Below are 57,671 nucleotides of genomic sequence, written 5' to 3' on the forward strand. Positions count from 1 at the left end.
AATTAGGAGTAAGACCTACTGTTGCACTAAAAGCACCTATTGATACATTTTGACTTACCTCAACCCCACCAACAGTAGGTAGTGCTATTAATTAATGTATTTATCCCGCCAATAACAGCATTTGTTTTATCTGCCGATATTTTAATTCCAAGCCCTTTGAATAAATATTGCCGTTATTAAATACTCCTCCTACAAGACCGACACCGGAACTCAAGCTTACGCTACCGAGATTAGGAATTGTTGCTCCTGCAGTATCAGAGCTAGTGAATAATGTTCCGCATAATGATGCCGTTGCTAAAAATTTTCTTAATATTTTTGATTCTTTCATTAATATTAATACATTTAATTAATACTTTGTAGCAACTTTTTTACAATAATAAAATAGAAGCAGATAGAGCTAGATTCAGAAAGCTTTAGACAAGATGAATTGACGACTGAGTCTGCAGAACGTACAAAAAACGTGAGCAAAGGCGCATATCAGAAAATTCACTTGTATCAAGCTTTCTGAACGACGCTGTACCAAAAAAATATTGTTACTTGGTAGTGTAGAAATTTAATTTTGTATTTAGAATTAAGTTAAAGGAATTTCTCAATGAAAGTTGGAAAGCAGAAAGATAAACTAAGCTGTTTTGTCTTTTATTGTAGGCATGGATTTTACTACCTCAGATACACCGCTTTGAGTAGCTGCCGCAGTAGTAGCAGCATTACTGTGTCACACCCCCCACGGGGTCCATAAAAACAATAAAAAATACTAATAATATTAGTATTTTTAACTGGATCCCATGGTCAAACCACGGGATGACAGAGGTGAAATTGATCCACGCAACAATATAGTCGCCCAATTTAGTGACAGGCGTAAGGAAGAGAGTCTATAATAATAGGTGAGCTCAAGATAGTCAGGAATTAAGCAAGAAAAATCGCATTTTGATTGAAAAGTCAAAAAGAATTACTTTACTATAGCTTGCATTAATTTAATATATGATATTTTGACTATTAACAAATCTCTATTTATTTATCGGTGTTCCTACCAAAGCATGCTTAAGTACTTGATCAATATTTGATACAGATATAATTTCTAGGCTTTCTTTTATATTCGGCGGTATATCTTTCAAATCTTTGACATTTTCTTCAGGAATCAACACGGTTTTAATACCTCCCCTACTTGCAGCAAGTAACTTCTCTTTAAGACCACCTATAGGTAAAACATTGCCTCTTAAAGTAATTTCACCGGTCATTGCTACAGTACGATGTACGGGTATTTTAGTCATCAACGAAACAATAGTCGTAAACAAAGCACAGCCGGCAGACGGTCCATCTTTTGGAATAGCTCCGGCCGGTACGTGAATGTGAATATCAAAATCTTTATAATTGTCGTACTTTAATCCAAAATTTGTTGCTCTGCTTCTAAAACAACTATAGGCAGCCATTGCCGATTCTTTCATAACATCACCGAGTTTTCCGGTGGTCTTTATTTCACCTTTCCCTGGAAATGCTAAAGCCTCTATAGTTAAAAGCTCTCCGCCTACTTCAGTGTAAGCAAGTCCCGTAGTACTTCCTATTTGATCTTCTTTCTCGGCAAGCCCGAAATTATATTTCTTAGCTCCTAAAAATTCTTCAAGATGATTACTATCTATGGCGATATGCTTAACACTTTTATCTGCTAAAATCTGCTTTAATGCTTTTCTAGTTAATGCCCCTATCTCACGCTCTAAAGCTCTTACACCTGATTCCTTGGTATAATATCTAATTAAATCCAAAATGGCCGTCTCGGATATAGTAATTTCATCTTTTTTGATTTTATGCATTTTAAATTGTTTTGGAACTAAATAATTTCTGGCAATTTGGAGCTTTGTTTCCTCTACATAACCGGAAATATATATTTTTTCCATTCTATCACTTAAAGCTCTAGGTAAATCATGAGAGTTAGCAGTAGCAATAAATATTACATTTGATAGATCATATTCTACTTCTAGATAATGATCAACAAAGTGACTATTCTGCTCAGGGTCTAATACCTCAAGCAAAGCGGATGCCGGATCACCTCTAAAATCAGAACTCATTTTATCGATTTCATCAAGCAGCATTACAGGATTACTAGTCTTAACTTTCTTAAGTTGACCTAAAATTTTACCGGGCATTGATCCAAGGTAAGTTTTTCTATGCCCTCTGATTTCTGCTTCGTCTCTAACACCGCCGAGCGCAAGTTTAGCATATTTTCTGCCCATTCCTTCGGCAATAGATTTTACAAGTGAAGTTTTACCGACCCCTGGCGGACCTATTAAACATAATATAGGTCCTCTAATTTTACTTGAACGCTGTAATACTGCTAAATATTCTATAATTCGTTCTTTAACTTTTTCGAGTCCAAAATGGTCACGATTTAAAATTTTCTCTGCTTGGTTAATATCTATTTTGCTATTATCATACTTACCCCAAGGCAGGCTAAGCAATGTCTCAAGATAGTTACGCGTTACTCCCGACTCCGCTGACATTTGGTTCATAGTACGGAGTTTCTTAAGTTCAGCCTCAGCTTTTTCTTTTGCTTCTTTTGATAATTTTAAACTTTTAATTTTTTTCTCAATATCGGCAAGTTCTGATTTATCTTCATCAAGCTCTTTTTGAATAGCTTTCATTTGTTCGTGCAGATAATAATCACGCTGCGTTTTTTCGATTTGCTTTCGTACTCTTTGCTGCAATGCCTGCTCGGTTTCTGAATTTACTATATTGGAAGTAAGCATACTAATAACCGTAGTGATACGCTTAAAAGGACTCGTTTCTTCTAATAAATGCTGCTTTGCCTCAAGTGAAGTTATCAAATGTGAGGCTAATATATTTATAATATCTATGAAATTAGTGCTATTACTTATTTTTTTATTGATAGTTTCAATAATTTCTGCATTAACTTTCTTATCATTAATCGCATATTTACTAAATAGTTGTACTGCATTATCAACGAGTGAACGCATGTTATTAACGTCAAATATTTCTTCATCTGGAATAATTTCGTAATTTGCTTCAAAAGCTTCCTCGCCTTTGATATTGCTTAGCTTTACTCTTGCTACTGCTTCTATTAAGATTTTTGCCGTATTATTAGGCAGCTTCACTATTTGGATAATCTTGGCAAGTATAGCTGTGTTATAAAGTTCGTGTGTACTAGGGTTTTCTTGATCAAATTTTTTCTGTAAAGTTACTAAAATATATTTACTATTATCTTCCTCGGAAATGGTAGTATGAGAGAGTGCTTGCAACGATTTTGGCCTACCCACAAAAATAGGCGCAATTACTCCCGGGAATACTACCATATCTCTCAGTGCCATTAACGGAAGGGATTTTTTATGCATCAATTAAAACCTTTTAAAATTTTTAATTATTAACTATATAATATAGTATCAACCTGATTTCAAGCTACCATTATTAATTATATTTATGAATTTATTACTACAACCTCCTCAAAATGTAGCAGTCGCACATAATAGAATAAAACAATATCTACATTTAACTCCGATCATTCACTCTGAAAGCTTAAATGAGATGCTCGGTCATGAGATTTTTTTTAAGGTTGAATCATTACAAAAAACCGGTGCATTTAAAGTTAGAGGCGTGTTAAATCATTTATTAGAATTAAAAGAGCAAGGAAAATTACCTGATAAAATAGTCGGTTATAGTACGGGTAACCATGGAATCGGTCTTGCTTATGCGAGTAAATTATTCGGTATTAAAACAAGGATTTATTTACCGTTAAATACTTCAAAAGTAAAACAGCAAGCAGCTCTTTATTACGGCGGTGAAGTTATATATACATATACTCGACAAGAAGCGGAAGAAAAAGCAAAAGAAGATGAAAAGCAAGGATTTTACTATATGCATCCTTCCGATAGTGATTCTACAATAGCAGGAGCAGGCACGTTATGCTATGAAGCATTACAGCAGCTAGGTTTTAGTCCTGATGCTATTTTTGCCTCTTGCGGCGGCGGCGGTTTAATTTCCGGCGCATATCTTGCCAAGGAATTAATATCACCGACAAGCTTGTTAATAGGTTCAGAACCTTTAAATGCCAATGATGCTTATTTATCTGTTAAAGATAATAAAACATATAGATTTAACTATGCTCCGAATACTATTGCGGACGGTCTTAAAACCTTGAGTATATCAGCTCGTACATTTGAATATCTAAAAAAACTTGATGATTTTTATTTAGCAGAAGAATATGAAATATATTACTGGACGGCGTGGCTTACTCATTTACTTAAAGTAATATGCGAGCCGTCAAGTAGTATAAACATGGTTTCAGTGGTAAATTTTTTAAAAACACAATCCAAACCTCAAAAATTACTAGTACTAATCTCAGGCGGTAATATCGATCCTATTCTTTATAATGAATTATGGAAAGAGGAGTATTTAAGCATCTCACCTAAATCTTTATGTTCTGATGTCATTTCTGCGAAAGCAGCAATCTAGTAACCTTTAATGTTATACTGCAACTTGATCGCGGTATCTTAGGACTCAGCTGGTGATACAAGACCCCGTGGTCACGCCACGGGGTGACAATAAAAAATCTAGATTCCTGCTTTCGCGGGAATGACATAGAAGCAATGTAACAACGCCTCCTCACAATGATGAAGTTATATTAAAATTTAACCCTTTCTTCTTACTGCTTCTTGATTTTTAATAGAAGGATTAGGAGTGATGTGCGGAGGTTTTATATTAGAACTTCTTAGTTTTATTGAATCTTCAAATATGGTTTTATCAAATGCTATTGGATTGATTGTTCTGAGTTCCGCTAAATTAAAATTATTAATTTGTTGCGGTTGAACTATAATAGGCTCACCCGTAACAGGAATTAAATTTTTAAATTCAGGATTAGTTGCTACTTTATCTTTATTTTCATTTAAAAATTTTGTTAGACCTGCAGCAATGTCAGCATTTGTTAAAGCATTTGAAAAGATTTTATCATTAATTGTCTTCACTACATATCCATCACTCAGAGTAATATATTTATCTACAACTTTTCCTAATCTTTTTTCCAAATAGTTTCTACCTGTAAATATCTGCTTAAATTTTTCCCATACAGAAGTACCTCTATCATTAATATCTTTTAATTCAGTGGCTATTTTAGTACTATTCTCAGTTAGATAAGTAGAATCTAACTTATTTAATTCCCTTATTATTTCAGGATTCTTTATGCCTGATGAGTTAGTAAGTATAATAATTTGTTCTAATTGCTTACTAATTTTATTATTTTTTTCTAATCTATTACTAATCTGCTGTACCGTATAAGTGGCTGCATTTTGTAATGCCTTAAATTCCACTTGAGATAATTGATTTACTCTTGGGATAAACTGCTTACTATTTTTATTAAATTTCTGGTTTTTATCTCCTTGCATAATAAATTTTTCATATTTCTCAAGTTTGTCTGGAGTGTTTTTAGGATCTTGTTTTAAGATTTCTATAGCTTGATCTTTTACAGCCTGTGCATATTGCTCTTTAGGTATAGACTTTCCGCTTACGGCTATTAATGCTTCTTTAGTTGCTCTTATAGGATTGGCAAAGATTTCTTCTTCATCTTCTATACCCATAAATGATAATGCATCAAAAGGTCCTCCTTGATTTAGAGGAAGTACAAAACCCTTAAGTGCTGCTTCAGCCCTTGCGACATCAAACTTTAGCTTATCTGCTAAACTAGGTATTAGTTTTATATCTTGTCCTAAATTGATATGCAAGTTATCTACTAATTTTTGTATATCTTTATTTTCTACAACTTCACTAATAATTTTACTGGCAAGTACTTCAAGCGTACTAGTGATATATTCTTCAGATTGTAAATATTGTTGAATAGGATCGGGAGTAACAATATTTTTATTCAAAGTATCTAATCTACTATCTACGTTTTTTATATCAACTATTTTATCTTTTACTGCAGCCAATATCTCAGTCACTTCATCGTTTTTTTTAATAGTATCATCTATATTAGTTATAATCTCTGCCATATAATACTCATTATTAAGTTATTTGATATAATGAACTAAATTATCAAACTTTTTAAAAATTCGCAACTATATTATCATATAAATCACTACTTACTATGCCCTGACTGTTGCCCACTCTCTCTACTTTTATTAAGGTTTTCAACATGAGATATAGGGGTTGATATAGAAGACTTATAGCCCTGGGGTATTGTTTTATTTTGCTTTACAATATTTGGTGCTTGTTTTTCTCTTTATAGTTCTTCCGACAAATTTTTCGTTTCTATATGTAAACTATTACTTTTTTCAAAGTTAGCAAATGCTTTATCTATATTTTTTTGAGCATAATCCGTACCGGTAAAAACTGCTACTATTCTTTGCCATAGCTTAGGTTTGGTTACTCTTTGTAATTCTAATGCTATACTTTCGCCCCCCCATCCGTATGTTCCTTAAATATCCAGGATCTAACTCTGCTAATACTCTTTTAGTACCGTTAACAAGTACAGAATTGTTGCTCTCAAGTAATGGGGCAAAATTCTTGATAATTTCTTTACCTTGCTCTATCATTTTTTCAGACGGTAGTTTACTTATCGCTGGTAATAAAGTTTTAATTATATTAGGCTCATTTACTCCTAACTCATTAATAGACGATAAAGCTTTTGCTTCTTTGTCATAAGTAATTTTTAAAAATTCAGCTATCTTTAATGCTGCTTGTGTTAATGCTTCTACTTGTTTTGGATAATTAATTTGCTCTTGTTTATCAAGTTTAGGGGTAGTATTTTTAGTAAGAAATTTTCTGTAGTTACCTAATGTTGTTTCTGAAACATTTTCTTTAAGGTTATCTAATGTTTTATCTATTAATTTCTCTCTATATTGTTCTTTAGATATTTTTTGGTTAGCTAATTCTAACATAGCTTTTTCTAATGGTTTTTTAATATCCATCACTTCATCTTCGCTTAAGCCATTACGTTTTTCGTCGTGCATCTGCTCTACTTGAGACTCACTTAAATCTATGGCAAACCAATTTAAAATTTATGAATGAAAATTAATTAAAACTTATAAAAAGAATTGTATTTTTTCATAGAAGAGGTCCTGATCGTAATTTCATCAGGGATTTCAGTTATGAACCTTGAAGGGTAAGAACGGACTATTTCATAAAATATTTTTCTGCTTTCAGCATGAGTAATGTAGAGGTCTTTTTTGGCTCTCGTAATACCGACATAAGCAATGCGGCGTTCTTCTTCTAAGCCTTTTTCGCCGTCTTCGTCTAGAGATCTTTGAGACGGAAATACCCCCTCTTCCCAGCCCGGTAAAAATACCACGTCAAACTCAAGCCCTTTAGCTGCGTGCAGGGTCATTATAGTAACAGAGCCACCGTAATTGGTTTCAAGCACTTCATTTTCCATAACTAAGCTTGAATGTTCGATAAAATCATGAACATCGTTAAATTCAGCAATAGCTCTAAGCATTTCGTTAATATTTTCGATTCTACCGAATGCTTCTTCGGTTTTTTCTTCTTGAAGCATTTCAAGATAACCGGAATCATCAAGTATTGCTTTAACTACGTTTATTGGAGCATCTATACTAAATCTTTCGTACCAATTATCGATTTTGGTAACCAAATCTTTTAGAGTTTCATATGATTTTGCTTTAATCTCACCTATTTCTAGCATTTCTTTAATAGCTGCGAAATTAGAAATATTTCGCTCAAGTGCATAGCCTCTAATTTTATTTAAGCTAGCTGCACCTATTGCCCTTTTCGGCACATTTATAATACGCTCAAGTGCTAGATTGTCATTTTGATTCAAAGATATACGGATATAAGCAAGTACGTCTCTTATTTCCATACGTTCATAGAACCGCAAACCGCCTATAATTTTATAAGGCATAGCACTATTTATAAACGCTTCCTCAAAACTTCTTGTTTGAAATCCGGCTCGTACTAATATTGCAATATTGCCGGCATTATACCGGTTTTCTCGCACTAACTTATCTATTTCACTGGCTATATATCTTGCTTCTTCTTTATCACTCCAACAAGAGATAATTTTTATCTTTTCACCGCTTTCCCTATCCGTCCATAACGTTTTACCGTGACGGTTTTTATTATTATTGATAACATTGGAAGCAGCAGCAAGTATTGGCAAAGTTGATCTATAATTCTGCTCTAATTTAATAATTGTTGCACCTGCAAAATCTTTTTCAAAACGTAATATATTCCCGACTTCTGCTCCTCGCCAACCATAAATAGATTGATCATCATCCCCTACACAGCAAATATTTTTATATAAACTTGCGAGCATTCTTGCCCATAAATACTGGACAACGTTAGTGTCTTGATATTCATCAATTAAAATATATCGATATTTTTCTTGGTAATATCTTAGTATTTCAGAATTTTTAATAAAAAGCTCATTATTATAAAGTAGCAAATCTCCAAAATCTAAAACATTAGAAATAAGTAAATTTTTCTGATATTCTTCGTATACAAGTTTTGCAACCCTCTGCAGCGGTAAATTAGTATCTGATACTGATAGTTTAGTTGGTAATAATCCTTGATCTTTCCATCTAGAAATTATGATATGTATTAATTTAGGAGCATATTTTTTAGTATCAATATCTTTTAGCTTTACTATATCTTTCACTAGTTTTAATTGATCATCATGACTAATAATAGTAAATCTATTATTTAAACCAAGATTTAAATGCTCAATCTGGTCACGTAATATCCTAGCTGCCATTGAGTGGAAAGTGCCTATATTAAGACCATAGCAATTAACTAGACTATTAACTCTTTCAGCCATTTCTTTAGCAGCTTTATTAGTAAAAGTAACAGCTAGAATATTTTGAGGTGAGGCTAAATTTTGGTGAATAATATTAGCTATTCTTGAGGTAAGTACCTTTGTTTTACCTGTCCCTGCACCTGCCAGCAATAAAAGCGGTCCTTCAGTGTGAAGAACTGCTTTTTGCTGCTCTGGATTTAATGTATGTATGAAATCTTGATTTTGCATTTATTTTAAGGATGTTGTGCTATGACTCTACTATGTCATTCCCGCAAAAGCGGGAATGACATTAAAGCATTAAAATATCACCTTATTCTTCTTAGATTTTTAATAATATACGAAATAGTAATTATCGGACTACAAATAATTATTTTAAATAACCTAAAATAAGAGCTTAAATTTCTATCTTCAATAAACCAATTATATAAATCATTTATAGGTTTAATCTCAGCAGGAATAATATATTGATCTTTAAATAATGCTTTTAAAACTCTTTTTGCCTGTTTTGCTTCTACTTTACGCTCTATTGTTAAGCTTTGATTATGTACTCGGTAGAAATATAAAGATTCCGGTATATGAGCAAATTTCGTAACAAGCCCAAACCTTAGCCAATATTCATAATCATCCACTAACTGCATATTTTCATTATATCCACCTACTTGCCTTGCTAAATCGGCTCTATATAAGAAACATGCACCGACGCAATCTCTAATCGGTAAAAACTCAGGAGGTTCTTGATAAAGTCTTATTCCTACTTTACCGTGGTCATCGATCAAAGTATAATCAGTATATACAAGCCCTATCTCAGGTGAATTATCAAGTATCTTAACCATTTTTTCTAAAGCATTTTCATGGAAAAGATTATCATCTGAAGTCCAAGTAAAATACTTCCCCTTAGCCTCTTTAAAAGCAATATTAAGACTTGCCGGTAATCTTTTATTGGTCTCATTTACTATTACCTTAATACGTGAATCCTGCTCTGCATATGTCCTAGCTACTATAACGCTATTATCTTTTGAGCAATCATCAATAATAATAAGCTCAAAGTCTTTAAAGCTTTGATTAAGGCAACTCTCAATAGCAAAAGGTAATAGCTTCTTTCTATTATAAACCGGTAAAACTATTGAGATTTTTGGAAGATTACTATGCATGTCCTCCTAACATATCAAGAGTATTTAAACTATTAATTATATTTTCTATTAGTTCTGATTCTTCAGCTTTACATCCATCTTCAAGGATTAATAATATATTGCTTAAAGCATTATTAAGCATTTTGGGTATTATAGTATTTTGCTCTTCAAACCTTTTTTAATTAGTTGCATCAAAGGATCAACATATTCAATTGTTAACGATTCTTTATATTGAGCTAATAGCTTGGCAAGACAATCAGATACTGCCCATAACAAAAGATCAGCTCCTTCATTATCTATTAAATCAAATACTTCATAAATTTTTTCAATTTGTACTTCAATATTATCTACAAGCACTAGCATAATTTTTACTATTTAGATTATTATATTTCCTATGTCATTCCCGCGAAAGCGGGAATCCAGAAAAAATAATCTTAATACTGCTACAAAGAATTATATTTTTTATATTCTTTACTAGATTCCTGCTTTCGCAGGAATGACATAAAAGGAACCATGCGGGCATGCTTAATTCTGTAAATTTATATATTTCGTATTTAGATATTCAAATATCCCTTCAAATGAGCCTTCAACTCCAAAACCTGAAGCTTTACGTCCTGCAAAAGGTGCTTTTGCATTTGCAGGTAACGGGTCGTTTAATCGATACCATACCAAAATCAAGCTTAGACGCTATCATTTGTGCCACGGATATATTATTTGAATATACATATCCTTGCAAGCCGTATTCGGTATTATTTGCATGTTCTATTACTTCATCCAAATCTTTAAATTTATAACAAGCAACTACCGGACCGAATATTTCTATTCTAAAGATATCCATATTATCCAAACAATCAATAATAATAGTAGGCTCAATAAAATTATCAACAGCTTTACCGCCGCAAATTAATTTAGCTCCTTTACTTTGTGCATCAGCGGGTAACTTTTGTATTTTTTCTCTGGCAGCAGAATTAATTAACGGACCTATATCCGATTCCTTATCAAATCCGTCACCGGCTTTAAGCTTAGTAAATTTAGCCTTTAGAATTTCTATAAATTTTTCATATATAGATTCTTCTATAAATATTCTGTTAGGTGAAGTACAAGACTGTCCACTATTTCTAGTTTTAGCGATTACTAAATCACTTACTAGTTTCTCTAAATTATTATCTGCCGTTATAATGAAAGGAGCATTGCCGCCAAGTTCCAAAGATAAACGTTTTAGAGTATTTGCGGCATTTTGATATAGAATTTTACCGACATTTGTAGCGCCGGTAAATGATAATTTCTGAAGCCTAAAATCTTCACAAAAAGCCTTACCTATAATATCTGAACTACCTGTAATTACATTAAATACTCCGGCAGGCAAACCGGCATCGCTTGCAAATTTCGCGAGGCTCCATATAAAATTTCTTTTTTTGATTCAGCAAGTACTTTACCCTGCTCTAGGGTTAATATATGACTTAACTCCTCAATATTTTCGATTACTAAATTATACCATCTTCTAAGAATTGCTATTCTCGCTCCAAATGAACTTTGTGACCATAAAGAAAAACTAGTCACCGTATTATTAATCGCTGAATTAATCTCAGATAATCCTAAATTCGGAACTGTAGCAATTTCTTTTAAGGTCGCAGGATTAATAACGGATAATGTTTTTAAGTAAGTTCATATATTTTTACCTGCGTGGATACTAAAATCGTCATTGCGAGCGAACATTGGCGTTGTTGCATGGCTCGAGAAAAGTGTTATAAACTTATCTTAAAATTATACGGCAATACTAGCAAGAAAAATATTTATAATGAATTATTTATACCAAAATCTTCACCACCCATTTGACTTTCTAATACATCATAAGAAATATTTGCCAAATTAGCATGTTTTATAATATTAATGATATCTTCAGGAGCTATTGCGTTTAATATAAGATTCAATATTTCTTGAGGAAATTTATATCCAATGTCAGATAATATAGCAGAGTTTTCTATTATAATAAAGTCATACACCTATCTTGTTTAAGTCTTCTAGAATATTTTCTCACAATAAATTTGATACTTTATCTACCTTTATAGCCTCAGCTATTTTAACCCATAACTCAGAGGGACTTATTTCTTCTTTGCCAAAAGCTATTAAATTCTTGAATGGCTCTAAATAATTACCTTTAACTCCTTTAATATTTCCCCATGCATACTCAATAACCTCAGATGAAATATCAGAGTAATATTTTTTCTTAGGATTTATTAATTGTGACTCTAAAGAGATCACAGCTGAGAGAAATACTTTTTCTAAGTTATTAAATAACCGCCTTTATTAAGATTTATACTTGCTAACAGCCAACCATTTGAGTCATCTCCATTAAAAATCCAATTCTGATGTAACATATTGAGTCCAAAGTCAAATTTTTAAATATATTAGTAGTCGTAGGCTTATCGGTAGCTAACCTAATATCAGGAGCCTTTATCACTTGATCATATCTAACTCCGGTTATTTCTAGCTCTGTAAATTTTTCACTTTGGCTATTTGGATAAAAATGATTTAAGTAAAATTTTATTGCAGAATATATTAAAAATTTTTTTGAAAATGCGGCTTCTGCTAGCTCTATTTCTAAATTAGCATTTTTCAATGCTTCTAAATTTTGTATGTTAAAACTACCTCATCCAACTAAAAATTTCATAAGTAATGGATATGTATCAATATTTTGTTTTTGTGGTGGTATATTTGTTCCAAGTCATTATATATTTGTAACTAATTAAATTAATACACAATGACTATAATAAGTGTCTTACTAAATGCAACAATTTTTTATTAACTTATATGTTAATTTACAGCTAAAAAATCTAAATTATTTATTTAGAAATTTTTCAGCCTCAAGAGCCGCCATACAGCCTGTTCCTGCAGCAGTTACTGCTTGTCTATAAATTTTATCCTGAACGTCACCAGCAGCAAAAACACCTTCTACACTAGTTCTAGTAGTACCTGACTTCGTAATGATATAATTATCGTCATCCATTACAATTTGTCCGGTAAATAGCCCCGTATTCGGTGCATGCCCAATAGCTATAAATACACCACTACAATTCAATAAACTAATCTCTTTGGTGTGAACATTTTGAATTTTAACTCCAGTAACGGATTTTGGTTTATTGCTACCTACAATCTCATCTACTACATGATCCCAAATTACTGATATTTTAGAATTTTTAAATAATCGATCCTGTAATATTTTCTCAGCTCTAAAACTATCTCTTCTATGCACTATAGTGACTTTGTTAGCATGATTGGTTAAGTATAAAGCTTCTTCTACTGCACTATTTCCTCCCCCTACTACAACTATTTCTTGATTCTTAAAAAAGAAACCATCGCAAGTAGCACATGCCGAAACACCAAAACCACGAAATTTCTGCTCTGAAGCTATACCAAGCCATTTTGCTTCCGCACCGGTACAAATGATTATGCTCTCCGCGTCATATTCATTTCCTGCTCCTGTAAATACTTTAAAAGGTCTTTTTGATAAATCCACCTTTTCTACGTAATCACTAACAATTTCCGTACCGACATTTTTAGCCTGCATATACATCTGCTCCATAAGCCAAGGTCCTTGCACCGTTTCCGCAAATCCTGGATAGTTCTCAACATCGGTGGTAATTGTAAGCTGCCCGCCTGGCTGCATACCATTTATTAATATTGGTTTTAAAGCAGCTCTAGCTGTATAAATAGCGGCACTTAAGCCCGCAGGTCCTGAACCTATTATTAGTACTTTAGTAGTAATTTTCATAATTATTATTTATTAATTTAAATGCTGCCTATGTCATTCATGCGAAAGCAGGAATCCAGAAAAATATATAAAAAACAGTTTTTTTATATGTTTATTGTATTAAATATGTAATTTTTGTACTAAGATTAAGGTTATTTTTCTGGATTCCCGCTTCCGCGGGAATGACATCCTGAACGTTCGTACAATACAAGGTCATACAATCTAAGACTTCTTTTCTAACCAAGATTTGACATAGTTAATTTCTTCAGGGTTCATTAGAGAAGGAGCATGACCGGCATATTTTATTTCATAAAGATCAAAAATTTTTGTTTCTTTCATCTTTTTAATAGTAGATTTTGTTAAAATTTGAGATTTCATCCCATGAATTACTAATATTCTACATTTTATTTTATTCCATACAGACCATAGTTTAATATCTTCCTGGTTACTAGCATTTTTCATTCCTTCTGTTATAGCAGGATCATAATTCATTTTATATTTTCCGCCGAATGTAGAAATTACACTATATTTTGTTAAATAATCCCAATCTTCTTCATCTTTAATACCGCTTTGTGCATAAATAAGTTTTAAATGTTCTTTTGCACTAGCCAAATCATCTAAGAGTATCATTTTTTTAGCATAACCTCCAATTTTAATTAAAGGAGCAGCATCAATAAACGCCCCTATATCATTTAATATTAAGGCTTTAAAAATATTTTTATATTTACTGGCAAGTATCATACCTATAATACCGCCCATTGAAGTACCAAGCCAAATAGGATTTTTGATATTTAGCCTTTTAAAAAAAAATAACGTATCTTTAATATAAGTCGTATAGTTATAATGATTAGCTTTTTTAAAATTTTCGCTATCACTGCGACCGGGATAATTTATTGCAATTACTCTATAATTTTTACTCAACTCTTTAGCTATTTTATCAAAATCATGAGCATTTCTAGTTAAACCGTGAGCACATACTATTATATTTTTATTTTTAGGATCACCGAATTCCAAATAAGAAATTTTATGTTTCGGTATATATTGAAGAGGTAATAAATTAATATAGGGACCAATTTTTATTGAATTAATTTTCATATGAACCTATTAATACCAATTTAGAATAAATTGTAAAAAAATCATTGTCATCAATTGTCATCATGTTATTAATTTAAGTCACTTAAAAATATACTGACCATGGTCGGCATATATATAACTACAAAAAGCAAAGATAAAAACACAGTAGCTGCAACTTTTTCAGGGTAAAATTTCTGTAAATTCGCTATAACTATAGTATTTGCTGCGAGTGGTGCCGTAGAAAGTAGTTTTAGGGCATTATAGTAATCATTGTTATACCATTTTGTTACAAAATGATCAAACATGATAAATAACCCTACTCCCAAAGGATAGAATAGAAATTTAGCAGCAAAAGTAGCAAGAGTAAATTTGATATCGACTTCAAATTTTTGTAGAGACGAAAGAGCAAGACCCACCATCACCATACCGAGTATCGAAAAAGCGCCTTTCATATTATATATAAAATCATCTAAAAAATCCGGTAAAGTAAAACCGCAAAAACTAAATAAACATCCCAAGAAAAAAGCGTTTAAAATCGGTAATTTTACTACTTTTAATATACTATTGGTGGTATTAGCAAAGCTCCTCATACAAATATAAAAGCCGACGGAACATTCATAAATATTCACTCCTATAACAGCCATCATGTAAATACTTAATGTATAATCATCAAAAAGTGCTGCAGCTATAGGCAACATAAAATACCCGCCATTGGCCGTACCTGCAGACAAAGCTATAATATTACGTGTATGATCCTGCCAAAATTTACCAAAAAAATAATAAGAAAAGAGCGATAAGAGTGTTGCAATTACAAATGTTACAACCGTAACGCTTAATGCCGCAAGTGTTAAGGTTGTACTAGCAGGTATCGTAAAAAATACTATAGGCGATATAAAATAGAATAGTAACGAAGAGATACTATCTCTTTCAACATTTGAATATTTACCTGCTAAAAATCCTATTACTACACTTAATAATACCGAAACGGTTTTAAAAAAAACTATACTAAAGATTATCATGTAATGAGCTAAAGATATAATTACTTATAATATATGAGGTTTTATTTTTTTCACTAAATTTTGTAAAGATTTTTACTTCATCAGACCAAAATAAATTTTTAATTGAAACTTTAAAAACTTTATGTGATTTAAGGTATCTAATTTAATATGAAATTTTCATATTTATTGGTATTGCTCGCGTGGAGTCATATGTCATTCCCGCGGAAACATTGTTGCGTGGATACCTATGTCATTCCTGCTTTCGCAGGAATGACATAAGGCATAACACACGAAGCTACTTCGGAAATTATAGGCATATGTAAATTATATTTTTTTATCAAATCCAAAACTAATTTTAATGCTTCTCTTCCCTCTACTAGCTCTTTATATTCCTGTAAAAATTTCTTTTTATCGCTACTAATTCCAAGTTCATAACCAAATTTTGTATTACGTGAACCTAACGAATAACAAGTAAGCACTAAATCGCCTACTACGCCCTCTAGTAAAATATCAGAATTTTTTTGCATACCACCTAACGCTTTCGACAAAATAGCAATTTCTTTTAAGGCAGCTACTATAAGCGTTGCTCTTGCATTTTCGCCCTGCTTTCTTGCTAAATCAATCCCGCTTTTAATAGCAAAAATATTTTTTAAAGCTCCTGCTACCTGTAATGTTACAATATCGCTTGACACATTAGTAGTAAAAATTTTTGAACTTAGGTTATAAGCTATTTTATTTGCTATATCTATATCTAAACTTGCAATACTTGCCGAAGCAGGTAAATTTTTAGCAAGTTCTTTTGCTAGATTCGGACCTACAAAAAACGCTGTAGGGTTATACGGTAATAGAGTTTTTAACCTATCTGAAAATAATGCGGTAGGATTGCGGGCAAAGCCTTTTGTTGCAATTAGAAGAGTATTGTCTTTAGAAATGCTGTGAGTTTTTAATAATTTTATTGAGTCATCAAAAGCGTAAGACGGCAATGCAATAATAATTAGTTCAAAATCCTTAATTATATCTAAGTTTGTAGTAGCCTGTAAATGAGCAGGTAATTTAATATCCCCTAAATATTTTACATTAGTTTTGTTATGTAAAATTTCCTTTGCTATTGCCTCATCACGTAAAAATAAAGTAACGTTATTACAGTTTTGTGCTGCTAAAGAAGCAAGGCTAGTACCGAAACTCCCTCCCCCATACACCGCAATATTTTTAAATTTGTTCATGTGCTTATTTTTTCTTTGTCACTTACAGGTTTGTAGGTATCGTTGCTTGGCTTGTTTATGTCATTCCCACAGAAGCGGGAATGACATTGAGCGCATTTCTCGAGCTATAAAACAATACCTACTCACAATAACAATTTCACTACTCCACAGCTTTCTCAAGATTTACTATTATAACGGGTGACTTATTAATTTCTTGTTTTAAGGTTTTACGGATTGTTCCTTTTATTGCCTCGATTACTTGTTCATCCGACAATGCTTTTTTAGCCTGTTTATTTTGAATGGTAACAAGTTCTTTAATGTCGTTTTTAATGAGGTTCACTAATGCCATATCCTCTTTCGGATCAAGCAGCCCGGGCATAGACAGCATTGGGTTTGCAGCAAGTAGTCCTTTTTTATTAATGACTATTGATGCTACCACGATACCCGACTCACGCATACGTCTTCTAGCTTTGAAAATCGGAGATTCAACGGGCAGCAAATAATTACCGTCAACAGCTAAATAACCGTTTTCAACCTTTGAAATTACTTTTGCATTATTAGGTTCAAGCAGTACTACACTACCATTTTCAACCTCTACTACCTGTTTTATGCCGTTTTTCTTAGCAAGCTTAACATGTTCATGAATATGTACAGGCTCGCCGTGAACAGGTATACAAATATTCGGTCTAATTAGAGAATACATTTTTTGTAGCTCGTCAATCGATGGATGTCCTGAAACATGTACAAAATGGTCTCGCTCGGTAATAACTTCTACACCGGCTTTAACAAATATATTAAATAGCCTGAATATTTTCTTTTCATTACCCGGAATAATTTTTGAAGAAAAAATCATTGTATCCTTAGGAACAAGCTTTATAGACGGATGAGAATTACTAGCCAGTTTTGCGGTAGCAGCCATAGGCTCACCTTGACAACCGGTAGCAATTACTAATAATTCTTCTCTTCTAAATCTGCTAACATCACGTTCACTAATTAGAGGAGCAATATCGTTCAAATAGCCGCTTTCCTGCGCAGCAAGCATCATACGGTGCAAACTTCTACCGGTTAAGACTACTTTTCTACCCGCAAGCCCTGCAGCATGAATTATTGTATCAAGCCGTGCTAAATTAGATGCAAAGGTTGAAACTACTACCATTTGAGGACAACCGGCTATAATATCTACTAAACTTTTTCTAACATCCCCCTCAGAACCTGAGCTTCCTTTATTAAATACGTTAGTTGAATCACAAACAAGTGCAAGAACCCCTTCATCTCCGTAAGATTTTAAAAGCTCCTCATCGGCTTTTTTCCCAAGTATCGGATCGTTATCAAATTTCCAATCCCCCGTATGTAAAATATTACCTGCATCCGTACGGATCATAATTGCTTGCATTTCAGGAGCCGAGTGAGTCAGTGGCACCATCTCTAAGGAAAAAGGCTCTAGATTTATTTTACTACCGGGTTTTACTTCATGAATTTTTATATTTTTAGCAAAATCATATTCATTTAAACGAATTTTTAGAAAATTTGCTGTAAAAGTAGTAATATAAATAGGACATTTAAGTCTATTCCATAAATATTGGACTCCACCTAAATGATCCTCGTGAGCATGAGTTAAAATCAGACCTACTATATCTTTTTTATATCTCTCGATAAAGCTGCTATCAGCAATTATCATATCAACACCGGGTAAATAATCATCGGCAAAACCGCTACCACAATCAATCATTAACCATTGACCTTGATAATGGTAAAGATTAAGATTCATACCTATTTCATTAGATCCCCCTAGCGGTACAAATAGCAGATCATTTTTATGATTTTTTATGTTGAATGATGACATAATTTAACTTAATATTTATTTTATTATTTTATTCTTATAACTTATTATTAGTTAAGCGTCTATATATTAAAAAAGAAATTCATATAATGAATATAAATAAAATAGCATTAATTTATAACCACAATTCCAAACATTTAGCTATTATAGAGGAAATAAAAACACTCTATAATTATTGTAAAATAGAGGAAGCGGAGGTCATTATCGTAATAGGCGGGGATGGAGAATTACTACATAATATTCACCGCTATATGCATCTTAATGTACCTTTTTACGGAGTTAATTTAGGAAGCCTCGGCTTTTTAATGAATCCTTTAGATACCAAAAAATTATTACAAAATATACACGAAAGTACGGTTTCTATCCTAAATCCTCTTCTTATGCAAGTCGAAGATACGAGCGGTCAAATATATACGGCACTTGCTATTAACGAAGTATCGATATTTCGTAAAACTAATCAAGCTGCTAAATTTAGAATAGAAGTAAACGGGATAGAGAGAATGAGCGAATTAGTAGCAGACGGAGCTTTAGTTGCAACACCTGCCGGAAGTAGTGCTTATAATTTATCTGCCAGCGGTCCTATTTTACCGCTTGAGTCAAACATGTTATGCCTAACCCCTATCTGCTCGTTTAGACCGCGTAGATGGCACGGTGCTTTACTGCTTTCATCTGCTACGATTAAATTTGAAATACTTAATACAAATAAACGACCGGTAAATGCTACTGCCGACTTTCAGGAGTTTAATAATATCACAAATGTTACCGTTAAATCTACTCAGGATAAGCCTGTCAAACTGCTGTTTAATAAAAACCATACGCTGGAAGATAGAATTATTAAAGAGCAATTCGGTGGGTAATTATTAAAAAATATTAATAATTTTTTGACTAAGAATTAAACTAATGTATGATGCCTTGTTAAAAATAACTAGGCATCATATATGAAATCAAGTCTTCTATTAACTTTTCTGAAAATAACCATATTTTATGGTTACCACGTAAAGCTCCAATATTACCTTAAATACAGCTATAGAATTGTACTCAGCAATAGTTAAGGATTTTGATATAAAAAATAATTATTTAAGAACTATTGAAGAAATAAAAAATTCAAAATTAGCTTCAGAATTTGCTAATTTAGCAATTAAGAAGATAAAAGAGGTAAAAACCCCAAAAAAGCTATTGGAATGTGTATTAAAAAATACAGTTACGAAGAACTTAAAAATCATGAGTTATTTAAAGAGTATGAGATTAGTGAATATAATGCTTTAATTAATAAAAATTCTAAAGTAGAAATATTTTTTGAATACAAACCTAGCTCCAATTCTTCTAACCCTATCACTAAGATTATCAATAAATTTATCGCTAAGGAAAATATTTTTCGTTTAGCCGTAGTAGAAAAGAATATTGCATTAATGGAAGAAGTAACTAAAGATATACTTAAATCAGCACCTATAGTTTTAAATTTACTTAAAACTCAAGGAGAATGGTATCAAAAATATCTAAATTTTATTGCAGAAATTTATTTCAACCTGATATTATTAAACAATTAGCAAATATAGAAGATTTTGCTATTCTAGGCTCTTTTTCTGAAATATTGCTTGCTACCAAAAAATATGATGAAATAATAACATTACTTGCACCACGACCAGCGAATCTAGTAAACAATGAGCAAAAACAGGAAAGTAAATTCATCTATTTTTACCGTTATAATCTATCAGTAGCCTATAATAATACAGGAAAATTATCATTAGACGAAGAACAATTATTACGCATTTTAAAGGATCGACCAAACGATAGCGCTTCATCAAGCTATAGCTTATTTAATATTTATTTACTTAACGAAATGGCAACAGCAACAAAAAATTTAATCAAAAATGCTCCTACAGATATCAAAATTTTGACAGCAATGAGTTTTAATTTAGCTGAAATTGCTGAAGCTAAATTAAATCTAATTAACCAAGACAATTTATCTAAAGATAGTCAAGAACAGTTTCGATGTTTTCAATATATTGCCAAATACAATCAATATTCTGCTGCTGAGAAAATTGTGAATGAAGAAAACCTAAAGGATGAGTGAATCGAAATTAGCAACTCTATTAGTGGTGTTATATTACTATCTACAACAGCCTTATATACCAAACAATATGAATTAGCTAAACAATTTATACAAAAAATACCTAAAAATAAAATAACTCCATATCTCAGTAATATCTTCCAGGCAATAGAATTTTTATAAATCCTGAAGAATATATTAACCAAATTCATATCGAAGCTCTTGTTAGCAACCTTAATTTTGCACAAGCACAAGCTATAGAAAAAATTAATAAGATTATCACTTGTTTAATCGCAATTAAGAAATACAACTTAGCGTTAAAGAAAGTTGAGGAAATTTTACAATATGATAATAAAAATCAGGAAGCCATTGAGATTAGATAAGAATCAATGTGATAAATTTATAAATGCCTTAAAGAAAGATATAATATATAGACAACAGGGGGATAACGGCGTTAAATTTATCGGTAAAAAGTAGTTGACATTAAAATTGATGGTGACCAGCGTTTATTCACAAATATATTACATTCAAACGAACAAGGTGAATTACTGATACATTTTGATCATCAAGGAAATCATAATGATGTAATAAAATTTGCCGGCGAACATCATCTAGAATTTCATCAAGATTCACTATAACTTTAATAAAATTATTAATTTTTACTCAAAAGGTTGGCGTAGGTTAATAGCGGCAGATACGGTACCCTCGTCTAAATAATCAAGTTCACCTCCGATAGGTATACCGCTAGCAAGGCGAGAAATTTTAGCAGGATGCTCTTTTAAATATTCTGTAATAAAATAAGCAGTAGTCTGACCTTCTAAAGTAGAATTAGTAGCAATAATAACTTCTTTAATATTTTCTGCAAAACATCTTGTAAGTAGTTCAGGTAACCGAAGTATGCTAGGGTTTTGTCTACTAGCTGCCGATAAATTATGACCGAGTACATGATATAAACCTTTAAAATTACCGCTACGCTCCATTGCCCATAATTCAGCCACAGTTTCGACAATAGCAATAATTGATTTATCTCTATATTCAGAAGAACAAATACGGCACATATTTTCCGTATCCATATTACCACAAATCTCGCATTTTACTATTTTCTTATCTATCTCTACAAGATTATTAATCAGGCTTTTTAACCTTACGTCTTTATCTTGCAATAGGTAAAGCGCTATACGCCTTGCCGATCTAATACCAAGACCGGGTAATTTTGAAAAAAGATAAATTAGCTGATCTATATCATTATCATTTGTTTCATTCATAAATATACTCGTTTAATTTGAAAAATGAGCTACGTCGTATTATAAGAACTGCGGTACTCACCTATTAAGTGTATATGCTCCGCTCCTCGCCTTATATACTCCTTGCTCTTTTCCAAATTAAACTTCGTCTATTACTTAGTATTACTTAGGAGTATATTTAAGACTTAATAACGACGGTTCCGGCTATCTTATCATGTAATGCTTGTTTTTTAGAAGAAAAAAGTATGAAAAAAATACCGATAGGAAAAGTCATATACCCTAAAAATCTTTTAATTAACTGCTTTAAGGTCGGACGATTTAAGGTTACGGCATCTACGATTTTCATACGTAAAAACATTTTACTAAGCGTTGCACCTTTATAATACCAAAGCGTTATGAAATATGAGCCTATTACTAATATATTAGTAGCAAAAATTGAAATATTAAACAAAATATATTTATTAAAATTTCCTGCTTTAAGATATTCATAAAATTCCTGACTCATAACCGAGTTAAACATTTCATTGGGATTATGAAGATTAATGTTATTGCTAAGGAAGTAATCATTAAAGAACAACCATAATAAATTAAAAGAACAAAATTGTGATATTGGGATTGCTATAAAGGCAAATACTGATAAATCAAGTGCCGTAGAAAAAATTCGTGCTATAAAATCAGGATAAATAATTTGCTTTTTCATTGCCAGTTACTTTATTTTGGTGTTAGATAGTAAGGGTTATGGCAATCTCAGGATTTTGGCATGAGATTGCTTCGTCAAAACTTACAGTTTTTCCTCGCAATGACGATTAATACCCCTAATCAAAATTCAATATATTACATTCATGAATCAATTTGAAGCATATAGTTTATTATTTGTTGATAGTTTTGTCTCAAATCTTGTTATAGGTTTTCAGAATGAATTAATATTTCATTCTATGAAAATGTTCGGAGGCTATAATAGTTTAATAATGCTGTTAGTAGCTATTTGTGCTTCTCTTAGCGGTAATGCAATCAATTATATTTTTGGAAAAATAGTTTTAAATATCTTTTATGCTTCCAAAAATACACAAAATATTTTAAGACATAAAAATTTAACAAAACTATATTATAAATATGAGATATTTATAATTTTCTTAATGGCATTTGCTTTTTGGGGAAGCTTTATTTCTTTATTCTCTGGTTTTTTTAAAACAAAATTTCTAAAATTTTTAGGTATTGGTTGTGTGGCAAAAGCATGCTATTATGCCTTAGAATTGTATATATTTTAACGCATGAAAAAATTAACCAAAACTCATTCTCATAGACAACAAAAATTAGCAAGCATTATAAATGAAGTATTAATAGAAATTCTAAGGCGTGGCAAAATGCTGGATACCAGACTTTTTGATTGTCCTCTCACTATTACGAAAGTTATAGTTACTGCTGATCTCAAAATAGCTAATTGTTATTTCTTGCCTTTTAATACTAAACTAACAATAGATGAAATTATGGATGCATTAAATAATTCTAAAAATGCTATCAGAAATTTTATTACTAATAAAATAAATATGAAATTCTCGCCTGATATAAGATTTCATTACGATCACGGATTTGATAATGCTATAAAAGTGGCACACTTATTAAAAGATCTCTGAATATAAGAATCTAATAATTTATTAAAAAAATTATTATTAATAAATTGTTTTAATATTTAGGTTATTGTATCATGCCATATTTTAATCAGTAATGTTATAACTTAAATATGGCATAACAAAATAGATAACTTAAAAGAAATAAAAGGATTAACAGGTTTACGCGGGTATACTGCATTATGGGTATTCTTCTTAACACGCCACATATAATTTGGCCATGTAACTCAATTGGAATGAATATAGCAAGACTTGGCAGTCTTGGGGTTGTAATATTTTTTGTGTTATCCGGCTTTATTTTATGTTATGTATATAATACTAGATTTTATACGCATACCGTTAGTTATAAAAGTTTTTTATTTGCACGTATTGCCAGAGTTTATCCCTTACATTTATTTATGCTTTTATAATGTGTTCCTTATTCAAGCATGGGGGTTCACGGATTTAGTATCTTGGAATCAACCTTCATGTACAATACGTACGGCAATGTTTACATATTAATTATTTCCTTTTTTAATATCATTGATGCAAAGATTATCAATAATTAAGTTATTGATAATCTTGTTATTTATATCTTATGGGATAATTTCTGCTCCTTATGCTTTTCAATGGCTGCAGACCCATATTAGTAATGAAAGAGTACAATTTGCTTACGGTAAAAGCTTAATAATGTTTTTAGGTGTATTTATTTTTGGTTGTATAACATTTTTTATTACAAAATATATAAAATCTTTGAAACTTAATTATATTATTTATGATATTATTACATAATAATATAATTAAGTTTGTAGGAATTGCTGTTTTTGCTTATATTTTTATTATAATTAATGCAGAAACACTTTGGTGGCTTGCAGTTGGCTCATCCTTAATAATTATTGGAACATCTAATGATTCAGGATTAAGTACACTTATTTTCGGTAATCCAATAACATATTTTCTAGATCAAATTTCATATGCTTTATACCTTTCTGTTTTAACTACAGAATTTTTTGTAGCATATTACTGGATTTATCCAACTCCTTTATGGCTTAAATTTGCTACTTCGGTTACAATAGCTACTATGTTGCATTATACAATTGAATTACCAGCTCGCCAGTTCATTCATCAATTAAAAGTGAATAGATAGATAGGTGCTAGGGGATAAAAGCAATCATTGAAAACAATAATTATCCGTTATACTAAAAACGCTTAAAAATTAAGCTTTAGTACAACAGCCCCCTAACATAAATGGACTAAAGGCTATAATAAATGTTTTGCAATGATGGAGTTTAAACATCATTTACAAAACGATAAATATCATAATAATTAAAATAATCAAGATATTTTAGTGATTTTTTAAATTTTAAGTATAACTCAAATAAAAATAAATCCTTATTTTTATTAAATAACTTTAAAAGATTATTTTTTTATATTAATATATAAAAATAATCTTTTAATAAAAATAAATAGAAAATGTCTCCTCAAATAATAGAGTTATTAATTTTTGCCGTTATTGCCTTTTACATTATCAACAAATTAATTACGACTCTCGGTTCTACTTCAGAAGAGGAACAGACAAAGCAAAAATCTTATTTTGGCGAACCGGTTATTAAGGACGTAACTTACAGTATAGTTAAATCTAATAAAGAAGAAAAAAATATTCCAACAGCCCAAGATATTAAAGCTTTTAAAGATATAATAGTAGAACATAATATAACTGCGGTCGTAGATGGAATGGAACAAGTCCATAAACGCCTTTACTCCTTTGATCCGGTTAAATTCATAAATAATGCTAAAACTGCTTTTCAAATGATTATAGAAGCTGCTTATAAAAAAGATGCTAAAGAATTATCTGAGCTGATAGATAAAAGATACTTGGAAGAATTTGAAAAAATAACACCGTCCTATGGTGATTTTTTTGACTCATCGGCTTTAAGTGCAAAATATTCAGAAATTTACATGTTCGGTAATAACATATTTATTAAATTACTATTTCAAGGTAAAAATGTAGTTGACAAAATCGAAGATTTAAAAGAAGAATGGACATTTACACGTAATGCTAATACCAAAGAAGTTGATTGGTTTTTAAGCAATATTGAGAGAGTGTAGCAATTATATTTTATGACCTGAATGTCATTTCCGCGGAAGCGGGAATGACATCAAAAGACTATAAAACTAAATAACAAACTATTAGTAATGAGTAAAATTTTCTATATTATAGGCACTATATTAATAATAAGTGTCGGTATTTTTATGTTTCAAACGATAACGGATAACAATCAAATAATCCCCAGAAAAATTTTATTCGGTAACCCTGATAAAGCAAGGGTTTCTCTAACCCACGACGGCAAATATATTCTATATGTTGCACCGAAAGACGGTGTATTAAACATTTGGCTAGCACCCTCAGATGATATTAGTAAAGCAGAAGCCATAACCCATGATAAAGGACGCGGTATTTGGTCTTATGCTAAAGCTTATAATAATAAAAATATTTTATATACCCAAGATTTTAACGGTGATGAAAATGACCGAATTTATAGCTATAACATAGAGACAAAAGAGACAAAATTACTTACTCCTGCAAAAGGAGTTAAAGCCAAAATAGCCGGAGCAAGTCATAAGAAGCCAAATGAGATATTAATATATTTAAATGAGCGTAATCCTGAATATTTTGATATTTACAAATTAAATCTAGATACTCTAGAAAAAGAACTGATTTATAAAAATGATAGATTTACTGATTATGTAACTGATGAAAATTTAAATTTAAGATTCGGTAGCTTACTAGATAAAGACGGAGCTGTTGAATATTATGAATTAAAAGACGGAGAACCAAAGTTATTTACTAAGATATCAATGGAAGATTCTTTTAACACTTCCATACTTGGTTTTGATGCTAGCGGTGAAACTTTATATATGCTAGAGGGACGTAATCGTAATACCTCCGCACTTAAAGCTATAACACTAGCTACAGGTAGTGAAGAAATATTAGCCGAAGATGCAAAAGCTGATATCGGCTTATTTACAGTTCATCCCACAAAGCAAACGCCGCAAGCAGTATCTATAGATTATGATAGAGTCTCATATAAAATATTAGATAAAGATATTGAAGATGATATTAAATATTTGCAATCTATTGATCGCGGTGATTTAATTATTAATAGTAGGACGCTAGACGATAAAACTTGGATCGTTGCTTATATGGCTGATAATGCACCGATGAAATATTATAAATATGATAGGGCAAATAAAAAAGCTGAGTTTTTATTTACTAATCTCAAAGAACTTGAGCAATATAATCTTGCTAAGATGATACCGATAATTATCAAGTCACGTGACGGGCTTGATTTAGTTAGCTATATCACTTTTCCAAATGATGTAAAGCTCGATAAAAATAATATACCCGATAGAAAAGTACCTCTAATTTTAAATGTCCACGGCGGTCCGTGGGTACGTGATAGCTGGGGATATAATCCTGAGCATCAGTGGCTTGCAAATCGTGGTTACGCAGTTTTAAGTATAAATTACCGTGGTTCTACCGGTTTTGGGAAAGATTTCTTAAACGCCGGTAATTTAGAATATGCCGGTAAAATGCACACCGATTTAATTGATGGTGTTAACTGGGCTATTAAGAATAATATAGTTGATTCTGACAAAGTTTGTATTATGGGTGGAAGCTATGGAGGTTATGCAACGCTTGTAGGTCTTACCATGACGCCTGACGTATTTGCTTGCGGTATTGACGTTGTCGGTATGTCTAATTTATTAACTCATGTGCAATCTAAAGCTCCTTATATGACACCATTGTTAAGTATATATAAAACACGTATAGGACCTTGGGATACTGAAGAAGAAAAAGAATTTTTAAGACAAAGATCACCGATTAATTTTGTTGATAATATCAAAAAGCCTTTATTTATAGCACAAGGTGTTCACGATGTGAGAGTCGTGCAGGCAGAATCAGAACAGATTGTAAACAGCATGCAAGCAAAGCATATACCGGTAGTTTATGCACTTTACAAAGATGAAGGTCATGGATTTGCAAAAGCCGGTAATCGAATCTCATATTACGCTCTTGCCGAGCAGTTTTTAGCTAAGGTTTTAAAAGGAAGAGCGGAACATATAGGAGATGACTTAAAGAATGCTAATCTCATTCTGAATGATAAAGAAAAAATTAGCGGTACAGAGGCAGAAAAGATTATAGATACGGCCGTTGGGAATTAAGAAGACACTGTCATACCGTGACTTGGTGTCACCCCGTGGCTTGCCCATGGGATCTAGTTAAAAATACTAATAATTTTAGTATTTTTTATTGTTTTTTAGATTCCTGCTTTCGCAGGAAAATGACACAGAAGAGCGACAATGACATTAAGTAAGTTTGAGTACTATCATGCTACTTACAAATACTGAAAATTCTTACGGCTTAATTGCAAAACTTTTTCACTGGATCATGAGCATTATAGTTATAGTAATGCTCATTGTCGGTGTCTTAATGGATAATTTCTTAGAACTTCCTTTAAAATGGCAATTATACGGGATACATGAAGCAACCGGTATAGTTGTTTTATCTTTAGTAATAATAAGGCTTTTATGGAAATTCTATAATGCTAATGTTTTGCTACCGGAAGATATGCCGAATTGGCAAAAAAAGCCGCTAATATTAATATACATAGCTTTTAATGTTATTAATGCCGATAAGTGGCTTTCTAATCACTATTTTATCAAACCATCATATTGATTTTTATGGTTTGTTTACTATAAATTCTTTTGCTCCAGATTTACAATTTGCCAAAATCTTTAAAAAAATCTATAAAAATGCTGCTTATTTACTGCTTTAATTATTTTGATATACTAGCTGCATTATATCATCACTTTATTAGGAAGATAACGTATTCAAAGAGGATAGTGAATAAGTAACCTCATTATAAACTTATTGACATATAATAAATTGTGTTTTATATACAAAGTAAGATCAGATAACTTACTATATTAGTATTATGACTAAAAGTGCCAGAGTAGTAATCTCATCGAAACAGGTAGTTATACCTAAATATATAAGAAATAAACTTGGTTTACATTCAGGCTCTGAGTTAATAATTAACTACAAAAAAAATGAAACATTAGAATTGCTTCCCATAAAAAAAGATATCTATAGCTTTTTTGGTAAAGGTAAACATAAAGCTAAAAGCGGTCCGGTGGATGTAGATGAAGCTATTAGTATTGCGGTTATCGAAAATGATAGGAATTGACACTAATATCTTAACTCGTACTTTTCTTGAAGATGATGAAATACAAGGTAAAGCAACTCAAAATTTCTTAAACAATAACATCGCTAATAAGATTTTTATTGCATCATATGCATTACTTGAATTTGTATGGGTGCTAAAAGTAAATAAATTTACTCGCCAGGAAATTTATGAAACAGTAATTAACCTTATTGATAATTCCGGCTTTATCATTGGGCATCAAGACATAATAATATCAGCTACTGAGAAATATATTAAAGGTAAAGCAGACTTTGCCGATTATATAATTATTGCAGAAGGAGAAGTCAATAGTGCTAATAAGTTTATCACTTTTGATAAAGACCTAGTAAGAGAAGTTAAAAATGCATCTTATCCATAAAAATTAATAGCAATTTAAATAAATTATTTAAAATGAATATTCATGAATATCAAGCAAAAGAGATTTTAAGAAAATACGGCGTACCTACTTCCACCGGGCTAGTTGTTACGAAAACCGAAAAGATTAATGAAACCATAGATAAATTAAATACGGAAGTATATGTGGTTAAAGCACAAATACATGCCGGCGGTAGAGGTAAAGCAGGCGGTGTTAAGGTTGTTAAGAGTAAAGAAGAAGCCAAAAAAGTTGCTCATGACATGTTTGGTATTAATTTAGTAACGCATCAAACAGGACCTCAAGGACAAAAAGTAAACCGTCTTTATATCGAATCAGGTTGTGATATTTTAAAAGAATATTATTTTAGTATAGTATTTGATAGATTGGCTAGCTGTATTACTTTTATAGCTTCTACAGAAGGAGGAGTTGATATTGAAGCAGTAGCAGAAAAAACTCCGGACAAAATTATTAAATTTTCCGTTGATCCTGCAACCGGTTTACAAGATTTTCATATGCGAGGCATAGCTTATGAGTTAGGCTTTAAGGATAACCAAGCTAAACAGATGAAAGAAATAGTAAAATCAGTCTATAATGCTTTTATTGAAACCGATGCAGCACAAATTGAAATCAACCCATTAATTGTAAATAGCGACGGGAACTTATTAGCTTTAGATGCAAAAATTACTTTTGACGATAACGGCTTATTTCGGCATCCGAATATTACGGCAATGCGTGATCATGATGAAGAAGATCCTCTAGAAACTAGAGCAGCAAATGCAGGACTTAGCTATGTAAAAATGGACGGTAATATCGGTTGTATGGTTAACGGTGCTGGTCTTGCCATGGCCACTATGGATATTATTAAACTTTACGGTGCTTCGCCTGCTAATTTCTTGGATGTCGGTGGTGGAGCTGATCGTGAGCGTGTAAAAGAAGCTTTAAAAATAATTTTATCTGATAAAGAAGTACAAGGGATTCTAGTTAATATTTTCGGCGGTATCATGCGTTGTGATATTATAGCAGAAGGGATTATTGCCGCTGCAAAAGACATAGGTATAAAAGTACCGTTAGTAGTTCGTTTAGCCGGCACAAACGTTGAAAAAGGCAAAGAAATTTTATCAAATTCCGGTTTAGCAATAATACCGGCACATGATTTAGCAGATGCGGCAAATAAAATAGTTGAAGCGATACGGTAGATAACCGTCATGAGCTATACAGGCATTGACCTTGTTGTATAGCTCGAAAAACCAGTTCAGTGTCATACCGTGGCTTGACCACAGTATTCATAAAAAAATTAAAAAAGGACTGGATCACGCGATCAAGTCGCAGGATGACATCAAAGTAAAATAAAAACAATAAACATTATTTAACATGGCAATATTAATAAATAAAAAAACACAAGTTATCTGTCAGGGTTTTACTGGTTTACAAGGAACTTTTCACTCTGAACAAGCGATAGCGTACGGCACTAACATGGTTGGCGGTGTTACACCCGGCAAAGGCGGTCATACTCACCTTGATTTACCTGTATATAATACCGTACATGAAGCAAAAGCAAAAACCGGTGCAAATGCAAGCGTTATATATGTTCCGCCCGGCTTTGCCGCTGATTCAATATTAGAAGCAATCGATGCCGAAATTGAAGTAGTAGTATGTATAACGGAAGGAATTCCGGTGCTTGATATGGTGAAAGTAAAACGTGCTTTAGCCGGTTCTAAAACTAGATTAATCGGTCCTAACTGCCCTGGAGTTATCACACCGGGTGAATGTAAAATCGGTATTATGCCTGGGCATATTCATAAAAGAGGAACAATAGGTATTGTTTCAAGATCAGGTACTCTAACTTATGAAGCAGTAGCACAGACAACAGCAGTAGGACTTGGACAATCTACGTGTGTCGGTATAGGCGGCGATCCTGTTAACGGCACTAATTTTGTTGATTGTATTGAGATGTTTTTGAAAGATGATGAAACAAAAGCAATTATTATGATCGGTGAAATTGGCGGTAATGCAGAAGAAGATGCAGCTGAGTTTATCAAGCAGTCAAAAATCAAGAAACCTATAGTAAGCTTTATTGCAGGTATTACAGCACCTCCAGGTAAAAGAATGGGACATGCCGGAGCCATTATTGTCGGAAGAACAGGAAGTGCCGAAGATAAGCTTGAAGCTCTACAAAGTGCCGGCGTAATTATCACTAGATCCCCTGCCGATATCGGTAAAACTATGTTAGATTTACTAAATAAAGGCTAAAGTTATTCAAGAGCAATTGCTGTCATTCCTACTAGGCCTTGTTGCGTGGAGACTGAAGGTCGTCATTGCGAGGAAATTACGTAACTAATTGACGAAGCAATTTTAGGATGCTTGACAAGATTGCCACGTCGCTTCGCTCCTCGCAATGATGATTTGGTATCCATGCAACAATGCTTTCACGGGAATAACATAAAAAGCATTTACTGGTCTACGCAACAATTCTTAAGAACTCTTAATGACCCCTAATTTCTTTAACTATATTTAGTAATTGTGGGAAATCTATTAACCCAGGTATTAATTTTGAATCGATTATATACGCAGGTACTCCTTGAATTCTAAGACTTCTAGCTATTTTCATATTTTGAGTAATTAAATCTTTAATCTCATTACTATAGGCAATTTCTTCAATTTCCGTAGCATTTAAGCCATTCTCAGTTAATAATTCTTTTATAGATTCCTTAGAAACATCTCTTATTTTTATTAATTCATCATGAATAGCTTTGAATTTACTTGGATTAACCTTATAAACGGCTAAAACTATTCTTGCAAGATATTCGGAAACATCTCCAAGGATAGGAAGCGGTCGTAATACAACTTTAACTTTTGGATCGTTTTGCAATAATTCATTTATAGAAACATCGCCTTTTTTACAATAAGAACAATTGTAATCATAAAAAGCAATTATTGTTACATCACCGTCTTTATTTCCTATAACAGGAAAACTTGTGCTATCTTCAATACTTAACTTATTATCTTTTATATAGTTATTAACTTTAGTCTCATTTTCCTGTACTTTACGTTTTTGCAACCCTTCTATTGATTCTATTATTATTTCCGGAGTTTTAAGCAAATAATCTTTGATTATTTCTTGTACTCTTTCCTCTTCACATTTTCTTGCATCTTCGCTTTGTTTAACCTCAACGGAAACCAGATTTGTAGAATAAGTTTTCATTGTTTTGAAAACAAATAAAACTCCTATTATAACTATAAATATAACCAATATTTTACCTATAATATGCTGCATAAATACCTTTTTTAAAAATTTTATATCTTCCTAAAGTCTAAGTAATTCTATATGTCATTCCCGCGAAAGCGGGAATGACATAAAACGAGCTATGTAACAAAGCCGGCTTGTCATCCGGTGTAGCAAAGTCCATTACTTCTGTCTTATTAATCTGCTCTGATCTCTTTTCCAGTCTTTTTCTTTAATTGACTCTCTTTTATCATGTAATTTCTTACCTTTAGCAATACCAAGTTCAACTTTCACTTTATTTTTTTTATTAAAATACATAGAAAGAGCTACTAGCGTATAGCCTTTTATTCTAATTCTACCGATAATTTTCTTTATCTCTTTAGTATGCAACAATAATTTACGCGGTCTACGAGTAGCATGATTAAATCTATTCGCTTTTTCATATTCTGCAATATGGCAGTTATACAAAAATACCTCATGTCCGGTATCTGCCGCATGACTTTCTTCTATAGAAGCTTTGCCCTGACGCAGAGACCGTACTTCACTACCCTTTAATACAATACCCGCTTCTAATCTTTCTTCAATAAAATAATTAAAAAGGGCTTTCTTATTTTGTGCAATAACTTTCTTATATTCAGTCATATTTTTATAGATAGTGATGTTATGATGTTTTCAATTTGTTTTTTGGCACTATCGCTTGCTTCAGTTAATGGGGGTCTAATTTCATTTTCACATAAACCTAAATAATGTGCAGCATATTTTATCGGAATCGGATTAGATTCTACAAATAATGCTGTATATAAAGGTAGTAATTTCTGATGGATTTCTAATGCTCCTTTAGTATCATTCTTATTCCATTTTTCTAATAGCTCTTTACATATATTAGGAACAATATTAGAGGCTACAGAAGTCCACCCCACCCCACCTTGAGCGTTAAAAGCTAAGACTACTTCATCATTACCGGTTAAAATATTGAAATCCTTTTTAACTGTTGCTCTGATCCGCAATGGACGTTCTAAATCTACACCACAATCTTTTAATGCTAAAATACGCGGTAGCTTGCTAAGTCTCAATATTGTCTCGTCAGAAAAATCTACTCCGCTTCTAGTTGGAGCTGAATATAACATAATAGGTAGATTACACGCTTCATGCAATGCTTCAAAATGCTTATAAATCCCGTGTTGGGTAGGTTTGACATAAGATGGTGGACTAGCCATAAAACCATCTACGCCGATTTTTGTAGATTCCGCTGCAAGTGCTCTTGCATAAGTAGTATTATTTGATGAACAGCCGCTTATTATAGGAATACACTTATTAACGATTTCTACGCTAGTTTGCAGTAATAATTTATATTCTTCAAAGCTTAAACTACTACTTTCTCCCGTTGAGCCTGCAATTAATACTGCATCGACTTCATGCTTTATTTGATGTTTTACAATTCTCTCTAAAGCATATAAGTCTAACTTATTATCTTTAAAAGGTGTTATAAGTGCGGTAATTAAACCTTTAAATATGTTATGCATGATTTTTTTGATTTTAATTGTTTAGCTTATTAAATCGTCATTGCGAGAAGAATTACGGAGTAATTCGACGAAGCAATCTCAGGAGTTTGTTATTATTTCATGAGATTGCCACGCAGTCTACGACTGCTCGCAATGACGACTCGGTATCCATACACAGGCAATACCGCCTAGCAATGACGTTTCTTCTACTCCCTAACAACACGCCTATACTCTTCTTTCAAACGATCTGCAATTTTATGATCATCAAAAATAATCTTTTTATTGCCAAGATCTATAGAATCAATATTTTGTACCTCAATTGCCGTGCCTGTAACAAAACATCCGGTAAAATCTTCTATTTGCTCTAATTTTAAACGCTCTTCTTTTACTTCTAGACCTAAATCTTTTGCAATTTCAATAATAGTCTGTCTTGTTATACCGTTTAAAAACCTATCGGCAATTGGAGTATATAATATTTTATCTTTAACAAAGAAAATATTTGTTGTAGTGCATTCAGCAATATACCCTTCATAATCAAGTAATAATGCATCCTCATAGCCAAGAACCTTAGCTTCTTTTTTACTCGTTATGGCCATATTATATTGAGCGGCGGATTTAGATTGTACCGGGGTGCTATCAGGCATTGCTTTACGCCAGCGGCTTACATGCAAATTTATACCTTTCTCAAAAGACCTCGGCATAGATGGAATACCGGCAATCAAAAGATTAGTAGATAAATACTGATTAGTGATATTTAGCGACTCGTCTCCGCACCAAATAAGCGGTCTTATATATGCATCCTTAATATTATTTTGTTTTATTACACGTTCATGAGCCTTTATTATCTCGTCTACATTATAAGGTACTTTCAAACCTAATGCTTCTGCTGATTTCATTAATCTTGCCGTATGTTCTTTTAGTTTAAAAACTTTGCCGTTATAAGCTCTCTCACCCTCAAATACCGATCCTGAATAATGCAGGCTATGAGTCAAAACATGAATCCTTGCAAATTGATAAGGCACTAAATCACCGTTAATCCAAACATGCCAAAAAATTTGCTCTAGTTTTACCATTGTCATTAACCTATATTTATATTAAAGTATTGTCAATCGTCATGAGCTATACGGCCGTAGTTCTTATGTCATTCCTGCGAAAGCGGGAATCCAGTAGTATTTAACGTCATCCCGCGACTTGATCGCAGGATCTCAGAACACAGCCTGCGACATAAGATCCCGTGGTCAAGCCACGGGATGACAATAGTGAAATACAATTTTTTTAAATTAAACGAGTATACATGCATACATACAAAGCACATATTTTAATCGTTGATGATGATAGCAGAATATTAGCACTTTTAAAGCAATTTTTAAATAAAAACGCGTTTTTAGTATCAACGGCAAGCTCAGTCATAGAAGCTAAGAATCTATTAAAAACTTCTAATTATGATTTAATTATTTTAGATGTTATGTTACCTGAAATAACAGGGCTTGATTTTGCTACTACTATAAGGGATGCCGGTAATAATATTCCTATAGTTATGCTTACTGCTTTATCGGAAGCTGATGACCGTGTTAAAGGACTTGAAGCCGGTGCCTCTGATTATATAACTAAACCTTTTGAACCGAGAGAATTATTACTTCGGATAAATAACTTAATCAATAATTATAATAACTTAAAAGAAACGAATATAATTAAATTCGGCAATAATTTTTATAATTCCGATACAAAAGAATTTACCAAGAATAATCAAATTGTATCTCTTAGCTCTACTGAACAAAAATTACTTGAGATATTAATAAAAAATTCCGGTAAATCTACTAGTCGTTTTGAACTGTCAAAAATAATGGGAGGGCTTAGTATGCGTTCTATCGATGTACAAATTACAAGAATAAGAAGCAAAATAGAAGACAACCCAAAAGAGCCGAAATATTTAAAAACTGTGCGTAATGAGGGCTATGCACTTTATATCTAAATTATTACAGCATATTTCAAAGAGCTTCAGACAAGATGAATTTAAAAGCGAGCCTACACATCGTATAAAAATACGTGAGCACAGACGAATCTTGAAAAATTCGCTTGTATCAAGCTCTTTGAAATATGCTTTACCAAGAACATTATTTGTACGGTTTATGTTTATTATAATCATTCCGATTTTAATAGGACAAATCGTTGCTATATTTTTGTTTTACGATCGTCATTGGTATAATGTTTCATATTATACTAGTACTATTATTATCAATGAAATAGAATCATTGATTAAAGAACATAGAAATAATTCAAGAAAGATAACCCATTTATCAGAAAATTATCTTAATTTATCTTATCAGTTTCAGCTTAATAAAAAGTTATCTATAAAACAGCCTAAATTAGGTGAACCTTTAACTATATTCAAAAATATTTTAGCTACAAAAATCCATGAAAAAAATATAGTTAAACTAAATAAGGAAAATAAAATTGAAGTATTTTTAGAATTAAAAGATGGAGTATTATATATTACTTTTCCTGCAAAGTTACTACTTAATCCTACAGTATATATATTTGTTTTATGGATTATATCTTTAACTGTTATATTACTTTCTGTTTCTATTATTTTCTCCAAAAATCAAATTAAATCAATACTCACTCTTGCGGATAGCATGGATAAATTTGGTCGAGGTGTTTTAAAAGGGAAAAATTTTAAACCTTCAGGAGCCTTAGAAATAAGAAAAGCAGGGCTTGCTTTTTTAAAAATGAAAGCTCGTATTGAAAAACAAATTACTAAAAAAACCACTATGCTTGCTATGATTTCTCATGACCTGAGAACTCCTTTAACAAGAATGAAGCTACAACTTGAATTGATGGAAGAAAGCGAAGAAATCGAAGGGTTAAAACAAGATATATTAACTATGCAGCAAATGATAAATTCTTATTTAGATTTTGCTAAAGGTGAAAGTACAGAAGAATTTGAAGACATTTTATTATTACCTTGGATGGAACGTTTTTTTAACAAATGGTCACATGTAAATATTGAATTTATAAAATCTACTAATTTAGATAAACTAGAAGTATGCATTAAGCCGCATTCTTTTGAAAGAGCCTTGTCTAATTTAATCGGTAACGCTATAAAATATGGAACTAAAATTAAGATATCCTCAAAAGATAATTCATCTACCGTAGCTATAATTATTGAGGATAACGGTCCCGGTATAGATGATACGGAAACACACCTTGTATTTAAACCGTTTTATAGATCGGATAAAGCAAGACAGCTTGATAATGCAAGTAACGTAGGGCTTGGGCTTGCTATTACTAAAGAAATAATAAACGATCATAAAGGCTCTATTTATTTAGAAGATAGCAAGGATTTAGGCGGGCTATCGGTAAGAATCGAAATACCTAAAATATGACTACCGATGTCATTCCCGTGTAGATGCCAAGTCGTCATTACAAGGATAGGCAAAGCCGAGGGCGTGACAATCTCAGAAATTTTATATTGTTTCATGAGATTGCCACGCTCCTTGCAGTCGCTCGCAATGACGGAAAAATCGATCCGTGCAGCAACATCTAAAATATAAAATAATGACTAACATAAAACATTTAGCAATAATAATGGACGGTAATGCTCGTTGGGCAGATCAGCATAACTTAACAAAATCTGAAGGGCATAAAGCAGGAGCCGATAAAATTCGTGAATTACTGCCTGAGTTTCTTAACCTTAACATACCTTATATAACTTTATATACTTTCTCTTCCGAAAATTGGCAACGCTCAAGCACGGAAGTAGATTTCTTAATAAAATTATTAAGTATTTATTTAAAAACCGAATTAAATAATTTACATAAAAACGGCGTTAAAATAAAAGTAATAGGTAGGCTGACTTTATTAAGTAGCTCATTGCAAAAACAAATAAATAATGCTATAGAATTAACAAAAAATAATAATAAAATAACGCTTTGTATAGCTTTTAGTTATGGAAGTCGTCAAGAAATAGTTGATGCCTGCACAAAAATTATTACAAGCGGTAAAAAAGCAGTAAGTGACAGCGATATACAACACGCTTTATATGATCCTGAAATGCCGGATGTAGATTTATTAATAAGACCGGGCGGGGTTTATCGCATCAGTAATTTCTTGCTTTGGCAAGCAGCTTATGCTGAATTATATTTCTCACCCAAATATTGGCCTGATTTTAATAAATATGATATACAAGAAGCTATAAATGATTACTCAAAAAGGAAAAGAACATTTGGTAAAAGATAAACAAAAATCAAACATATATTTAAGAATCCTGTCCGGTATAGTTTTAGTTCCGTTATTTATCATAGCTATATTATGGTGTAAGCCTTTATTCTATATTCTAATGATATTAGTAAGTACGGGAATGTTAAGTGAATGGTATAATATGACCTACTCTTCTATTCCTGATCTATTAATCGGGCTAATTATTATTCCGATTCCTATAAGCCTATTAATATTTTTAAGTATGGAAGATACCAATAGATGGCTTATTATGCTTTATTTTTGCATAATGTGGTCGGTAGATACTTTCGCTATGATTGGCGGTAAAACTTTTAAAGGAGCAAAACTTGCTCCGAAACTTAGTCCTAAAAAAACCTGGAGCGGTTTAGTGACGGGAGTATTATCAGCAGGTTTAGTTGCGGTATTAGTTAGTTTTATACCAAACTTTCATATTGAAAATTACTATTTTTCAAATAAAATTTATTTGTTTATAATTAGTTGTATATTAGCATTAATAGCTCAATTAAGTGATTTATTTATTTCATATTTTAAGCGAAAATTTAATATTAAAGATAGCGGTCATATAATACCCGGTCATGGAGGAGTGCTAGACAGATTTGATAGTATTATTTTAACCGCTCTGATATTATTTCTTATGAATATATATTTATGATAATACATTTAAATAATCATGCTAAAAAAATAATTTTAAATATCGTTTTAGCTTTACTGCTTGGATATTTTGTTTTTCATTGCATATATGGTAACAAAGGGATTATTGCATATCTAAAAGTAAATAGGCAGCTTGAAAAAGCTTATGATGAACTAAAAGGCTTACGAGCAGAAAGAGTAGAACTTGAGCATAACGTCAAATTACTTCGAACGGAATCTCTAAATAAAGATATGTTAGAAGAACAAGCAAAGAAAGTTTTAGGAGTAGCTGCTCCAAATGAGCAGGTGTTTAATCACCAATAACAAAACTTTGTTGTCATCCCGCGACTTGATCGCGGGATCCAGTCTTTTTTAATTTTTTTTGATACCGTGGTCAAACCACGGTATGACACAGAACGCGTTTTTCGATCCACACAACAACATTATTGATTCAAAGGAATTAAAAATCATTTATGACTATAAAAATTTATCAAAACGACCTACCTAATAATTTTAAACTTGAAGGAGATCTAGCTATAGATACCGAGACAATGGGACTAAATCTACATAGAGATAAACTATGTTTGCTACAATTTAGTAACGGCAATGGTGAAGCTCATCTTGTTCATTTTACAAATCAAGATTATACAGCTCCTAATGTAAAAGCATTATTACTAGATAAAACTAGATGTAAGATATTTCATTTTGCTAGATTTGATCTAGCATCCATAAAAAAATATTTAAGTATAGATTTAGAAAATATCTTTTGTACTAAAATATCTTCAAAACTAGTTAGAACTTATACCGATAGTCATGGGCTTAAGGATTTGTGCCGAGAATTGCTTAATATAAATATTTCAAAACAACAACAATCTTCCTATTGGGGTGCGGATAATTTGTCTTCAGAACAAAAAGAATATGCAGCAAAAGATGTGCTTTATTTGCATCAGTTAAAAGATATTTTACAAAAAATGCTACTTAAAGAAAATAGGTATGAACTTGCCCAAGATATTTTCCGTTTTTTACCGATAAGAGCTAATTTAGACCTTATCGGTTGGAATGAAATCGATATTTTCATGCATTAATTTATTAATACCATTTATTGACTTCAGGTATAAAATCAGGCGCACTATTTAATAGTCTATCTGTAATAAATTTTAATTAATAATTGAAGATTTTTGCAGAAATAGCAGTTCCTATTTCAAAAAAATCTTATAATTTACAGCAAAAAAAAATTAAATTACCGGTTAACATTTATTACAGACAGTCTATTAGTAGCTAATTGATTTTTTTAAATTACTGAGCCTACAATAGACTTATTGCATAATGTAGCTAATAAGGAAGAATTTGAAGACGACACGGAAACACTTGCCACCGCAGCATACATAAAAATACGTAAGGATGTGAGTACCGGAGTGACATACAAATTTACCCTTAGACGCAAGTTATACAAAAAGTTTAATTAATTAGTAACTAAAAGGGGATCTTTATGACTAATAGAAAAAAATAGACGTGCTAGATTCAGAGTCAGATTTAAATCTAAGTCTAGATAGTATAGCAAACCTCTGTTATCCTAGGATTATAACTTGTGAAACAGAAGAAGACACTTTAAGTATTGATGGCGGTGTTGTTGCCGCATTTTGGTAGGCAGCCAATTATATAATAGATAAAGTATTAATGCTAATAAACAATATTTACTATTACCTTAGAGAAGGGGCATTATGAAACTTCATCTTATCAGAGTTATAAGGCTGCTTCAAAAGGTACTTACCATAATAATTGCAGTAATTTTATAAATGAGACGCAGCAGCATTATGACGCTTCATTAGATAAACATAAGGAGGTAGTTTTAGGTCATACTACTACTTTTTTTGGGTTAGTATGGTGGTAATACAATAAAAGTATGCTAGGTGTCATACTGCGGCTTGACCACGGTATTAAAAAAAACAACTTAAAGTACTAATAATTTTAGTATTTTAAACTAGATCCCGCGATCAAGTCGCGGGATGATAGATTCAAAAAATAATATACTTCTGATAAATGAAAAGTAGATAGACGCAGTTTAATTTGGAAAGAGCAAGGAGTCTGTAAGCCGAGGAGCGGAGCATATACTTAATACGTGAGCATCTGAAGACTTACCAAAACAACGTAGCCAATTTTCCAAATTAAACGAGTATATTCACAATTTTACGAGGAACGAGGATAATCTTCTTCGGCTCTTTCCCTTCTAAGAACTTTTGTACCTTTGGCAGACTGACGGTAACTTGCTTTATTTCATCTTCACTTACGGAAGTTTTAAACTCATAGGTATCACGGAGTTTGCCGTTAACCTGCACTGCCATAATATATGTATCTAACTCTAGCATTGATTCATCAAATGCAGGAAAAGACAAATTATATAATCGCTCTTTATTGCCAAGCTTTTGCCAAATTTCTTCCGTAATATGCGGGATAAAAGGATTTAGTAGCTGTACTAAAACATTAAAGCCATGCCTTACGGTTTTAACATCAATTTTATCTTTGGATATTTCAGCAGATATAGCATTAGAAAGCTCGCGTATACGTGCTATTGCTCTGTTTAGGGCAAAATGCTTTATATCTTCGGCGACGTGCTTTATTGTAAAATGTACTAACCTATTAAGCTCTTTATTAACCTCGCTATTCACATCATCTTTTAAAGAATCTATCGCCTTAAACATATACTCAAGCTTATTAATAAAACGTGAGCAGCCTTCAATACCGCTTGCCGACCATTCTAGATCTTTCTCAGGCGGACTATCGGACAGTACAAAAAGCCTAATAGCATCTGCCCCATATTGCTCTTGCATTGTCTCAAGATCGATGAGATTCTTTTTAGACTTACTCATCTTTTCAATGCGTCCCTGCACTACTCTATTATTGCTTTCTTTATGAAAAAATTCATTACCCTTTTTAACTACTTCTTCAGGATATAACCAATTATTATGTTCATCTTTGTAAGTGGCATGCAGCACCATACCTTGAGTAAATAGCCCTTTAAAAGGCTCTTGAACGCTTACGTAATTCTGTTCGTTCATTACTTTTGTGAAAAACCTTGCATATAATAAATGCATTACCGCATGTTCAATGCCGCCTATATATTTATCGACCGGTAGCCAGTAATCACAAGCTTTTTTATCAGTCATCTCTGTAGCATTGCTATTGCAATATCTCGTAAAATACCAAGATGATTCAAAAAATGTATCAAAAGTATCGGTTTCACGCACAGCCGGCTTATCGCATTTCGGACAATTAACATGTTTCCAACTAGGATGATGATCAAGCGGATTACCGTGACCGTCAAAATTGACATCATCAGGTAAAGTAACGGGTAAGTCTTTGTAAGGTACAGGCACTATGCCACAAATTTCGCAGTGAATCATAGGAATAGGACATCCCCAAAAGCGCTGCCTTGAAATCCCCCAATCTTTTAGACGATAATTTACGCTGCGTTTACCTATGCCTAGTTTCTCAAATTCTCCGATGACTTCTTGTTTTGCTTCGTTACTAGTTAAGCCGTTTAGAAAATCCGAATTAATTAAAATTCCATCTTCCGTATAAGCGGTCTTTTGTACATCCATATCTGCTTTAATTACTTGTTTAATAGATAAATTCATTTTGACAGCTAATTCATGGTCACATTCGTCATGAGCAGGGCAACCAAATATTGCACCAGTTCCATAATCCATTAGCACAAAATTAGTAATAATAACCGGTAAAACTATATTTGAATCGAAAGGATGAGTAACAAAAAGACCAGTAAATACACCTTCCCTTTCAACCTTTTCTAGTTCGCTACTTCTTGTAATATGCGAGCATTGAGTTATAAAAGCGAGTATTTCAGGTGTTTTAGAAACTAACCGCTCTATTATCGGATGATTAAAGGCAATTCCTATAAAGCTAGCACCAAAAATGGTTTCAGGTTTGGTTGAGAATACTTCTATAGTAGTCTCTTCATTATCCTTAATTTTGAAATGAAAATTAGCACCTATCGATTTACCTATCCATTTCTCTTGCATAGACCGAACAGCTTCAGGCCACTCTTTTAAATTCTGAATTTCGTTTAATAATTCTTCAGCATAATCGGTAATTTTTAAGAACCATTGCTTTAAATAACGTTTTGCAACTATTGCACCTGAACGCCAACCACGCCCGTCTACAACTTGTTCATTCGCAAGCACGGTATTATCAACCGGATCCCAATTAACAAATGATTCTTTTTGATAAGCAAGATTTCGTTCATAAAGCTCTAAAAAGAATTTCTGCTCATGTTTATAATACTCAGGATCGCAACTATTTATCTCTCTAGACCAATCATAAGAAAAGCCCATAGATTTTAGCTGCTTTTTCATATTCTTGATATTAGAATATGTCCATTTTTTTGGGTGAGAATTATTTTTTATTGCGGCATTCTCGGCAGGTAGCCCAAAAGCATCCCAGCCCATCGGATGAAGCACATTAAAACCTTGCATCGTCATAAACCTTGCAATAACATCACCTATAGAATAGTTGCGTACGTGACCTACATGGATTTTACCGGAAGGATAAGGCAGCATTTCAAGTACGTAATATTTTGGCTTGCTACTCGCGTTTGATACCTCAAAAGCTTTTTCTTCTTGCCAAATGTACTGCCATTTTTGTTCTATTTGGTTCATATTTTTTTAATTTATATACTGCATTGTCATTGCGAGCAGTCGTAGACTGCACGGCAATCTCATCAAATATCCTGAGATTGCTTTGTCAATTACTCCGTAATTTCCTCGCAATGACGGCAATACTGTTATTACCTCACACTATTAATATATATCTCTCTAGCTTTTCTTAAAATTTTATCTTCAAGCGTGATAGCAAGATTTGAGGTGTTTTCATTAAGTACCCATTGTTTATTTTTAAGCATTTCTTCAAATACTTTCACTTCGATTGAATCAGGGCTGATTACATCGTCTTTAATAAATATATTTATTTTAAATCGAAAATTAGGATTAGAACGTGGGCTATACCATTCCGTAATAATCACACCGCCGTTTGAGTCGGCTGATGCAAGAGGAGCAACACTTATAGTCTCTAATGCTGCTTGCCAGAGATATTTATTAACTGAACCTCCTACAGCTTTAGTAGATTCATTCTTAACCCTACCCGGTCTAAAAACTAATCCTTCTTCACCTGCTATAGAACCTACTTCGTCCCATTTCTGCTCTCGTTCTGTTTTTGGATAATCACCCGCTAAGATACTAGTACTTATTGCACTAAGTATAATTACAAAAAATAATCCGATAATTTTCTTCATAACCAATATTTAATTAGTGTGCTTGAGGGAAATAATAGAGAAGCTTTAGCTATTAGTCAAAAATTATTTCTTCCCACCGTTCTTTGGCATTGTTATATGGCTCTATGGCTCAAAAAAAACCACTCGATGTCATGCCCGCCTATGCGGGCATGAACATAGGGCAGATTTAATTATTTCTCAGAAATAAATTCAAAACGTGGAATATTTTTGCCGTGTAATAAAACCTTTTCGTTAAACATTTCAAGCGGCCTTACCCAGAAGCTGGAAATTATCATATAACTCTTGCAAAGTTTCAGTATGTTTTGCAGTATCTATAACTTGATATAATTTTTCTTTGTAATGCTTATATATTCCGGTTCTCATAACACTTACACCTTAACAGGCATGACGACAAAAATATCTTTAGGATTCTCAGGAAATTTAATAAGTACCGGTGCTGAAACATCTGAAAAATATAGTTCTACTACATCCGATTTCACTGCTTTTAAGACATCTTCCAAATATTGCGGGTTAAAGCCTATAGCTAAAGACTCATCACTATTATATTCATAAAAACTTTCCTTATCTTGTGAAGAATTAATAACCTCTTTTGCGTTACCTCTTGCTTCACCGACGGCACTAATCTCTAAAGTTTCACGAGATAACGATAATTTTACTGCTCTAAATTTTTCAACGGTTATTATCGCTATCCTTTCTATACTATCTGCAAACATTTTTCGATTAATTACTAATTTTGAGCTGCTGCTTTCCGGAATAAAAGTACTATAATCAGGGAAAGTACCGTCTATAAGCTTTGATAGCATACTAGTATTTTCGTTACATATAAATTTAATCTTATTGCTACTTAATAAAACTTCTATATCTTCATTTATATTTTTAGGATCTTTAACGATTTTTAAAATTTCCTCTGCACTTTTTTGGGGTAATATAACTCCAAAATTCTTTATTTGTTTTTCTAATGTTACCCATGAAATCGAAAGTCTATGCCCATCGGTACTTGCCGAACAAAACTCTTTGTCTTTTATGTGTAAATAAACACCGTTTAAATTATAACGAGTTTCATCTAAAGAAATCGAAAATTTTGTCGATTCGATTATTTTAGCAAAATCCGTGCAGGAAATTTTAAAACTTGCTTCAGGATTAATACTATCCATTGCAGGAAAAGAACTAACCGGCAAAGTAAATAAATTAAATTTACAATTTTTTCCTTTGATCTCAAGTCCCGTTGTACCGAGATCTGTTAATGTAAGCTCGGAATCCGGAAGTTTTCGGACTATATCATTTAGAGTTTTCGTAGAAACGGTACATTCACCTTCACTTACTACCTGTACTGCTATTTTTTGACTTAAGTACAAATCCATATTAGTAGAACTAAGCTCTAGATTGCCGTCTTTTGCCGATAATTTAATGTTTGCATATTCAGGTATGACATTACGTTTTTCAACAACGGAACTTGCAAACCCTAGGGACTGAACTAATGTTTTTGTTTCAACTATTAATTTTAACATATTGTTATTCTCTTAATGTTCCTTGAAATTTTTGTGAGATGGCAGCAACTAAATCTTTACTGAACGAACTTAAATCAGTATCAGATAACGTCCGATCATCTGCTTGTAGCTCTATTTTAACCGCTATAGATTTTTTACCTTCAGGTAATTTATCACCGCTATAAATATCAAATAATATAACTGATTTGATAAGCTTTTTATTAAAATTATTTATATATGATATTATTTCACCGACTCTATGATCTTGACCAACAATAAATGCGTAATCTCTAAAATTAGCTTGGAAATCCGATACTGCAAATTCGTCTCTTTTACCAAATTTAGCTTTTATCAACGGCAAATTCGTAATATTTAGCTCGAATGCAAATATTTCCTGATTAATATCGTAATATTTCAAGATTTTAGGATGTATCTGCCCAAAATGACCTAATAAATTTTTACCAAGCCCTATATTTACTGCTCTAGTTGGATGATAATATTGTGGCAATGCTGTCCCATTTGTTGCTATACATTTATCTATAGATAGTCCTGCATAATCAGCTACCAACTCTAAATCGCCTTTAAGATCAAAAACATCATAGCCTCGTCCAAGCGAATGAGGGTTTTTATTATTATATGAACCACTTATAATTGCCGTCAAATAAGTTGCTTCCGTATTTAAATCTATAAAACTTGGTCCAACTTCAAAAAAAGCCATATCTTTTATAGAGCGTGCTAGATTTTTACTTACTATACTTAACAAATTCGGCAGTATAGTAGGACGCATATAATTGTCTCCTATGCTAATAGGATTAAGCAAAAATAACTCTTCTTTTAATTCAGCAAACAACTTTGCATCTTCACTACTCATAAAAGAGTTAGTTACTACCTCATCATAGCCTTTGCTTGCTAATATCCTTTTAAAACTAGATATTCTTTTATGCTCTCTTAGCTTATTATTATCTTGGTCTAGTTCAGGTAATTTTATACTCTCTATTTTATCATAGCCGTAAATACGAGCGATTTCTTCAGCTATATCTTCTAAAATAGTTATATCGTGACGCCAAGAAGGAGCTATTACCTTTATAATCTCACCTTTAACATCCGTAATAAATCCTAGTTTATTTAATATGGCTTCTATCGCTTTGATATTTAGTTTAATTCCTGTAATTTTTTCTAAATAACATGCTGAAAAATCTAAAGGTTTTTTTTGTGACTCTTTTTCACCGACTTTCACTACTTCCGATACTTCACCGTTTCCGCATATTGACAAAATAAGATTAGTTGCTATATCCAAAGCCTTTTCCGTAAAATTTCTATCGATATTACGCTCATTACGATATCTAGCATCCGTATCAATTTGGAACCTTCGCCCGCTAGCTGCAACCATTTTAGCATTAAAACAAGCAGCCTCGAGTATTATATTAGTCGTACTATCAGTACAACTACTATCAGCCTCGCCAATGACACCGGCCAGACCTTGAATACCGCTTTCATCTTTTATAACTAAATCATTTTCTGTAAGTAAATATTCTTTGCCGTTTAGGGCGTGGCATTTAGCTACGTCATTGCGAGGCTGCAAAGCAGCCGTGGCAATCTCATTTTGTTGTCCTGAGATTGCTTCGTCGCTATGCTTCTCGCAATGACGTGCTACAGTAATTCCCCCTTTTATCCTATCTGCATCGTAAGCATGCATCGGCTGCCCAAAGCTATAGGAAATATAATTTGTTACATCCACTAAGCTTGAAATAGTTTTTACCCCAACATTTTTTAATAATTTCCGTAACCAATCAGGGCTTGGTTTATTTTTTAAATTTCTTATCTCTCTAAAAGTAAATAACGGACAGGCTTCCTTATCTTGCACGTTAAGCTTCATTTTAGAAATAAATGTACTCTTTATTGCCGAAATTTCTAGCTCTTTAAGTATTCCTATTCCTTTAGCTGCTAAATCTCTTGCGATGCCGTAAACTCCAAGTGCATCACCACGATTAGGAGTAACGTTAATAACAAATATAGGATCATCTAAACCGTAATATTTAGTAAAATTCTCTCCAACTACGGCATCTTCAGATAGCTCTATAATCCCTTCAGACTCTGAAGCTAGCAGTAATTCCTCTTCAGAGCAAAGCATACCACAGCTTTTTTCGCCTCTAATAACAGATTCCTTAATCTTAAATTTACCGTTTGGTATTTCTATTCCGATATTTGCAAGTACTACTTTTATACCTGCTCTTGCATTACGCGCACCACAAACTATTTGCAGCATACCGCTTGTAGTCTCAACATCACAAAGCTTTAATTTATCAGCTGACGGGTGAGGTTTAATATTTGTAATATATGCTACTTCAAACTTTTGTAATTCCGCCGCTTTATCTATCACCTCTTCCACTTCAAGGCCAATAGCTGTTAGGGCTTCGGCAATTTCAGTAACTGAAGCCGATGTCTCTAAAAATTGTTTTAACCATGATAACGTAAATTTCATTTCGTAAGCCCTACTGCTAAATTCGGTATATCAAAGCTCCCAAAATTATAATGTTTAAGCCAACGCATATCGCCTTCAAAAAATTGTCTTAAATCTTTGATATTATATTTTAACATTGCAAAACGCTCTACTCCAAGCCCAAAAGCAAAACCTTGATACTCGCTGCTATCGATACCAACATTTTTAAGCACGTTTGGATGAACCATCCCGCAACCGAGGACCTCAAGCCATTTATCGTTTTTATTCATCCGAATATCAACTTCGGCAGAAGGTTCGGTAAATGGGAAAAAGCTGGGTCTAAAACGTAATTCAATATTAGAATTTTCAAAAAAGCTTTTTATAAATGTCGTGATAACATATTTTAAATGTCCCATATTGATATTTTTATCCATAACAAGCCCTTCTATTTGGTGGAACATTGGCGTATGCGTCATATCCGAATCCGATCTATAAGTCCTACCCGGTGCTATAAACCTAAAAGGCGGTTTGCCGTTTTTCATAGCTCTAATCTGCACTGTTGAGGTATGAGTACGTAATAACAGCGGCTTATTATTTTCCTGACTTTTCAAATAAAAAGTATCATGCATTTGCCTTGCGGGATGATCATCTTCAAAATTGAGAGCGGTAAAATTATGAAAATCATTCTCGATATTCGGTCCGTTTTCTATAGTAAAACCAAACTGCGAGAATACTTGTATTAACTCCTCACTACATTGTGTTATTGGATGAATAGAACCTTGTTTATATCTCCGTGCAGGGATTGTTAAATCAATTTTATCGGCAGCAAGTTTAAAATTTAGTTCCTGCTCCTCTAAAATTTCTGCTTTTGCTTTTATTATATTCTGTATTTTATCTTTTAATTTATTGATTTTTAAGCCAAATTCTTTACGTTCCTGTTCATTTAAACTACCTAATTTTTTAAGCTCACCGGTCACTATACCGTTCTTGCCTAAAAATTCTACTTTATATTCTTGCAGAGCTTTTAAGTTTTGTACTAATAAGATTTTGTCCTCAGCAAGCCTTAATATTGTTTCTATATTTTCCATGATTGTTTTTTTGTTTTTGATTTTTTATTGTAAGGTAGAACGTCATTGCGAGCGGGCATTGTTGCGTGGACCTGTTTATCCGTCATTGCAAGGAAATCGCGTAGCAATTGATGAAGCAATCCAGTTAAAAATTCTGTAAATCAGAATTTTTTTAATTATTTTCTGGATTGCCGCGTCACCTACGGCTCCTCGCAATGACGACCTTCAGTATCTACACAACAATACCTCCCTGCAATGACGTTAAACCAACATACACTTCATATAATTCTCTTCTATCGCCACCAACTTCGCTTTAAATATCTGCCCTATTTCTAAAGGTTTATCTAGCTTTACCGGAATAAAATTTTCGGTATGGGCAATATTATTATTCTCTACTAATAACTCCACTTTCTGTCCTATATGTTTTTTAAAGAATTCGGTCAACTGGTTTTGCCCTTCTTGCCTTAAAATTGCTGCCCTTTCTTTTCTTATATTTTTAGGTACTTGTGGCATACGTGCTGCAGGCGTTCCTTCTCTTTCCGAATAAGGAAAAACATGTAAATATTGTAATTCCGCTTCTGAAATTAATTTTCTTGTATTTTCAAACATTTCAGGGGTTTCAGTCGGGAAACCAGCTATAATATCCGCACCAAAAGATACTTCCGGTCTTATTGCCCGCAGCTTCCGACAAAACTCTATTACGTTTGCTCTATTATGACGTCTTTTCATACGTTTTAATATCATATCATCACCTGCTTGCAAGCTAATATGAAAATGCGGCATTATCCTTTCACTATAAGCTATAAGCTCAAAAAGTTCATCATCTATTTCGGCAACATCTATTGAAGATAATCTAAGCCTCTTTAATTCAGGGACTAAATTCAACACTCGTTTAATCATTTGTGCGAATGTTGGACTTCCTGGCAAATCACTACCATAAGCCGTGACATCGACACCGGTAAAAACTACTTCTTTAAAGCCGTTTAATACCAAATGCTTTACCTGCTCTGCTATAGCTCCTATTGCTACTGATCTACTTTTTCCTCTACCATAAGGGATAATACAGAAAGTACAAAAATGATCACAACCGTTTTGTACCTGAATAAAAGCACGAGACTTACAGTCAAAGCTACTTATTAAATGACTTGCCGTCTCTTTCACCGACATTATATCGTTAACTGTTATTTTTGCATCGGTAATTTGGTAGTAATTAGGTAATAACTTCTCTTCATTACCTATAACTTTGTCAACTTCCGGCATATTACCGTACATTTGCGGACTTGTTTGAGCACTACAGCCGGTAACAATAATTTTTAAATCAGGATTATTTTTTTTAGCCTTGCGTATAGCTTGTCTTGCTTGTTTCTCAGCTGCTTTAGTTACCGCACAAGTATTGAATATTGCTACATTATCGATACCCGACAATTCCAAGTTTTTTCGTATTATCTCACTTTCGTAAATATTAAGTCTACAGCCAAATGTTACTACGTTTTGTCTTAAATTATTGCTCACAATAATATTCCCCACGTGCTACAAGCGTAGCTGCCCCTTGCATTATTATATTACCGTTTTCTTCTTTCATAGTAAGGTTACCGTGCTTAAAGACTATAGTACTTGGTGAATGAATAAAACCGCGCTTTAAACCGGCAGCAAAACTACCGCAAGCTCCGCTTCCGCAAGCAAGGGTTAACCCTGCCCCCCGCTCCCAAACGGATAAATAGATTTTATTATCTTTTACTTCAGCAAAATTAACGTTTACCCCATCTGCGAATAATTCCTTAGCCTGCAATCTTTCACCGACAATTTTTTGATCTTGAGGTTCTAACTTACTAAAAATAACTACATGCGGATTACCTATATCAACACAAATAATTTCCTTTAAATCAATCATATAACGCTCTGCAAATTCCCAAACTTTATCACGACTTGGCATCCAAGCTTCATTAAAACTTACGCTTCCTACATTAACGCTAATATTATTTTCATCATTGACATTACATAGCAATTTTTTATTGCCTACCATTACGGTAATATCTTGCTTTCTCGTATCAAGATAAATTAACTTGGCTAAACATCTTGTAGCATTACCGCATAATTTAGCACTAGAGCCGTCTATGTTATATATAATCATTTCATAAAAATCATTATGCTCTTCATAAATAATAAACTGATCGCAACCAATACCTGTATGACGCTCAGCCATATTTTTTGCTAACTGCGATAAATCATATGAACTTGATAAATCTCGTTTGTTAACAATAACAAAATCATTACCGAGACCATGCATTTTTACAAAATTAATTTTACTAATCATAATGTTTTACATATTAGGAAATTGTATTATAGCAAATTTCTTGGAATTTGCTATAATGAAGTGATGATATATAAAAATATAGACTATTATGCTAATTTCACGTTTCTTAGACCCTAAAAATAACTATGCATTTTTAAAAATTTTCGGTACAGAAAAAAATAAGGATATACTTATTCATTTTCTAAATAACATTTTAGGTTATACGGGAAAAGAAATAATTACCGAAGTTACTTTTTTAAAAAAATCTAAGGTTCCGACATCGCTGCTTATAGACAATCTATAGTTGTGTATTATGTAGAGATAAATACGGTACTCAATTTATTGTAGAGATGCAGGTCAGCAAACATCCAGGTTTTGAAAAACGAGCTCAGCTTTATACAACAAAGGCCTATTCAAGAAAAATAATAAACAAAGATGAAGATAATAAAAAAATGGCAGTATATGCAAAACTTCGAGGAGTAATATTCTTAGCTATTGCCGATTTTATTTTATTGCCCGACAAAAAAGATTGGAGATCAAATCATAGATTACTTGATACTAAAACTTATGAGAACGACCTACAAGATTTTTATTTTATATTTTTAGAGCTTGAGAAATTTAATAAAGAATTAGATCAATTAGAGAACCTTCAAAAAAAATGGGCATAGTTTCTTTAAACATGCACATGAAAGCACTCTAGAAGGAATTTGATAGGTCATGATTTTATTATTAAAAAAGCTTTTTATGCTTTGGATCAAGCTAGTTGGTCTGAAAAAGAGTTAAATACTTATGAAAAAATGATAAAAACCGAAATGGATAATCTAGCCGTAACAGAGCAGAAAATTATGGATGCTGAAGCTAAAGGGGAAGCCAGAGGGGAAGCAAAACAAAAAATTTCTATAGCTAAAAAAATGTTAGCAAAAAACAAACCTTTAGATAAAATTATAGATTTTACCGGTTTAACAGAAAAAGAAATCGAGCAATTAAAGTAATGAAGATCCTTAATATTATGCTAAGTCGTGACCTTGGCGGCATTCAACAAGCATTTTTAGATTATAGCACTGCTTTAGAGATGCAAAAAATTGAGGTTATAAATATCACTTCTTACAAGGCAAAAATAAATTCCTTTCTACACAAACAAAGCTTAAAACTACCTAATATAGTACCGTTTGATTTACTCTCGGTACTTATTTTTAAGTATATAATTCATAAGACTAAACCCGATATAATTATAGCACACGGTAACAGAGCAATAAATTTTAGTAAATTTGCTAAATCACAAAATATAAAATTAATCGGTATCGCTCATAATTATAGTTTAAAAGGACTACGTAAATGTGATTTTGTTATTGCCTTGACGCATCATATGAAAGAATTTTTATTAAAAAATCACTTTGCCGACTCTAGAATATGCATCCTACCGAATATGATAAATATTGCTAAAGACTTTATTCCAAATAAAACATATAGAAAACCTGTCGTAATTGGTGTACTAGCAAGATTTGTAGCTAAGAAAGGTGTTGATGTTTTTATTAAAGCTATCAAAATTTTAAAAGAAAAAAAATATGATCTTCATGCAGTTATAGGTGGAAGCGGCGAAGAAAAAGATAATTTAATTGCTTTAGCACATAAACTTAATTTACAAGATCAAATATCATTTACGGGATGGGTTAACGATAGAGATAAATTCTTTAAACAAATAGATATTTTTTGCTTACCGTCTCTTCATGAACCGTTTGGAATTATAGTGCTTGAAGCAATGGAGGCAAGCATGCCTATCGTTAGTACAGATACTGAAGGGCCTGCAGCAATCTTAAACGACATGCAAGACGGGCTTATTTGTAAAGCCGGCTCTGCTGAAGATTTAGCAGCAAAAATTGTCTATCTAATAGAGAACCCTATAAAAGCAAAAGAATTTTCTAAAAATGCCTACCTTACTCTCAAACAAAATTATGAAATTAAAGTTGTTTCTGAAAAGTTACAGCATATTTTAGAAAGCTTCAGATAAGATGAATTTAAGGGTGAGCCTACACAGCTTATAAAAATACGTGAACACACAAGCGAATCCTGCAAAATTCACTTATATCAAGCTTTCTAAAATATGCTATAGCAACATTATTACGTAATTATAAAAATAGTTAGTTGAACAAATAATAGTCTATATTGACATAACGGTTTAAAGATTCATAATTAATATTAAGTAATTTATTTTAATGAACCTAATCGATGAACTTCATATGCCGATTTTGCATTTACTTAAAATATATTCTAGTTTTATCGATTTCATCATTTCTTCTATGTGGTTGTAATGCAAAACACGATAATATTCCCCCTCAACTCTCATTACCTACTACTTGGAATAATTATTCTCTAGAACAAAATAATAATGCATCCTCCAAGTGCTGACTGCAATTTAACGATCCGGTGTTAAATAACCTAATCGAAGAATCTTTAACCGGTAACTCCGATATTGAGCTGGCAATGAGTAATGTGCTGGCAGCGCAAGCACAGCTTAACCTTATTAATTCTTATAGATTTCCACAAATCAATTTACAAGGCGGAGCAAATCAAACAAAAAACAGTAAAGAAACAAAAACACCGAATGAACCGAAATTCTCTAATAATTTGGGGCTAGCAAGCGTGCTTAATTACGAGCTGGATTTATAAAGGCAGCCGCCAACGCTAGCGAATCAGCTAAAAAAACTTTCCTTGCAAGTGAGTATAGCAAGGCAAAGTAACGTCACTATAAGTTACTTTAATCTTTTAGTATTAGACAAACAAATCTATCTAACTGAAAAGCTAATTGAGGCTCAAACGGAAATTTATAAATTAAATCAGAAATTATATAATCTTGGCGTAGGTGATTTAATATCGGTTAGTGAAGCTGCTTCCGAGCTTGCACTTACTAAGTTATCATTGCCGCCTTTAAAACAACAAAGACATGAGCAGGAAACCACTTTAAAAATTTTAGTAGGTAGAATTCCTGAAAATATAGTAAACGGCTTAATTTATCGTAATAAACCAATAGATTACTTCCCTGCTCTACCGGTATTACCTCAAATATTACCATCAGAGCTTTTAGAGCAAAGACCGGATATTAAAGCAGCAGAGCAGAATTTACTAGCAGCAGATGTAAACTTAAAAACAATAAAAGCTACTTACTTTCCACAAATTTCTTTAACAGGCTTATTAGGATTCGGTAGCAATAAACTTAATACTCTGTTTACTAACTCAGCTGAGACTTGGCAGGTAGGCGGCAACATAGCAGGACCTATTTTTGATTTTGGCAAATAACAATGCTTAAAACAATAATGCGGAATTTGATATTGATAACATTACTAGTACTAAATAGTAATATTAGTGGTTTGAGTAATAAAACATCATAATAAAAGCAGTAAACAAATCACTATAGCAGCTCTGGTTGAGGTAACACAAGTTATCAGAAAAGATGTATCTGATGTGATAGAACTTGCAGGAGTAGCTGCAACTGAGCAAAGTGCCGATATTCAATCTCAAGTTACGGGCCAAATATTAAGTGTAAATTTTGATGACGGACAAGAAGTAAAAACAGGTGATTGATTATATGAAATCGATTCTCGTCCTTTTCAAAATCAATTACAGCAAGCACAAGCAAATTTACTAAGTGATACTTATAACCTTGAAGATGCTATAAAAGAAAAGGCAAGATATCGTGCTTTATACGAGGAAAAAGCTGTTTCGGAAGAGCAGTATTTACAGATACTAACTAATATGAGTATGCTTAGGGCCACCGTGGAACGCGATAAAGCAATTATTGCAGACGCTAATTTACAAATCGAGTATTCAAAAATAGTAGCTCCTTTTGATGGTAAACTTAGTGAGAGTAATGTGGATATAGGTGATTTAGTATCGCCGGATTTTGTGCGTCTAGTAACTATCAATACTAGCTCGCCTATTTATGTCAGCTTCTCCGTACCTGAAAAATATCTCGAGCGTATTAATAAATCTCAAAAATCTAATCATTTAGCTTTGACGGTTAGAACCGTAAGCGACCAAGAAATTAAAGACGGTGAGATCGTTTTTGTCGATAATGCGATTGATCCAAATAGCGGCACTATCAAAGTTAAAGCAACACTACCTAACCAAAACGAAATATTATGGCCGGGACAGTGTGTTCGTGTATCCCTAACGATTTACATCGAACAAGAGGCTTTAATAGTTCCGTCTAAAGCCATGCAAACTAACGATCAAGGTCCTTATATATTTGTTGTCGATCAAGATAATAAAGCCGTGGTCAAGAATATAGATATAGTGTTTTCTAATGATGATTTTATTGTTATTAAAAGCCGTATAGATGAGGGAGAAACGGTAATCACCAACGGGCAGCTACGATTATCTAACGGAGCAGAGGTGAGTGTTAGGGAGGAGTAGTGTCAAATCGTCATTGCGAGAAAATTACAAAGTAATTGACGAAGCAATCTTAGAAGTTTGTCATTATTTCATGAAATTGCCACGCTGCTTACAGTCGCTCACAATGACGATATGTATGACAGACAAAATCCATAAAACAGGAAAAAATAATTGGGTATTTTAGAAATATTTATTAAGTGTCCGGTTCTTGCTACTTTATTCATAGCAACTATTTTGCTGTTTGGAGCATTCGGCTATAGGATATGACCGGTAAGCGTTTTACCTGACATCAACTGCCCGACTATTCCGGTTTCAGTAAGCTTGCCTGGAGCTGACCCTACTACTATGGCATCTTCAGTTGCATTAACGCTTGAAAAGCAATGCTCGACGATATCAGATATTGACTCGATGAGTTCGGTTAATAGTAACGGTACTACTCAAATTACTTTGCAGTTTAATTTAGACCGAAATATAGATGCAGCGGCACAAGACATACAAGCAACTACCGAACGACTTACCTACCCCGCCCTCATATTGTAAAGTAAATCCTGCCGACGCACCTATATTTTATTTATCTTTAACCTCTGAGACTCTTCCCCTTATATACCGTGGACTATTACGCCGAAACAATTATGGCTGAGCGTTTATCTATGCTGCCAGGTGTTACACAGATACAAGTTTATGGCTCACAGCAATATGCAGTGCGTGTGCAGATTGACCCTGTTAAAATGGCAGCAAATAATATAGGGCTTGACCAAGTATCAAACATTATCAGCTCTGCTAACGTTAATTTACCGACCGGAGTTTTATACGGTACAGATATCTACTCAAGCATTAGAGCCCCTGGGCAATTACAAAATGTTAAAGAATATAATGAGTTAATATTAACTTATAAAAATGGTAATCCGCTTTTTCTTAAAAATATTGGGAAAACCATTGATAGCGTAGCTAATAATAAAATAGCCGCTTGGTATAGGGATAAGCCGGGGGTAATACTTGCTATTCAAAAACAACCGGATACTACTAATACTATTGAAATAGTCGACTCTATAAAAGAAGTATTGCCGTTGCTTCGCAGGCAAATCCCTGAGGGCATTAATATTAATATCATGTTTGATAGGTCAATTTCTATATCAGAGAATCGGTAAATGATACCAATTTTACTATGCTACTCGCTTTAATACTCGTAGTGATTGCTATATTTCTCTTTCTACATAACTGACGGTCCGTGATTATTCCGACTATTGCCCTTCCTTTATCAGTTGTCGGTACTTTTGCCTTTATATATCTATTCGGTTATAGCATCGATAATATGTCTTTAATGGCTCTAACGCTTGCGATGGGTTTTGTCGTGGATGATGCAATAGTAGTGCTTGAAAATATCACACGACATATGGAAAAAGGCGAGAGTAAAATAGCAGGATGTATTAACGGTACTAAAGAAATAGGATTTACTATCGTCTCAAGGACTTTATCCCTAATGACGATATTCATCCCAATATTATTTATGAGCGGAATTTTAGGGAAGCTACTGCACGAACTTGCCGTTGTTATTACTACCTCTATTTTGCTTTCGGGAGTTACCTCGATAACCGTAACTCCTATGTTATGTAATGTGTTTTTGAGGGATCGTCATTGCGAGGAACGTAGTGACGAAGCACTCTCAGGGCAACCAACCGAGATTGCCACGGCGCCTTTGACGCCTCGCAATAACGACCTACCACTAACCGAAAAAGCCTTTGAATATGTCAAACAAAAATATGGTAGCAGTCTAAAAACAGTAGTAGAGCATTCAAAAACTACTATGCTTATATTTTTCTCTTAGTAAT

At 32.7% G+C, this 57,671-nt stretch carries 64 protein-coding genes and 3 pseudogenes; 35 read left to right on the forward strand and 32 right to left on the reverse strand.

Annotated features, from left to right (window positions below; translation table 11 throughout):
* Positions 1–100 precede the first annotated feature (100 nt).
* Entirely contained in the window at positions 101–328 is a 228-nt protein-coding gene (locus RSIB_RS05270; RefSeq protein WP_004995713.1) for a hypothetical protein, read from the reverse strand.
* 676 nt (positions 329–1,004) lie between these two features.
* Positions 1,005–3,341, reverse strand: a complete 2,337-nt coding sequence (lon, locus tag RSIB_RS05265; RefSeq protein WP_032850853.1) for an endopeptidase La — start codon at positions 3,339–3,341, stop codon at positions 1,005–1,007.
* 85 nt (positions 3,342–3,426) lie between these two features.
* Here lon and RSIB_RS05260 point away from each other — a divergent pair, with 85 nt between their 5' ends.
* Positions 3,427–4,458: a serine/threonine dehydratase gene (locus RSIB_RS05260; RefSeq protein ID WP_004995715.1), complete on the forward strand. Its 1,032-nt coding sequence runs from the start codon at positions 3,427–3,429 to the stop codon at positions 4,456–4,458.
* 176 nt (positions 4,459–4,634) lie between these two features.
* Here RSIB_RS05260 and RSIB_RS05255 read toward each other — a convergent pair whose 3' ends face one another.
* The 15 genes and pseudogenes from RSIB_RS05255 to RSIB_RS05200 all read right to left on the reverse strand — a co-directional run bounded on the left by RSIB_RS05255 (position 4,635) and on the right by RSIB_RS05200 (position 18,744).
* A complete protein-coding gene (locus tag RSIB_RS05255; protein WP_004995716.1) occupies positions 4,635–5,987 on the reverse strand; it encodes a hypothetical protein in 1,353 nt (450 codons plus the stop codon).
* A gap of 363 nt (positions 5,988–6,350) precedes the next feature.
* On the reverse strand, positions 6,351–6,947 hold the full coding sequence (locus RSIB_RS05250) for a hypothetical protein (protein WP_004995718.1): 597 nt from the start codon (positions 6,945–6,947) through the stop codon (positions 6,351–6,353).
* A 65-nt stretch (positions 6,948–7,012) separates the two neighbouring features.
* The gene (gene pcrA, locus RSIB_RS05245) at positions 7,013–8,974 is read right to left on the reverse strand and encodes a DNA helicase PcrA (RefSeq protein ID WP_004995719.1); all 1,962 of its coding nucleotides are present in this window, start codon (positions 8,972–8,974) and stop codon (positions 7,013–7,015) included.
* Between the two features lie 77 nt (positions 8,975–9,051).
* On the reverse strand, positions 9,052–9,897 hold the full coding sequence (locus RSIB_RS05240; RefSeq protein WP_004995720.1) for a glycosyltransferase: 846 nt from the start codon (positions 9,895–9,897) through the stop codon (positions 9,052–9,054).
* On the reverse strand, positions 9,890–10,018 hold the full coding sequence (locus tag RSIB_RS10090; protein ID WP_255374147.1) for a hypothetical protein: 129 nt from the start codon (positions 10,016–10,018) through the stop codon (positions 9,890–9,892). The genes RSIB_RS05240 and RSIB_RS10090 overlap by 8 nt, the downstream gene beginning before the upstream one ends.
* Positions 10,019–10,026: 8 nt before the next feature.
* Positions 10,027–10,239 (reverse strand): hypothetical protein, encoded by a 213-nt coding sequence (locus tag RSIB_RS09540; protein ID WP_004995721.1) that lies wholly within the window; start codon positions 10,237–10,239, stop codon positions 10,027–10,029.
* A 162-nt stretch (positions 10,240–10,401) separates the two neighbouring features.
* Positions 10,402–11,532 (reverse strand): annotated as a pseudogene (locus RSIB_RS06780) (aldehyde dehydrogenase family protein); the annotation flags it as partial.
* 137 nt (positions 11,533–11,669) lie between these two features.
* Positions 11,670–11,879, reverse strand: coding sequence for a hypothetical protein (locus RSIB_RS05230; RefSeq protein ID WP_004995723.1), 210 nt, complete (start codon positions 11,877–11,879; stop codon positions 11,670–11,672).
* Positions 11,880–11,910: 31 nt separating this feature from the next.
* Entirely contained in the window at positions 11,911–12,138 is a 228-nt protein-coding gene (locus RSIB_RS05605; RefSeq protein ID WP_012736388.1) for a hypothetical protein, read from the reverse strand.
* 61 nt (positions 12,139–12,199) lie between these two features.
* A complete protein-coding gene (locus RSIB_RS05225) occupies positions 12,200–12,496 on the reverse strand; it encodes a hypothetical protein (RefSeq protein ID WP_004995724.1) in 297 nt (98 codons plus the stop codon).
* A gap of 219 nt (positions 12,497–12,715) precedes the next feature.
* A complete protein-coding gene (gene trxB, locus RSIB_RS05220) occupies positions 12,716–13,648 on the reverse strand; it encodes a thioredoxin-disulfide reductase (protein WP_004995725.1) in 933 nt (310 codons plus the stop codon).
* 201 nt (positions 13,649–13,849) lie between these two features.
* Positions 13,850–14,722: an alpha/beta fold hydrolase gene (locus RSIB_RS05215; protein ID WP_004995727.1), complete on the reverse strand. Its 873-nt coding sequence runs from the start codon at positions 14,720–14,722 to the stop codon at positions 13,850–13,852.
* Positions 14,723–14,790: 68 nt separating this feature from the next.
* On the reverse strand, positions 14,791–15,720 hold the full coding sequence (locus RSIB_RS05210; protein ID WP_004995728.1) for an AEC family transporter: 930 nt from the start codon (positions 15,718–15,720) through the stop codon (positions 14,791–14,793).
* A gap of 224 nt (positions 15,721–15,944) precedes the next feature.
* Positions 15,945–16,922, reverse strand: a complete 978-nt coding sequence (locus RSIB_RS05205) for an NAD(P)H-dependent glycerol-3-phosphate dehydrogenase (RefSeq protein ID WP_004995729.1) — start codon at positions 16,920–16,922, stop codon at positions 15,945–15,947.
* A 139-nt stretch (positions 16,923–17,061) separates the two neighbouring features.
* Positions 17,062–18,744, reverse strand: coding sequence for a ribonuclease J (locus tag RSIB_RS05200; protein WP_004995730.1), 1,683 nt, complete (start codon positions 18,742–18,744; stop codon positions 17,062–17,064).
* A gap of 86 nt (positions 18,745–18,830) precedes the next feature.
* Between RSIB_RS05200 and RSIB_RS05195 the strand changes: the two genes are divergently transcribed.
* The 3 genes from RSIB_RS05195 to RSIB_RS08945 all read left to right on the forward strand — a co-directional run bounded on the left by RSIB_RS05195 (position 18,831) and on the right by RSIB_RS08945 (position 20,815).
* On the forward strand, positions 18,831–19,598 hold the full coding sequence (locus RSIB_RS05195; protein WP_004995731.1) for an NAD kinase: 768 nt from the start codon (positions 18,831–18,833) through the stop codon (positions 19,596–19,598).
* Positions 19,599–19,922: 324 nt separating this feature from the next.
* A complete protein-coding gene (locus tag RSIB_RS05190; RefSeq protein ID WP_004995733.1) occupies positions 19,923–20,288 on the forward strand; it encodes a hypothetical protein in 366 nt (121 codons plus the stop codon).
* Positions 20,222–20,815: a hypothetical protein gene (locus tag RSIB_RS08945; protein WP_004995734.1), complete on the forward strand. Its 594-nt coding sequence runs from the start codon at positions 20,222–20,224 to the stop codon at positions 20,813–20,815. Before RSIB_RS05190 ends, RSIB_RS08945 begins: the two co-directional genes overlap by 67 nt.
* Before the next feature lie 635 nt (positions 20,816–21,450).
* Here the strand turns inward: RSIB_RS08945 and recR are convergent.
* Positions 21,451–22,056, reverse strand: a complete 606-nt coding sequence (recR, locus tag RSIB_RS05180; RefSeq protein WP_004995735.1) for a recombination mediator RecR — start codon at positions 22,054–22,056, stop codon at positions 21,451–21,453.
* 157 nt (positions 22,057–22,213) lie between these two features.
* Entirely contained in the window at positions 22,214–22,735 is a 522-nt protein-coding gene (locus RSIB_RS05175; RefSeq protein WP_004995736.1) for an RDD family protein, read from the reverse strand.
* A 142-nt stretch (positions 22,736–22,877) separates the two neighbouring features.
* Here RSIB_RS05175 and RSIB_RS05170 point away from each other — a divergent pair, with 142 nt between their 5' ends.
* The 12 genes from RSIB_RS05170 (at position 22,878) to sucD (ending at position 31,517) form a co-directional block, all read left to right on the forward strand.
* Positions 22,878–23,303: a YqaA family protein gene (locus RSIB_RS05170; protein WP_004995737.1), complete on the forward strand. Its 426-nt coding sequence runs from the start codon at positions 22,878–22,880 to the stop codon at positions 23,301–23,303.
* Positions 23,304–23,306: 3 nt separating this feature from the next.
* Positions 23,307–23,669, forward strand: a complete 363-nt coding sequence (gene rbfA / locus RSIB_RS05165; protein ID WP_004995738.1) for a 30S ribosome-binding factor RbfA — start codon at positions 23,307–23,309, stop codon at positions 23,667–23,669.
* Between the two features lie 176 nt (positions 23,670–23,845).
* On the forward strand, positions 23,846–24,073 hold the full coding sequence (locus RSIB_RS10340) for an acyltransferase family protein (protein WP_012719693.1): 228 nt from the start codon (positions 23,846–23,848) through the stop codon (positions 24,071–24,073).
* Between the two features lie 344 nt (positions 24,074–24,417).
* Complete coding sequence (locus RSIB_RS06785) at positions 24,418–24,789, forward strand: hypothetical protein (protein ID WP_004995739.1); 372 nt, start codon at positions 24,418–24,420, stop codon at positions 24,787–24,789.
* Between the two features lie 326 nt (positions 24,790–25,115).
* On the forward strand, positions 25,116–25,751 hold the full coding sequence (locus RSIB_RS05160) for a Tim44 domain-containing protein (RefSeq protein ID WP_004995740.1): 636 nt from the start codon (positions 25,116–25,118) through the stop codon (positions 25,749–25,751).
* A gap of 87 nt (positions 25,752–25,838) precedes the next feature.
* Complete coding sequence (locus tag RSIB_RS05155) at positions 25,839–27,869, forward strand: S9 family peptidase (RefSeq protein WP_004995742.1); 2,031 nt, start codon at positions 25,839–25,841, stop codon at positions 27,867–27,869.
* A gap of 166 nt (positions 27,870–28,035) precedes the next feature.
* Complete coding sequence (locus RSIB_RS05150; protein ID WP_004995743.1) at positions 28,036–28,383, forward strand: cytochrome b; 348 nt, start codon at positions 28,036–28,038, stop codon at positions 28,381–28,383.
* Positions 28,325–28,483 (forward strand): hypothetical protein, encoded by a 159-nt coding sequence (locus tag RSIB_RS09545; RefSeq protein WP_016770139.1) that lies wholly within the window; start codon positions 28,325–28,327, stop codon positions 28,481–28,483. The genes RSIB_RS05150 and RSIB_RS09545 overlap by 59 nt, the downstream gene beginning before the upstream one ends.
* A gap of 159 nt (positions 28,484–28,642) precedes the next feature.
* Positions 28,643–28,894, forward strand: coding sequence for an AbrB/MazE/SpoVT family DNA-binding domain-containing protein (locus RSIB_RS05145; RefSeq protein WP_004995744.1), 252 nt, complete (start codon positions 28,643–28,645; stop codon positions 28,892–28,894).
* On the forward strand, positions 28,881–29,270 hold the full coding sequence (locus tag RSIB_RS05140; RefSeq protein ID WP_004995745.1) for a PIN domain-containing protein: 390 nt from the start codon (positions 28,881–28,883) through the stop codon (positions 29,268–29,270). The genes RSIB_RS05145 and RSIB_RS05140 overlap by 14 nt, the downstream gene beginning before the upstream one ends.
* Before the next feature lie 32 nt (positions 29,271–29,302).
* Positions 29,303–30,463, forward strand: a complete 1,161-nt coding sequence (sucC, locus tag RSIB_RS05135; protein ID WP_004995746.1) for an ADP-forming succinate--CoA ligase subunit beta — start codon at positions 29,303–29,305, stop codon at positions 30,461–30,463.
* A gap of 175 nt (positions 30,464–30,638) precedes the next feature.
* Positions 30,639–31,517 carry a succinate--CoA ligase subunit alpha gene (gene sucD / locus RSIB_RS05130; RefSeq protein WP_004995747.1) on the forward strand — a complete coding sequence of 293 codons (879 nt, stop codon included), beginning with the start codon at positions 30,639–30,641 and terminating at the stop codon, positions 31,515–31,517.
* A gap of 232 nt (positions 31,518–31,749) precedes the next feature.
* Here the strand turns inward: sucD and RSIB_RS05125 are convergent, their stop codons facing one another.
* The 4 genes from RSIB_RS05125 to RSIB_RS05110 all read right to left on the reverse strand — a co-directional run bounded on the left by RSIB_RS05125 (position 31,750) and on the right by RSIB_RS05110 (position 35,071).
* Positions 31,750–32,541 carry a DsbA family protein gene (locus RSIB_RS05125; protein ID WP_004995748.1) on the reverse strand — a complete coding sequence of 264 codons (792 nt, stop codon included), beginning with the start codon at positions 32,539–32,541 and terminating at the stop codon, positions 31,750–31,752.
* A gap of 132 nt (positions 32,542–32,673) precedes the next feature.
* The gene (gene smpB / locus RSIB_RS05120; RefSeq protein WP_004995749.1) at positions 32,674–33,132 is read right to left on the reverse strand and encodes an SsrA-binding protein SmpB; all 459 of its coding nucleotides are present in this window, start codon (positions 33,130–33,132) and stop codon (positions 32,674–32,676) included.
* Positions 33,129–34,013, reverse strand: a complete 885-nt coding sequence (gene dapA, locus RSIB_RS05115; protein ID WP_004995750.1) for a 4-hydroxy-tetrahydrodipicolinate synthase — start codon at positions 34,011–34,013, stop codon at positions 33,129–33,131. The genes smpB and dapA overlap by 4 nt, the downstream gene beginning before the upstream one ends.
* Before the next feature lie 185 nt (positions 34,014–34,198).
* Entirely contained in the window at positions 34,199–35,071 is an 873-nt protein-coding gene (locus RSIB_RS05110) for a branched-chain amino acid transaminase (protein ID WP_004995751.1), read from the reverse strand.
* 215 nt (positions 35,072–35,286) lie between these two features.
* Between RSIB_RS05110 and RSIB_RS05105 the strand changes: the two genes are divergently transcribed.
* The 8 genes and pseudogenes from RSIB_RS05105 to RSIB_RS10345 all read left to right on the forward strand — a co-directional run.
* On the forward strand, positions 35,287–35,964 hold the full coding sequence (locus RSIB_RS05105; protein WP_004995752.1) for a response regulator transcription factor: 678 nt from the start codon (positions 35,287–35,289) through the stop codon (positions 35,962–35,964).
* Complete coding sequence (locus RSIB_RS05100) at positions 35,948–37,378, forward strand: palindromic element RPE3 domain-containing protein (protein WP_004995754.1); 1,431 nt, start codon at positions 35,948–35,950, stop codon at positions 37,376–37,378. The genes RSIB_RS05105 and RSIB_RS05100 overlap by 17 nt, the downstream gene beginning before the upstream one ends.
* 172 nt (positions 37,379–37,550) lie before the next feature.
* The gene (gene uppS / locus RSIB_RS05095) at positions 37,551–38,231 is read left to right on the forward strand and encodes a polyprenyl diphosphate synthase (protein WP_004995757.1); all 681 of its coding nucleotides are present in this window, start codon (positions 37,551–37,553) and stop codon (positions 38,229–38,231) included.
* Positions 38,191–38,883, forward strand: a complete 693-nt coding sequence (locus RSIB_RS05090) for a phosphatidate cytidylyltransferase (protein ID WP_004995760.1) — start codon at positions 38,191–38,193, stop codon at positions 38,881–38,883. Before uppS ends, RSIB_RS05090 begins: the two co-directional genes overlap by 41 nt.
* A complete protein-coding gene (locus RSIB_RS05085) occupies positions 38,880–39,185 on the forward strand; it encodes an FtsB family cell division protein (RefSeq protein WP_004995762.1) in 306 nt (101 codons plus the stop codon). Before RSIB_RS05090 ends, RSIB_RS05085 begins: the two co-directional genes overlap by 4 nt.
* Before the next feature lie 149 nt (positions 39,186–39,334).
* Positions 39,335–39,946 carry a ribonuclease D gene (locus RSIB_RS05080; protein ID WP_004995765.1) on the forward strand — a complete coding sequence of 204 codons (612 nt, stop codon included), beginning with the start codon at positions 39,335–39,337 and terminating at the stop codon, positions 39,944–39,946.
* Between the two features lie 427 nt (positions 39,947–40,373).
* A complete protein-coding gene (locus RSIB_RS10095) occupies positions 40,374–40,508 on the forward strand; it encodes a hypothetical protein (protein WP_004995766.1) in 135 nt (44 codons plus the stop codon).
* A gap of 425 nt (positions 40,509–40,933) precedes the next feature.
* Positions 40,934–41,030 (forward strand): annotated as a pseudogene (locus RSIB_RS10345) (palindromic element RPE5 domain-containing protein); the annotation flags it as partial.
* Here RSIB_RS10345 and leuS read toward each other — a convergent pair.
* From leuS to dapF, 9 genes are all read right to left on the reverse strand, one after another.
* Positions 41,027–43,534, reverse strand: a complete 2,508-nt coding sequence (leuS, locus tag RSIB_RS05075; protein ID WP_004995767.1) for a leucine--tRNA ligase — start codon at positions 43,532–43,534, stop codon at positions 41,027–41,029. The pseudogene RSIB_RS10345 and the gene leuS sit on opposite strands and share 4 nt — an antisense overlap.
* 128 nt (positions 43,535–43,662) lie before the next feature.
* Positions 43,663–44,166, reverse strand: a complete 504-nt coding sequence (locus tag RSIB_RS05070; protein ID WP_004995768.1) for a DUF3576 domain-containing protein — start codon at positions 44,164–44,166, stop codon at positions 43,663–43,665.
* Positions 44,167–44,336: 170 nt separating this feature from the next.
* Complete coding sequence (locus RSIB_RS10565) at positions 44,337–44,441, reverse strand: DUF1653 domain-containing protein (RefSeq protein WP_014410669.1); 105 nt, start codon at positions 44,439–44,441, stop codon at positions 44,337–44,339.
* Complete coding sequence (locus tag RSIB_RS10100; RefSeq protein ID WP_012262374.1) at positions 44,407–44,529, reverse strand: DUF1653 domain-containing protein; 123 nt, start codon at positions 44,527–44,529, stop codon at positions 44,407–44,409. The genes RSIB_RS10565 and RSIB_RS10100 overlap by 35 nt, the downstream gene beginning before the upstream one ends.
* A gap of 5 nt (positions 44,530–44,534) precedes the next feature.
* Positions 44,535–45,674 carry a DNA polymerase III subunit beta gene (gene dnaN / locus RSIB_RS05065; RefSeq protein ID WP_004995769.1) on the reverse strand — a complete coding sequence of 380 codons (1,140 nt, stop codon included), beginning with the start codon at positions 45,672–45,674 and terminating at the stop codon, positions 44,535–44,537.
* 4 nt (positions 45,675–45,678) lie between these two features.
* Positions 45,679–48,135, reverse strand: a complete 2,457-nt coding sequence (pheT, locus tag RSIB_RS05060; protein ID WP_004995770.1) for a phenylalanine--tRNA ligase subunit beta — start codon at positions 48,133–48,135, stop codon at positions 45,679–45,681.
* Positions 48,132–49,181, reverse strand: a complete 1,050-nt coding sequence (pheS, locus tag RSIB_RS05055) for a phenylalanine--tRNA ligase subunit alpha (protein WP_004995772.1) — start codon at positions 49,179–49,181, stop codon at positions 48,132–48,134. Before pheS ends, pheT begins: the two co-directional genes overlap by 4 nt.
* A 240-nt stretch (positions 49,182–49,421) precedes the next feature.
* Positions 49,422–50,687: a tRNA (N(6)-L-threonylcarbamoyladenosine(37)-C(2))-methylthiotransferase MtaB gene (gene mtaB / locus RSIB_RS05050; RefSeq protein WP_081440437.1), complete on the reverse strand. Its 1,266-nt coding sequence runs from the start codon at positions 50,685–50,687 to the stop codon at positions 49,422–49,424.
* A complete protein-coding gene (gene dapF, locus RSIB_RS05045; RefSeq protein ID WP_004995782.1) occupies positions 50,662–51,474 on the reverse strand; it encodes a diaminopimelate epimerase in 813 nt (270 codons plus the stop codon). Before dapF ends, mtaB begins: the two co-directional genes overlap by 26 nt.
* A gap of 88 nt (positions 51,475–51,562) precedes the next feature.
* Between dapF and RSIB_RS10105 the strand changes: the two genes are divergently transcribed.
* From RSIB_RS10105 to RSIB_RS10125, 11 genes and pseudogenes are all read left to right on the forward strand, one after another.
* Entirely contained in the window at positions 51,563–51,757 is a 195-nt protein-coding gene (locus tag RSIB_RS10105) for a PD-(D/E)XK nuclease family transposase (RefSeq protein WP_004995786.1), read from the forward strand.
* A 46-nt stretch (positions 51,758–51,803) separates the two neighbouring features.
* Positions 51,804–52,121, forward strand: a complete 318-nt coding sequence (locus RSIB_RS10110; RefSeq protein ID WP_004995789.1) for a PD-(D/E)XK nuclease family transposase — start codon at positions 51,804–51,806, stop codon at positions 52,119–52,121.
* 39 nt (positions 52,122–52,160) lie between these two features.
* A complete protein-coding gene (locus tag RSIB_RS05035; protein ID WP_004995792.1) occupies positions 52,161–52,445 on the forward strand; it encodes a hypothetical protein in 285 nt (94 codons plus the stop codon).
* Positions 52,445–53,461 carry a glycosyltransferase family 4 protein gene (locus RSIB_RS05030; RefSeq protein WP_004995795.1) on the forward strand — a complete coding sequence of 339 codons (1,017 nt, stop codon included), beginning with the start codon at positions 52,445–52,447 and terminating at the stop codon, positions 53,459–53,461. Before RSIB_RS05035 ends, RSIB_RS05030 begins: the two co-directional genes overlap by 1 nt.
* A gap of 416 nt (positions 53,462–53,877) precedes the next feature.
* A pseudogene (locus RSIB_RS09555) lies at positions 53,878–54,417 on the forward strand (TolC family protein); the annotation flags it as partial.
* 96 nt (positions 54,418–54,513) lie between these two features.
* Positions 54,514–54,747, forward strand: a complete 234-nt coding sequence (locus tag RSIB_RS10570; protein WP_410527972.1) for a TolC family protein — start codon at positions 54,514–54,516, stop codon at positions 54,745–54,747.
* 165 nt (positions 54,748–54,912) lie between these two features.
* Positions 54,913–55,032, forward strand: coding sequence for a biotin/lipoyl-binding protein (locus RSIB_RS09560; protein ID WP_004995803.1), 120 nt, complete (start codon positions 54,913–54,915; stop codon positions 55,030–55,032).
* Between the two features lie 9 nt (positions 55,033–55,041).
* A complete protein-coding gene (locus tag RSIB_RS07190; protein WP_081440439.1) occupies positions 55,042–55,863 on the forward strand; it encodes an efflux RND transporter periplasmic adaptor subunit in 822 nt (273 codons plus the stop codon).
* A 300-nt stretch (positions 55,864–56,163) separates the two neighbouring features.
* Complete coding sequence (locus RSIB_RS10115; protein ID WP_016770159.1) at positions 56,164–56,382, forward strand: efflux RND transporter permease subunit; 219 nt, start codon at positions 56,164–56,166, stop codon at positions 56,380–56,382.
* 92 nt (positions 56,383–56,474) lie between these two features.
* Entirely contained in the window at positions 56,475–56,990 is a 516-nt protein-coding gene (locus RSIB_RS10120) for an efflux RND transporter permease subunit (protein ID WP_004995808.1), read from the forward strand.
* Positions 56,991–57,070: 80 nt separating this feature from the next.
* Positions 57,071–57,667: an efflux RND transporter permease subunit gene (locus RSIB_RS10125; RefSeq protein ID WP_004995813.1), complete on the forward strand. Its 597-nt coding sequence runs from the start codon at positions 57,071–57,073 to the stop codon at positions 57,665–57,667.
* Positions 57,668–57,671: the final 4 nt, after the last annotated feature.

It is taken from the genome of Rickettsia sibirica 246, assembly GCF_000166935.1.
Classification (GTDB): Bacteria; Pseudomonadota; Alphaproteobacteria; order Rickettsiales; family Rickettsiaceae; genus Rickettsia; species Rickettsia rickettsii.

Excerpts from the sequence above, each read along its gene's own strand:
- RSIB_RS05270 (WP_004995713.1), bottom strand. The coding sequence starts at position 328 with ATGAAAGAATCAAAAATATTAAGAAAATTTTTAGCAACGGCATCATTA.
- lon (WP_032850853.1), bottom strand. The coding sequence starts at position 3,341 with ATGCATAAAAAATCCCTTCCGTTAATGGCACTGAGAGATATGGTAGTA.
- RSIB_RS05260 (WP_004995715.1), top strand. The coding sequence starts at position 3,427 with ATGAATTTATTACTACAACCTCCTCAAAATGTAGCAGTCGCACATAAT.
- RSIB_RS05255 (WP_004995716.1), bottom strand. The coding sequence starts at position 5,987 with ATGGCAGAGATTATAACTAATATAGATGATACTATTAAAAAAAACGAT.
- RSIB_RS05250 (WP_004995718.1), bottom strand. The coding sequence starts at position 6,947 with ATGCACGACGAAAAACGTAATGGCTTAAGCGAAGATGAAGTGATGGAT.
- pcrA (WP_004995719.1), bottom strand. The coding sequence starts at position 8,974 with ATGCAAAATCAAGATTTCATACATACATTAAATCCAGAGCAGCAAAAA.
- RSIB_RS05240 (WP_004995720.1), bottom strand. The coding sequence starts at position 9,897 with ATGCATAGTAATCTTCCAAAAATCTCAATAGTTTTACCGGTTTATAAT.
- RSIB_RS10090 (WP_255374147.1), bottom strand. The coding sequence starts at position 10,018 with ATGCTTAATAATGCTTTAAGCAATATATTATTAATCCTTGAAGATGGA.
- RSIB_RS09540 (WP_004995721.1), bottom strand. The coding sequence starts at position 10,239 with ATGCTAGTGCTTGTAGATAATATTGAAGTACAAATTGAAAAAATTTAT.
- trxB (WP_004995725.1), bottom strand. The coding sequence starts at position 13,648 with ATGAAAATTACTACTAAAGTACTAATAATAGGTTCAGGACCTGCGGGC.
- RSIB_RS05215 (WP_004995727.1), bottom strand. The coding sequence starts at position 14,722 with ATGAAAATTAATTCAATAAAAATTGGTCCCTATATTAATTTATTACCT.
- RSIB_RS05210 (WP_004995728.1), bottom strand. The coding sequence starts at position 15,720 with ATGATAATCTTTAGTATAGTTTTTTTTAAAACCGTTTCGGTATTATTA.
- RSIB_RS05205 (WP_004995729.1), bottom strand. The coding sequence starts at position 16,922 with ATGAACAAATTTAAAAATATTGCGGTGTATGGGGGAGGGAGTTTCGGT.
- RSIB_RS05200 (WP_004995730.1), bottom strand. The coding sequence starts at position 18,744 with ATGTCATCATTCAACATAAAAAATCATAAAAATGATCTGCTATTTGTA.
- RSIB_RS05195 (WP_004995731.1), top strand. The coding sequence starts at position 18,831 with ATGAATATAAATAAAATAGCATTAATTTATAACCACAATTCCAAACAT.
- RSIB_RS05190 (WP_004995733.1), top strand. The coding sequence starts at position 19,923 with ATGTGTATTAAAAAATACAGTTACGAAGAACTTAAAAATCATGAGTTA.
- RSIB_RS08945 (WP_004995734.1), top strand. The coding sequence starts at position 20,222 with ATGGTATCAAAAATATCTAAATTTTATTGCAGAAATTTATTTCAACCT.
- recR (WP_004995735.1), bottom strand. The coding sequence starts at position 22,056 with ATGAATGAAACAAATGATAATGATATAGATCAGCTAATTTATCTTTTT.
- RSIB_RS05175 (WP_004995736.1), bottom strand. The coding sequence starts at position 22,735 with ATGAAAAAGCAAATTATTTATCCTGATTTTATAGCACGAATTTTTTCT.
- RSIB_RS05170 (WP_004995737.1), top strand. The coding sequence starts at position 22,878 with ATGAATCAATTTGAAGCATATAGTTTATTATTTGTTGATAGTTTTGTC.
- rbfA (WP_004995738.1), top strand. The coding sequence starts at position 23,307 with ATGAAAAAATTAACCAAAACTCATTCTCATAGACAACAAAAATTAGCA.
- RSIB_RS10340 (WP_012719693.1), top strand. The coding sequence starts at position 23,846 with ATGGGTATTCTTCTTAACACGCCACATATAATTTGGCCATGTAACTCA.
- RSIB_RS06785 (WP_004995739.1), top strand. The coding sequence starts at position 24,418 with ATGATATTATTACATAATAATATAATTAAGTTTGTAGGAATTGCTGTT.
- RSIB_RS05160 (WP_004995740.1), top strand. The coding sequence starts at position 25,116 with ATGTCTCCTCAAATAATAGAGTTATTAATTTTTGCCGTTATTGCCTTT.
- RSIB_RS05155 (WP_004995742.1), top strand. The coding sequence starts at position 25,839 with ATGAGTAAAATTTTCTATATTATAGGCACTATATTAATAATAAGTGTC.
- RSIB_RS05150 (WP_004995743.1), top strand. The coding sequence starts at position 28,036 with ATGCTACTTACAAATACTGAAAATTCTTACGGCTTAATTGCAAAACTT.
- RSIB_RS09545 (WP_016770139.1), top strand. The coding sequence starts at position 28,325 with ATGTTATTAATGCCGATAAGTGGCTTTCTAATCACTATTTTATCAAAC.
- RSIB_RS05145 (WP_004995744.1), top strand. The coding sequence starts at position 28,643 with ATGACTAAAAGTGCCAGAGTAGTAATCTCATCGAAACAGGTAGTTATA.
- RSIB_RS05140 (WP_004995745.1), top strand. The coding sequence starts at position 28,881 with ATGATAGGAATTGACACTAATATCTTAACTCGTACTTTTCTTGAAGAT.
- sucC (WP_004995746.1), top strand. The coding sequence starts at position 29,303 with ATGAATATTCATGAATATCAAGCAAAAGAGATTTTAAGAAAATACGGC.
- sucD (WP_004995747.1), top strand. The coding sequence starts at position 30,639 with ATGGCAATATTAATAAATAAAAAAACACAAGTTATCTGTCAGGGTTTT.
- RSIB_RS05125 (WP_004995748.1), bottom strand. The coding sequence starts at position 32,541 with ATGCAGCATATTATAGGTAAAATATTGGTTATATTTATAGTTATAATA.
- smpB (WP_004995749.1), bottom strand. The coding sequence starts at position 33,132 with ATGACTGAATATAAGAAAGTTATTGCACAAAATAAGAAAGCCCTTTTT.
- dapA (WP_004995750.1), bottom strand. The coding sequence starts at position 34,013 with ATGCATAACATATTTAAAGGTTTAATTACCGCACTTATAACACCTTTT.
- RSIB_RS05110 (WP_004995751.1), bottom strand. The coding sequence starts at position 35,071 with ATGACAATGGTAAAACTAGAGCAAATTTTTTGGCATGTTTGGATTAAC.
- RSIB_RS05105 (WP_004995752.1), top strand. The coding sequence starts at position 35,287 with ATGCATACATACAAAGCACATATTTTAATCGTTGATGATGATAGCAGA.
- RSIB_RS05100 (WP_004995754.1), top strand. The coding sequence starts at position 35,948 with ATGCACTTTATATCTAAATTATTACAGCATATTTCAAAGAGCTTCAGA.
- uppS (WP_004995757.1), top strand. The coding sequence starts at position 37,551 with ATGACTAACATAAAACATTTAGCAATAATAATGGACGGTAATGCTCGT.
- RSIB_RS05090 (WP_004995760.1), top strand. The coding sequence starts at position 38,191 with ATGATTACTCAAAAAGGAAAAGAACATTTGGTAAAAGATAAACAAAAA.
- RSIB_RS05085 (WP_004995762.1), top strand. The coding sequence starts at position 38,880 with ATGATAATACATTTAAATAATCATGCTAAAAAAATAATTTTAAATATC.
- RSIB_RS05080 (WP_004995765.1), top strand. The coding sequence starts at position 39,335 with ATGACTATAAAAATTTATCAAAACGACCTACCTAATAATTTTAAACTT.
- leuS (WP_004995767.1), bottom strand. The coding sequence starts at position 43,534 with ATGAACCAAATAGAACAAAAATGGCAGTACATTTGGCAAGAAGAAAAA.
- RSIB_RS05070 (WP_004995768.1), bottom strand. The coding sequence starts at position 44,166 with ATGAAGAAAATTATCGGATTATTTTTTGTAATTATACTTAGTGCAATA.
- RSIB_RS10565 (WP_014410669.1), bottom strand. The coding sequence starts at position 44,441 with ATGATAATTTCCAGCTTCTGGGTAAGGCCGCTTGAAATGTTTAACGAA.
- RSIB_RS10100 (WP_012262374.1), bottom strand. The coding sequence starts at position 44,529 with ATGAGAACCGGAATATATAAGCATTACAAAGAAAAATTATATCAAGTT.
- dnaN (WP_004995769.1), bottom strand. The coding sequence starts at position 45,674 with ATGTTAAAATTAATAGTTGAAACAAAAACATTAGTTCAGTCCCTAGGG.
- pheT (WP_004995770.1), bottom strand. The coding sequence starts at position 48,135 with ATGAAATTTACGTTATCATGGTTAAAACAATTTTTAGAGACATCGGCT.
- pheS (WP_004995772.1), bottom strand. The coding sequence starts at position 49,181 with ATGGAAAATATAGAAACAATATTAAGGCTTGCTGAGGACAAAATCTTA.
- dapF (WP_004995782.1), bottom strand. The coding sequence starts at position 51,474 with ATGATTAGTAAAATTAATTTTGTAAAAATGCATGGTCTCGGTAATGAT.
- RSIB_RS10105 (WP_004995786.1), top strand. The coding sequence starts at position 51,563 with ATGCTAATTTCACGTTTCTTAGACCCTAAAAATAACTATGCATTTTTA.
- RSIB_RS10110 (WP_004995789.1), top strand. The coding sequence starts at position 51,804 with ATGCAGGTCAGCAAACATCCAGGTTTTGAAAAACGAGCTCAGCTTTAT.
- RSIB_RS05030 (WP_004995795.1), top strand. The coding sequence starts at position 52,445 with ATGAAGATCCTTAATATTATGCTAAGTCGTGACCTTGGCGGCATTCAA.
- RSIB_RS10120 (WP_004995808.1), top strand. The coding sequence starts at position 56,475 with ATGGCTGAGCGTTTATCTATGCTGCCAGGTGTTACACAGATACAAGTT.